Annotated in this window: 47 protein-coding genes (1 of these 47 running past the window's edge); 26 read left to right on the top strand and 21 right to left on the bottom strand. The window is 37.3% G+C overall.

The annotated features are described in order from the left end of the window. On the bottom strand, positions 1 to 1,237 hold the 5' portion of the coding sequence (locus tag IQ237_RS08920; protein ID WP_194054249.1) for a CCA tRNA nucleotidyltransferase. The gene continues 41 nt to the left of window position 1, outside the view; only the first 1,237 of its 1,278 coding nucleotides appear in the window; it begins with the start codon at positions 1,235 to 1,237; its stop codon lies beyond the left edge, outside the window. A gap of 135 nt (positions 1,238 to 1,372) precedes the next feature. Between IQ237_RS08920 and IQ237_RS08915 the strand changes: the two genes are divergently transcribed. The 5 genes from IQ237_RS08915 to IQ237_RS08895 all read left to right on the top strand — a co-directional run bounded on the left by IQ237_RS08915 (position 1,373) and on the right by IQ237_RS08895 (position 8,248). Continuing rightward, positions 1,373 to 1,621, top strand: a complete 249-nt coding sequence (locus tag IQ237_RS08915) for a Ycf34 family protein (RefSeq protein ID WP_194054247.1) — start codon at positions 1,373 to 1,375, stop codon at positions 1,619 to 1,621. A 327-nt stretch (positions 1,622 to 1,948) separates the two neighbouring features. Beyond that, positions 1,949 to 6,148, top strand: a complete 4,200-nt coding sequence (locus IQ237_RS08910) for a DEAD/DEAH box helicase (protein ID WP_194054245.1) — start codon at positions 1,949 to 1,951, stop codon at positions 6,146 to 6,148. A gap of 137 nt (positions 6,149 to 6,285) precedes the next feature. Beyond that, on the top strand, positions 6,286 to 6,645 hold the full coding sequence (locus tag IQ237_RS08905; protein WP_194054243.1) for a COP23 domain-containing protein: 360 nt from the start codon (positions 6,286 to 6,288) through the stop codon (positions 6,643 to 6,645). 221 nt (positions 6,646 to 6,866) lie between these two features. Next, a complete protein-coding gene (gene tsaB / locus IQ237_RS08900; protein WP_194054241.1) occupies positions 6,867 to 7,526 on the top strand; it encodes a tRNA (adenosine(37)-N6)-threonylcarbamoyltransferase complex dimerization subunit type 1 TsaB in 660 nt (219 codons plus the stop codon). 41 nt (positions 7,527 to 7,567) lie between these two features. Beyond that, positions 7,568 to 8,248 carry a Uma2 family endonuclease gene (locus IQ237_RS08895; RefSeq protein WP_194054238.1) on the top strand — a complete coding sequence of 227 codons (681 nt, stop codon included), beginning with the start codon at positions 7,568 to 7,570 and terminating at the stop codon, positions 8,246 to 8,248. 201 nt (positions 8,249 to 8,449) lie between these two features. Here the strand turns inward: IQ237_RS08895 and IQ237_RS08890 are convergent, their stop codons facing one another. Beyond that, on the bottom strand, positions 8,450 to 9,718 hold the full coding sequence (locus IQ237_RS08890) for an aspartate aminotransferase family protein (RefSeq protein ID WP_194054236.1): 1,269 nt from the start codon (positions 9,716 to 9,718) through the stop codon (positions 8,450 to 8,452). Positions 9,719 to 9,946: 228 nt separating this feature from the next. Here IQ237_RS08890 and IQ237_RS08885 point away from each other — a divergent pair, with 228 nt between their 5' ends. Next, positions 9,947 to 11,011 (top strand): potassium channel protein, encoded by a 1,065-nt coding sequence (locus tag IQ237_RS08885; protein WP_309225744.1) that lies wholly within the window; start codon positions 9,947 to 9,949, stop codon positions 11,009 to 11,011. A gap of 67 nt (positions 11,012 to 11,078) precedes the next feature. Here the strand turns inward: IQ237_RS08885 and IQ237_RS08880 are convergent, their stop codons facing one another. The 7 genes from IQ237_RS08880 to IQ237_RS08850 form a co-directional block, all read right to left on the bottom strand. Further along, positions 11,079 to 11,639: a methylmalonic aciduria and homocystinuria type D protein gene (locus tag IQ237_RS08880; RefSeq protein WP_194054233.1), complete on the bottom strand. Its 561-nt coding sequence runs from the start codon at positions 11,637 to 11,639 to the stop codon at positions 11,079 to 11,081. A gap of 166 nt (positions 11,640 to 11,805) precedes the next feature. Next, on the bottom strand, positions 11,806 to 12,012 hold the full coding sequence (locus IQ237_RS08875) for a glycogen debranching protein (protein ID WP_096571641.1): 207 nt from the start codon (positions 12,010 to 12,012) through the stop codon (positions 11,806 to 11,808). Positions 12,013 to 12,273: 261 nt separating this feature from the next. Then, entirely contained in the window at positions 12,274 to 16,041 is a 3,768-nt protein-coding gene (locus tag IQ237_RS08870) for a PAS domain S-box protein (protein WP_194054231.1), read from the bottom strand. A 146-nt stretch (positions 16,042 to 16,187) separates the two neighbouring features. Next, positions 16,188 to 16,892 (bottom strand): DevA family ABC transporter ATP-binding protein, encoded by a 705-nt coding sequence (locus tag IQ237_RS08865; RefSeq protein WP_194054229.1) that lies wholly within the window; start codon positions 16,890 to 16,892, stop codon positions 16,188 to 16,190. Positions 16,893 to 16,996: 104 nt separating this feature from the next. After that, positions 16,997 to 18,178, bottom strand: a complete 1,182-nt coding sequence (devC, locus tag IQ237_RS08860) for an ABC transporter permease DevC (protein WP_194054227.1) — start codon at positions 18,176 to 18,178, stop codon at positions 16,997 to 16,999. A gap of 79 nt (positions 18,179 to 18,257) precedes the next feature. Further along, complete coding sequence (locus IQ237_RS08855) at positions 18,258 to 19,547, bottom strand: ABC exporter membrane fusion protein (RefSeq protein WP_194054225.1); 1,290 nt, start codon at positions 19,545 to 19,547, stop codon at positions 18,258 to 18,260. 57 nt (positions 19,548 to 19,604) lie between these two features. After that, positions 19,605 to 20,183 (bottom strand): TetR/AcrR family transcriptional regulator, encoded by a 579-nt coding sequence (locus tag IQ237_RS08850; RefSeq protein WP_194054223.1) that lies wholly within the window; start codon positions 20,181 to 20,183, stop codon positions 19,605 to 19,607. A 346-nt stretch (positions 20,184 to 20,529) separates the two neighbouring features. On the opposite strand from IQ237_RS08850, the gene IQ237_RS08845 reads away from it, so the two are divergent. Beyond that, on the top strand, positions 20,530 to 21,765 hold the full coding sequence (locus tag IQ237_RS08845; protein ID WP_194054221.1) for an HhoA/HhoB/HtrA family serine endopeptidase: 1,236 nt from the start codon (positions 20,530 to 20,532) through the stop codon (positions 21,763 to 21,765). Between the two features lie 1,370 nt (positions 21,766 to 23,135). On the opposite strand, the gene IQ237_RS08840 is transcribed toward IQ237_RS08845, so the two are convergent. Beyond that, a complete protein-coding gene (locus tag IQ237_RS08840) occupies positions 23,136 to 23,822 on the bottom strand; it encodes an NYN domain-containing protein (RefSeq protein ID WP_194054219.1) in 687 nt (228 codons plus the stop codon). A 395-nt stretch (positions 23,823 to 24,217) separates the two neighbouring features. Next, positions 24,218 to 24,745 (bottom strand): universal stress protein, encoded by a 528-nt coding sequence (locus tag IQ237_RS08835; protein ID WP_194054218.1) that lies wholly within the window; start codon positions 24,743 to 24,745, stop codon positions 24,218 to 24,220. Between the two features lie 422 nt (positions 24,746 to 25,167). On the opposite strand from IQ237_RS08835, the gene IQ237_RS08830 reads away from it, so the two are divergent. Together IQ237_RS08830 and IQ237_RS08825 are read left to right on the top strand one after the other, a co-directional pair. Beyond that, positions 25,168 to 25,809 (top strand): phosphoribosyltransferase, encoded by a 642-nt coding sequence (locus tag IQ237_RS08830; RefSeq protein ID WP_194054217.1) that lies wholly within the window; start codon positions 25,168 to 25,170, stop codon positions 25,807 to 25,809. Between the two features lie 58 nt (positions 25,810 to 25,867). Next, a complete protein-coding gene (locus tag IQ237_RS08825; protein WP_194054216.1) occupies positions 25,868 to 26,596 on the top strand; it encodes a dienelactone hydrolase family protein in 729 nt (242 codons plus the stop codon). 160 nt (positions 26,597 to 26,756) lie between these two features. Here IQ237_RS08825 and IQ237_RS08820 read toward each other — a convergent pair whose 3' ends face one another. Together IQ237_RS08820 and IQ237_RS08815 are read right to left on the bottom strand one after the other, a co-directional pair. After that, a complete protein-coding gene (locus IQ237_RS08820; protein ID WP_194054215.1) occupies positions 26,757 to 27,143 on the bottom strand; it encodes a response regulator in 387 nt (128 codons plus the stop codon). A 127-nt stretch (positions 27,144 to 27,270) separates the two neighbouring features. Further along, positions 27,271 to 31,266 carry a response regulator gene (locus IQ237_RS08815; protein WP_194054214.1) on the bottom strand — a complete coding sequence of 1,332 codons (3,996 nt, stop codon included), beginning with the start codon at positions 31,264 to 31,266 and terminating at the stop codon, positions 27,271 to 27,273. A gap of 712 nt (positions 31,267 to 31,978) precedes the next feature. Between IQ237_RS08815 and IQ237_RS08810 the strand changes: the two genes are divergently transcribed. From IQ237_RS08810 to IQ237_RS08775, 8 genes are all read left to right on the top strand, one after another. After that, on the top strand, positions 31,979 to 32,473 hold the full coding sequence (locus tag IQ237_RS08810) for a universal stress protein (protein WP_194054213.1): 495 nt from the start codon (positions 31,979 to 31,981) through the stop codon (positions 32,471 to 32,473). A 79-nt stretch (positions 32,474 to 32,552) separates the two neighbouring features. Continuing rightward, complete coding sequence (gene hoxE / locus IQ237_RS08805; protein ID WP_194054211.1) at positions 32,553 to 33,062, top strand: bidirectional hydrogenase complex protein HoxE; 510 nt, start codon at positions 32,553 to 32,555, stop codon at positions 33,060 to 33,062. Further along, complete coding sequence (locus IQ237_RS08800) at positions 33,049 to 34,653, top strand: NuoF family protein (protein WP_194054209.1); 1,605 nt, start codon at positions 33,049 to 33,051, stop codon at positions 34,651 to 34,653. The genes hoxE and IQ237_RS08800 overlap by 14 nt, the downstream gene beginning before the upstream one ends. A 44-nt stretch (positions 34,654 to 34,697) precedes the next feature. Further along, a complete protein-coding gene (hoxU, locus tag IQ237_RS08795) occupies positions 34,698 to 35,414 on the top strand; it encodes a bidirectional hydrogenase complex protein HoxU (protein ID WP_194054207.1) in 717 nt (238 codons plus the stop codon). Between the two features lie 98 nt (positions 35,415 to 35,512). After that, positions 35,513 to 36,049 carry a DUF3122 domain-containing protein gene (locus IQ237_RS08790; RefSeq protein ID WP_194054205.1) on the top strand — a complete coding sequence of 179 codons (537 nt, stop codon included), beginning with the start codon at positions 35,513 to 35,515 and terminating at the stop codon, positions 36,047 to 36,049. 87 nt (positions 36,050 to 36,136) lie between these two features. Next, the gene (locus IQ237_RS08785; protein WP_194054203.1) at positions 36,137 to 36,682 is read left to right on the top strand and encodes an oxidoreductase; all 546 of its coding nucleotides are present in this window, start codon (positions 36,137 to 36,139) and stop codon (positions 36,680 to 36,682) included. Between the two features lie 172 nt (positions 36,683 to 36,854). Continuing rightward, positions 36,855 to 37,469 carry a CP12 domain-containing protein gene (locus IQ237_RS08780; protein ID WP_194054201.1) on the top strand — a complete coding sequence of 205 codons (615 nt, stop codon included), beginning with the start codon at positions 36,855 to 36,857 and terminating at the stop codon, positions 37,467 to 37,469. A 131-nt stretch (positions 37,470 to 37,600) separates the two neighbouring features. Continuing rightward, positions 37,601 to 39,049 carry a Ni/Fe hydrogenase subunit alpha gene (locus IQ237_RS08775; protein WP_194054191.1) on the top strand — a complete coding sequence of 483 codons (1,449 nt, stop codon included), beginning with the start codon at positions 37,601 to 37,603 and terminating at the stop codon, positions 39,047 to 39,049. A 117-nt stretch (positions 39,050 to 39,166) separates the two neighbouring features. Here the strand turns inward: IQ237_RS08775 and IQ237_RS08770 are convergent, their stop codons facing one another. After that, entirely contained in the window at positions 39,167 to 39,553 is a 387-nt protein-coding gene (locus IQ237_RS08770) for a pentapeptide repeat-containing protein (RefSeq protein ID WP_194054189.1), read from the bottom strand. Between the two features lie 337 nt (positions 39,554 to 39,890). Here IQ237_RS08770 and IQ237_RS08765 point away from each other — a divergent pair, with 337 nt between their 5' ends. The 5 genes from IQ237_RS08765 to IQ237_RS08745 all read left to right on the top strand — a co-directional run bounded on the left by IQ237_RS08765 (position 39,891) and on the right by IQ237_RS08745 (position 44,966). Next, positions 39,891 to 40,235, top strand: a complete 345-nt coding sequence (locus IQ237_RS08765) for an alcohol dehydrogenase catalytic domain-containing protein (protein ID WP_194054187.1) — start codon at positions 39,891 to 39,893, stop codon at positions 40,233 to 40,235. A 66-nt stretch (positions 40,236 to 40,301) separates the two neighbouring features. Beyond that, positions 40,302 to 40,808: a DUF29 domain-containing protein gene (locus IQ237_RS08760; protein WP_309225743.1), complete on the top strand. Its 507-nt coding sequence runs from the start codon at positions 40,302 to 40,304 to the stop codon at positions 40,806 to 40,808. A gap of 12 nt (positions 40,809 to 40,820) precedes the next feature. Next, the gene (locus IQ237_RS08755) at positions 40,821 to 41,279 is read left to right on the top strand and encodes a hydrogenase maturation protease (RefSeq protein ID WP_194054185.1); all 459 of its coding nucleotides are present in this window, start codon (positions 40,821 to 40,823) and stop codon (positions 41,277 to 41,279) included. Between the two features lie 70 nt (positions 41,280 to 41,349). Continuing rightward, entirely contained in the window at positions 41,350 to 44,118 is a 2,769-nt protein-coding gene (gene acs / locus IQ237_RS08750; RefSeq protein ID WP_194054183.1) for an acetate--CoA ligase alpha subunit, read from the top strand. 95 nt (positions 44,119 to 44,213) lie between these two features. Continuing rightward, positions 44,214 to 44,966 (top strand): DUF6920 family protein, encoded by a 753-nt coding sequence (locus IQ237_RS08745; protein WP_220610223.1) that lies wholly within the window; start codon positions 44,214 to 44,216, stop codon positions 44,964 to 44,966. Positions 44,967 to 45,052: 86 nt separating this feature from the next. On the opposite strand, the gene IQ237_RS08740 is transcribed toward IQ237_RS08745, so the two are convergent. The 5 genes from IQ237_RS08740 to IQ237_RS08720 all read right to left on the bottom strand — a co-directional run bounded on the left by IQ237_RS08740 (position 45,053) and on the right by IQ237_RS08720 (position 49,361). Beyond that, positions 45,053 to 45,256 (bottom strand): DUF2283 domain-containing protein, encoded by a 204-nt coding sequence (locus IQ237_RS08740; RefSeq protein ID WP_194054179.1) that lies wholly within the window; start codon positions 45,254 to 45,256, stop codon positions 45,053 to 45,055. Between the two features lie 10 nt (positions 45,257 to 45,266). Next, positions 45,267 to 46,841 carry a tetratricopeptide repeat protein gene (locus IQ237_RS08735; RefSeq protein ID WP_194054177.1) on the bottom strand — a complete coding sequence of 525 codons (1,575 nt, stop codon included), beginning with the start codon at positions 46,839 to 46,841 and terminating at the stop codon, positions 45,267 to 45,269. Then, positions 46,801 to 48,144: a P-loop NTPase fold protein gene (locus tag IQ237_RS08730; RefSeq protein ID WP_194054175.1), complete on the bottom strand. Its 1,344-nt coding sequence runs from the start codon at positions 48,142 to 48,144 to the stop codon at positions 46,801 to 46,803. The genes IQ237_RS08735 and IQ237_RS08730 overlap by 41 nt, the downstream gene beginning before the upstream one ends. A gap of 262 nt (positions 48,145 to 48,406) precedes the next feature. Continuing rightward, positions 48,407 to 48,862 (bottom strand): hypothetical protein, encoded by a 456-nt coding sequence (locus IQ237_RS08725; protein WP_194054173.1) that lies wholly within the window; start codon positions 48,860 to 48,862, stop codon positions 48,407 to 48,409. Positions 48,863 to 48,878: 16 nt separating this feature from the next. Next, positions 48,879 to 49,361, bottom strand: a complete 483-nt coding sequence (locus tag IQ237_RS08720; RefSeq protein WP_194054171.1) for an adenosine-specific kinase — start codon at positions 49,359 to 49,361, stop codon at positions 48,879 to 48,881. A 50-nt stretch (positions 49,362 to 49,411) separates the two neighbouring features. Between IQ237_RS08720 and IQ237_RS08715 the strand changes: the two genes are divergently transcribed. After that, positions 49,412 to 50,056 carry a PAP/fibrillin family protein gene (locus tag IQ237_RS08715; RefSeq protein WP_194054169.1) on the top strand — a complete coding sequence of 215 codons (645 nt, stop codon included), beginning with the start codon at positions 49,412 to 49,414 and terminating at the stop codon, positions 50,054 to 50,056. A gap of 171 nt (positions 50,057 to 50,227) precedes the next feature. On the opposite strand, the gene IQ237_RS08710 is transcribed toward IQ237_RS08715, so the two are convergent. Next, on the bottom strand, positions 50,228 to 51,133 hold the full coding sequence (locus IQ237_RS08710) for a CoB--CoM heterodisulfide reductase iron-sulfur subunit B family protein (RefSeq protein WP_194054167.1): 906 nt from the start codon (positions 51,131 to 51,133) through the stop codon (positions 50,228 to 50,230). Positions 51,134 to 51,403: 270 nt separating this feature from the next. Between IQ237_RS08710 and IQ237_RS08705 the strand changes: the two genes are divergently transcribed. The 3 genes from IQ237_RS08705 to tkt all read left to right on the top strand — a co-directional run bounded on the left by IQ237_RS08705 (position 51,404) and on the right by tkt (position 55,404). Continuing rightward, positions 51,404 to 51,640, top strand: coding sequence for an acyl carrier protein (locus IQ237_RS08705; protein WP_194054165.1), 237 nt, complete (start codon positions 51,404 to 51,406; stop codon positions 51,638 to 51,640). Between the two features lie 169 nt (positions 51,641 to 51,809). Beyond that, positions 51,810 to 53,057 (top strand): beta-ketoacyl-ACP synthase II, encoded by a 1,248-nt coding sequence (gene fabF / locus IQ237_RS08700; RefSeq protein WP_194054163.1) that lies wholly within the window; start codon positions 51,810 to 51,812, stop codon positions 53,055 to 53,057. Positions 53,058 to 53,391: 334 nt separating this feature from the next. After that, positions 53,392 to 55,404, top strand: coding sequence for a transketolase (gene tkt, locus IQ237_RS08695; protein WP_194054161.1), 2,013 nt, complete (start codon positions 53,392 to 53,394; stop codon positions 55,402 to 55,404). Between the two features lie 255 nt (positions 55,405 to 55,659). Here the strand turns inward: tkt and IQ237_RS08690 are convergent. Then, positions 55,660 to 57,671, bottom strand: a 2,012-nt coding sequence (locus tag IQ237_RS08690) for a DUF4114 domain-containing protein (protein WP_194054159.1), incomplete at its 5' end; no start/stop codon positions are given.

Here is a 57,671-nt window from a genome sequence, read left to right as displayed (position 1 = left end):
CCTGGGCTGTATTAATTTTACCCTCAGCTTGAGCGATCGCAATTTCACTCAAGATTTTACCCACAAGTGGCGACGCAGGAATATTTAGTGCTAAGATTACCTCTTTACCACTCACTAACGGTGAGGGGTGAGCTACCAAATCATCAGGGTTGAAGTAACAGTTGATTAAAGGTACATAAACGCATAGCGGATTATCGCCAGACATCGCCCCTACTACAAGATCATCTGCTAAGGCTAAGACAGTTGTAGCACTAAAAACAACTCCCACGTCCTGAAACAAAAAATACTGTTCTCGTAAGGACATATAACTAGCTTTTTTGAATTGCGGGAACAGTCGCAGGGACGTAGTTACACCCCGAATTTCCGCACGGCTATAGGTTAATTCCTGTAATTCGATTTCTGCTATTTCTGGGTTAGGGTGAAGTAAACACGCGAGTTTAGCAATAGCTAACCAAGTGGTTTTGATAGTATCACGGACAGGTTTTTGTAGTTCTTCCCCTAACTGTGGATATGTTTCTCTTATCAAGTTGTATGCCTGATCAACTGCGGCTAATTTCTCCAAGCTTTCACGGGTAGCATTTGTAAAAAAACTAGCTAATAAATTATCTTCCCAAGCACTTTTTAACCAAGGCGTACCTTGATAACTGTCTAAAAGATAACTAATTTCTACCCGTACTCTTTCGGATGCAACTTTATTAATATCTGCTGCTAAGGTGCGAATAGTGGCTTGGGTAGTTGGTTCTATTGTAAAACCCAGTTGGGCAGCTTGACGATAGGCACGCATTAACCGCAAAGGATCATCTTGCAGATTTTGAGGTGATATCATCCGTAATAGACAGGCTTCTATGTCTGCATAACCTTGAAGGGGGTCGATAATTTCCTGGGTGTGGGGATTATAGGCGATCGCATTGATGGTAAAATCCCTTCTATGTAAATCAGTTAGTAAACTATCCCCTTCCTGTTGGGCAAAATCAGCAGTAGCATGGGGAAAAACCACACGGGCAATATTTCTTTCAGCATCCAGTAACACAAAACCAGCATGATAATGTTTGGCGATCGCCCTTGCAACTTTCACCGCATCATCTGGGATCATAAAATCTAAATCTAAATATTCTCGACTTCTACCCAAAATCGCATCCCGCACCGCACCACCCACCATGTAAGCTGGTTGTGGCAACCATTCCAAACTAAAAGGCCAATTTTGGGCATCTAGAATATCAACAATTGAATTATTCATCTACTGATTTACCAAAAATTCTGACTCCTGACTCCTCAATTCTTACTATTGTAATAAAAATCAACCCACCAACTAATGCTGAATATTTTGCCCTAAGCTACATTAACTATAAAGGTTCTAGGAGTTGGTTCTATTATGTGTATTTGCGTGAACTGCCACTATGTAGACCGTTGCATAACCTATAATGCTGTAGAAACACAACATCAACAACCCCACTTAACAGAAACCCCTGATTTTGACCCCAATGAACCCTCGATTAATGTTAATATTCGCACAAAAGATGACATTATTGAAATGGAATGGGATGTTGTTGGTTGTCTCAGCTTTAAGAAAGAAATGGGTAAATGGTCTAAATTGCGTCCTGGTGAATTAGTACCCACTTGAATTTTAGATTTTGGATTTTGGATTTTAGATTTTGTTTGATTTCAATTTGTAGAGATGTTTTCTAAAATGTCTCTACTCACATCTTGCACCTGAAAATTTGAATGTCAAAACCACAACTACTTTTATGTGATACTTTTGGCTTGTATGTTATATTTATAACCTTTTATTCCTGGATACTTAGCATTGATACACTGTGATTTTTTTGTAATTTGTATCTGCTATCTCTGGGTTTACTAAGTAGTTGCAAGATATGAGATAATCTAAAAGTTAATAGTTCCCTGGTACATCTACACCTGATACCCAAAAATGGTGTCAATTATTAATACCATGTCTAATTTTTACATTGATAACACTCAACTACAAACCCAACTCACTAAAAAATACTTCGATTTATCCCCATCTATCCAAAAGATTATCCAGTTATTTTCGGTAATCTATGCACCAGTAGATAAAAATTCATTTATCAATTGTCTCAGTGAAACTGCTGCATTAGATGAAAACAATAAACCTTGGACTACTAAAACTCTTAGTACCCAAATTGATAAATTAATAAAAGAAGGTTTATTAATTAAGGAAGATAAATCTGCTCCTGAATGTCATCCCTTACTCACAGAAATTGCTACTCGTCATGCTATAAAAACAGAAAAATTTGAACTTTTAGTTAAAGCCGTAAATGAGAAATTACCTATTAGCGGTTACGGAAGTGTTCGGATTTTTCGTAACCTAAATCAATGTATAAGAGAAATCCGTATTGGTCTTTATCGCCAAGACCTAAATTTTATTAATAAGCAAATTGAAAATTATCATAATTACGGTCATGTCCAAGAAAAAATAGTCATAGAAAATATTTTTGAGCAGATATGCAATAATCCATTTGACGAACATTGGTTTAGCACTCTACCACAAGAATTATTTATCCTTTGTATATCTAGTATTTTCCAAATTTCACTCTTAAAATTATCTGATTCTGAAGATGCGTTAATGCTATTGGCAGATAAATGTGATGAACCTGAAAAATATATCTCAGATTATTTGCATTTGATGTTGGCAGAACAGTATTTCCTGCGTGGTGATACCGAAGATGCACAGGATAGTTTGAAAGAGATATCAGAAGAATTTGCAAATAATGGCGCTATTGGTTGGGGTTGGTTGAGTTTTTTACAGGGTGAGAACGAGAAAGCTATTAAATATTATACAGATGCCCTAAAATCCTTGAAAAAAGCCACAGGTAAACGCCAAATATATTTTAATACAATTGCTGGCTTATTCTTTATTTTAGCACTGTTGAAAGATGGTTCATCGGAACTCCTCAAAGAAGCAGAAGATTACACCAATATCATGATTCGGCAATCAGATCATTTTCTTAATTCCATTTATATGAGACTGAAAATGATTCTGCAAGTTCAGCAAGGAGATATTACTCAAAAAGAATTAATAGTTAATGCTCATATTCCCCTTATGGAAGAAGAAAATAGTTTAGAAACATTTTTTCTTTCACTATGTCTTTACTGGATGGATATGGACAGTGCAAAAAGAAGATTACCAGATTTATTAGAACCATTGTACAGGCGATCGCTTGCATCCGGTCATCACTGGTTAGCAATGGAAACAGCAGAACTCCTATCCCGACTCAAACCCAGCAGCAACTACCAACAACAAGCACAAGCAATACGAGAAGACAACCAAGTTGAAACCATCATAGATATAATCGAACCCCAAGAATCTTGGGAAATGTGTCTCAATGCCCTAGCAAACCTGCAAAAAGAAGCCCAAACCCCCACAAAACCCCAATCAGAACTGCGTTTAGCATGGTTCATTACCTTCTATCCTAGCCAATGTAGTCTGCAACCCAAAGAACAAAAAATTAGTGTCAAAGGACAATGGAGTAAAGGTCGTCCCATTGCCCTCAAAAATCTGAGTAATAATTTAAGTGAGTATGATTATCTTACTCATCAAGATATTCGGGCTTGTAATTGTATTGAAACTTATGGGGAAGGCTATTATGGCAAAGTTAACTATCGCTTCAACGAAAAAACCATCCTCGCATTAATTGGACATCCCTTAGTTTTTTGGGAAGATAACCCTAATATCCGCGTAGAAATAGTCAAAGGAGAACCAGAATTACTCGTTAAAAAAGAAAAACAAGGTCGTCTCACCTTAGAATTTTCACCCAAATTAACATCACAAAATATTATCAATATCAAAGAAACTCCCACCCGCATCAAAATCATTGAAATTACACCTGAACATAGACGTATAGGCGAAATTCTGGGTAAGGAAAATAAACTAAACGTCCCCATCATTGCTGAGAAAAAAGTTTTAGCAGCCATTAACGCCGTTTCCAGTATTGTCACCGTTCATTCTGACATTGGTGGAGGAGTAGAAGGTGCAGAAGAAGTACCCGCCCAAACCTTACCTCACATTCATCTTTTACCTGCCAATGCAGGTTTGAAAGTTACCCTATTATCACGTCCCTTTGCCCAAGGTGGACCTTATTTCCGTCCCGGTGCAGGTGGAGAAACAGTCATTGCTGAAATTGAAGGTAAACGTCTACAAACTAGAAGAAACTTATTAGAAGAAAAGCAACTTGCCCAAACTGCCATTCAAGCTTGTCCCACCCTCAGCACAGAAGAAGAAGATAATGAATGGTTAATAGAAAATCCAGAGGACTGTTTAGAACTACTTTTAGAACTGCAAGCACTAGAAAACAGCGTAGTTATCGAATGGCCAGAAGGGGAAAAACTGCGGGTTAGTCATAATGCAGACTTGAAAGATTTTAACTTATCAATTCAACGTCAACAAGATTGGTTTGCTGCTACTGGTGAATTGAAATTAAGTGAAGATTTAGTTTTGGATATGCAGCAACTATTGGCACTCTTAGAAAAAACTCCTAGCAGGTTTATTCCCCTTGGTGATGGTCAATTTTTAGCTTTAACCCAAGCCTTTCGTAAACGTTTGGATGAGTTGCGGATGTTTTCCGAAAAACATGGTAAAGGAATGCGTTTTCACCCCTTAGCAACACTGGGTTTAGAAGATTTTGTAGATGAAGTAGGGAAACTCAAAGCAGATAAACATTGGAAAGAACATATCAAGAAACTCAAGGAAGTGCAAGACCTGAAACCAGAACTTCCATCTACCTTTCAAGCCGAATTACGAGATTATCAAATGGAAGGTTTTTGTTGGTTAGCACGTTTAGCACATTGGGGTGTAGGTGCTTGTTTAGCTGACCAAATGGGACTGGGTAAAACCGTTCAAGCATTAGCTGTTATCCTCAGAAATGCCCATCAGGGACCGACTCTGATTATTGCCCCAACTTCCGTTTGTATGAATTGGGTGAGTGAAGCAGAGAAATTTGCCCCAACTTTGAATATTATTCAATTTACAGGTTCTAACCGCCAAAAATTACTGGATGGTTTACAACCTTTAGATATGTTGGTTTGTAGTTATGGTTTATTGCAACAGGATGAAGTAGCACAAATGCTGTCTGGGGTGCAGTGGCAAACTATTGTTTTAGATGAAGCCCAAGCTATTAAAAATATGTCTACTAAACGTTCCCAGGCGGCTATGAATTTGCAAGCTAATTTTAAATTATTGACTACTGGGACTCCCATTGAAAATCATCTGGGTGAGTTGTGGAATTTGTTCCGATTTATTAATCCTGGTTTATTGGGTTCTTTTGAAAGTTTTAATCAACGTTTTGCAAATCCTATTGAGAGATATCAAGACAAACAAGCACGAAATAAACTCAAAAAACTAATTCAACCATTTCTGTTAAGACGTACAAAAAATCAAGTTTTGGAAGAGTTGCCTTCTCGCACGGAAATTTTGCTTCATGTGGAGTTGAGTAAAGAAGAAAAGGCATTTTATGAAGCTTTGCGTCGTCAAGCCATATCTAAATTGAGTGAAAGTGATGCGGATGCAGGACAAAAACATTTGCAAGTTTTAGCAGAGATTATGAGGTTGCGTCGCGCTTGCTGTAATCCTAGTTTGGTGATGCCTGATACTGATTTATCTAGTTCTAAGTTGCAACTTTTTGGTGAGGTGTTGGGTGAACTGTTGGAAAATCGCCATAAGGCTTTGGTGTTTAGTCAGTTTGTAGACCATTTGCATATTATCCGCGATTATTTGGATAGTCAAAGTATTAAATATCAGTATTTAGATGGTAGTACCCCAATGAATGAACGGAAAAAAAGTGTGGATGCGTTTCAAGCTGGGGAGGGGGATGTGTTTCTGATTAGTTTGAAGGCTGGGGGTACAGGACTGAATCTAACTGCGGCTGATTATGTGATTCATACAGACCCTTGGTGGAATCCGGCGGTTGAGGATCAAGCTTCTGACCGCGCCCACCGTATTGGACAACAACGCCCGGTGACGATTTATAGGTTGGTAGCAAAGGACACTATTGAGGATAAGATTGTGGAGTTGCATCACCATAAGCGGGATTTGGCGGATAGTTTGCTAGAGGGTGCTGATATGAGTGGTAAGATGTCAACGGAGGCTTTGTTGCAATTGATTCATGAAGGTTAAAGGTTTCAGGATTTGGTGTTTGGCTATTTATTTCCTTGCAACCAGGTGTAGCTTTTTTGTAAAAGGGAATCAATAGTTAAATCCCAAACAGCAACAGTATCACCGTTATTAGTAATCAGCTGTTTACTATCAAGTTAATGAACAAGCTAGTCCTGCTGTTGTTTTCTATTGTTTTCAGCATTATTTCCTTAACAAACTTGTGTTTATTTAACATTAAACCTGTGACAGCAGCACCAGAATTTAAATTTTATTGCGGTCAAAATAATCAAGGTATTCCTACGAATTTTGCCAAAACCTTAGATCGAGATATAGTCATAATTATTTGGAATAAATGGTTGGGTAACTATTCACCTGAAGCAAGATGTAAAATAGTTTCGGCTAATTTCCAAAAAGCCAATGAAAAGGGCAGTATAGACTTAATTCATAATGGTTGGTATCAAGGAAAAAGAGTGATTTGTACGTTTATTTTTAGATTTTCTCATGCAAGATGCTATTAAAAATCCTGAGAAATTGGTGATGTACACCCAGGAAATGAGCGCTTACCCCACCATTGAATAGTGCTTGCTTTGAGAGGTTGAGTGGACAAGACAAAACTTTTTTCCAAATTACCGTTGTCACGTTTGAGGTAATACCAAACCACAGAGGACACAGAGAAATGATGTTTTTATTTGATATTATATTATAATTTACTTTGTTTATTTATTTTCAATCAACTACCTTGAACAATAATCTAGAAACTCTACCGTTAAAAAAATACGCTTTAGCACTACACACTACTACACCGGAATTAGGTTTAGTAATTAGTAATTTTGCAGATGATACCCGCAGCAATGTTTGGAATTTAGGACGTGATGTATCCAGTCATATCCATCAATATTTAATCGATTTAATTAAACCCCAAAAATGGCAAGATCTACAATTTATTGCTGTGGCTAAAGGTCCGGGAGGTTTTACAGGTACTCGCATCGGTGTGGTGACTGCTCGTACTTTGGGACAACAGTTAGAAATTCCCGTGTTTGCAGTTTCTACTTTAGCTGCATTTGCCTGGTATGAAAAAAGTAAAAATTCAGAAATTCAACCAATTTTAGCTATTGAAATGCCCGCCCAAAGAGGTCAAGTTTTTGGTGCAATTTATCAAATTAATGCTGATAATTCTGGTATTACTGCTTTATTATCAGATACTGTTTTTACACCAGAAAAATGGCAGGAAACTTTAAATAATTGGCAAACAGAATATCAATTAATTAAAGCCACATCTGGTTTAGCGGCAACCGTCACCAGTATTTTAGAATTAGCTTATTTAGATTGGCAACAAGGTAAACATCCTCATTGGTATGAGGCTTTACCATATTATGGTCAACATCCTGTAGATATTTAATATTAGAATTAATTAATGGTTGAATTAGTGGGTTAAAAATTATGACGCTGACTCAAGATACTATCAAACCTGTGCAATTAATTCCACCTTTGGAAAATGGTGATAGACTTACTCGTTCTGAATTTGAACGTCGTTATCATACCATGCCAGATGTGAAAAAAGCAGATTTAATTGAAGGAATTGTTTATATGGCCTCACCTGTAAGAATTAGAAGTCATGGAAAACCCCATGCTTATATAATGGGTTGGTTAGCAACTTATGATTCAGCTACACCAGGTGTAGAACTAGCGGATAATACTACTGTGCGTCTAGATGCAGATAACGAACCTCAACCAGATGCACTATTAAGAATTGAAAATGGGGGACAGTCGCGGATAAGTGAAGATGATTATGTAGAAGGTGCGCCAGAATTGATTGTAGAAATTGCGGCTAGTAGTGCAGCTATTGATGCCCATGATAAACTTAAAGTATATCGGCGAAATCAGGTACAAGAATATTTAATTTGGCGAGTTTATGACGGTGAGTTTGATTGGTTTATTTTAAAAGATGGAGAATATCGACAGTTGGAAGCTAATGCTGAGGGTGTTTTTTGTTCTCAGGTTTTTCCTGGTTTATGGTTAGATAAATCTGCTTTGTTAGCTGGGAATTTAGCGAAAGTATTAGAAATTTTACAGCAAGGTTTAGCAAGTGCAGAACATCAAAGTTTTGTGGAACAATTATAGCATTTACCAAGTTAGCGAGGTACAGAGTTTTTTATCTTAGGGAATTAGGAATTGGTAACAGTAAATAGGGCTTGCTGAATAAATGTAAAACTTAGATAGGGGATAAGGTTTAAAACCTCTCTTTTAAAGCAATAAAAAATCTAGAAAAAATTCGTAATTAATAATTCCTAAATTTACGAATTACGAATTACGAATTACGAATTATGCTGTAACTTTAGCTAATGCCTTTTCTACTGTGTGTAATGCTTGATTGATGTCTGTATCTGTGACAATTAAAGGAGGTACAAACCGCACGACTTTAGGACTTGCTGGTACTAATAATAAACCTTCATCCATAGCCGCTTTCACAACATCAGCAGCAATTAAAGAACTATCTTCTTTGATTTCCATCCCATTGATTAAACCCCAACCCCGCACTTCGGAAATATGATGAGGATATTTACGCGCAATCATTTTTAATCCTTCCCGTAAATGTGCGCCTTGTTCTTGCACGTTCTCTAAAATGTTCTCTGTTTCCAAAGTTTGGCACACACTCAAAGCTACACCACAAGCAAAAGGATTGCCACCAAATGTACTAGCGTGTTCTCCTGGTTCAAAAATATCACAGAATTTCTTGCTCATCATTGCACCGATGGGGATACCGCCACCTAGTCCTTTAGCACTGGTGAAAATATCTGGTTCTACTCCCAGATGTTCATAACCCCATAATTTACCACTGCGTCCCATCCCTACTTGCACTTCATCGAAAATCAATAAAATGCCGGTTTCATCACAAATTTCCCGTAATCGTTGGAAATACTTCTTATCTCCAGGACGGACTCCCCCTTCTCCCTGTAAAGGTTCAATTAAAATTGCACCGACGCGATAATTTCCTTCATCCAACTCAGTAACAGCCGCTTCCACTTCTTTAATATCGTTATATTTAACATAGTGGAAACCAGGGACTAAAGGATCAAAGTTTTTTTGATACTTTGGTTGTCCGGTAGCGGTGACAGTGGCTAAAGTCCTGCCGTGAAAACTGGCATGGGCGGTTAAAATGATGGGGTGGGCAATTTCTAAAACCTTGTGAGCGTATTTTCTCGCTAGTTTAATTGCTGCTTCGTTGGCTTCAGCGCCTGAGTTGCAGAAAAACACCCGATCTGCACAGGAATGATCTACAATCCATTGGGCTAATTCCCCTTGTTCGGGAATATAGTACAAATTCGAGACATGATGCAGTTTTTGAATTTGGCGTGTGACTGCCTCTACCATGACTGGGTGGGCGTGTCCCAAAGTACAAGTAGCTATTCCCGCCACAAAATCGAGATATTCCCTGCCTTGGGTATCCCAAACGCGACAGCCAGCACCTCGTTCTAAAGCTATGGGAAAGCGTTCGTAGGTAGACATCACCACTTGATTAAAACTATCTGCACTAAAGGCAGTCATATTTGAGGGATGTATCGGCTGTTCAACTAAACTTTGGATACTCACTACCGCACCTCCTGAAATTTTTAATTCTATAATCTATTTAGCAGGTTTTTATAAATATTTCAAAATATACTATAGTATAAAGTAGAATCTTTTTAATTTTTAATTTTTAATTTTTCAGTCAGCATTTAACTTTTGGCTGATAGCTTAAGGTTGATTGGTTACGATAATTAATCAATTTATCAAACCTTCTGACTCCTGACTCCTGAATTCTTACAATTGTCATTACCTGTGTATTCTACCCTTGAGCAAAAATATAAACGTATTCAACAAGAGTTAATGGCTGGGGCTGTAGCCCTAGTCTTTGTGTTCCTTAGTGGAACTTTATGGTATTGGTGGGTGGAGGGCTGGTCATGGGAAGATGCGGTTTACATGACAGTCATTACTTTAGCTACTGTAGGATATAGCGAAACTAACCCGCTAGAGAGTCGGGGACGTTTGTTTACAATTGTCCTGATTTTAATGGGTGTAATCAATCTCGGTTACATTGTCAATAGATTTACTCAAGCAGTAATTGAAGGTTATTTTCAAGAGGGTATTCGACTCAGACAACAAAGGCGTTTAATGGAATCATTAACTGGACATTATATTATCTGTGGTTTTAGTCGGACTGGGCGACAAATCGCTAAGGAATTTCAGGCTGAAGGTGTGTCTTTTGCAGTGATTGATTCTGATTTTGAATCTGTGCAACAAGCTCAGTCAGAAGGTTATATTGTCTATCAGGGTGATGCTACCCTGGATGATACTTTGTTGAAGGTTGGTATTGAACGGGCAATTTGTATTGTGGCAGCGTTGCCTTCTGATGCGGAAAATTTATATACTGTTTTATCAGCAAAAACTCTCAATCCTAATATTCGGGCGATCGCACGGGCAAGTACAGAGGAAGCTGTACAAAAGTTACAAAGAGGAGGGGCTGATGCGGTGATTTCTCCTTATATTACTGGAGGTAAACGCATGGCTGCGGCTGCTCTCAGACCACAGATTTTAGACTTTGTGGATGGGATGCTTTCTGGTACAGACCGTCAATTATATATGGAAGAATTTTTATTAGATGCGGCTTTCTGTCCTTTTGTGGGGCAAACTTTACAAAAAGCGAAATTGCGATCGCAAACCGGCGCATTAGTTTTAGCTATTCGTCGCAGTGATGGAAATCTCATTGGTGGGCCAACGGGAGACACTGTTTTAATGTCAGGAGATACGCTAATTTGTATGGGTACGGCTGAACAACTGCGAAGTTTAAATCAAATTCTTGGACCTATTAATTCTCAACAACTAAGAAGACCAAAACAAAGTTAAGATTTGGGTTAAGATTTGGGGATTTTCAATAGTTGTCACTGCTGCAATAATATGGGAGGAGAATTAATTAAACATCAACTTCCGTCCACCCATGCAAAGGAGCGATCGCTTTTATTACTGATGCAATTATTTCTGGTGATGCTGCCGAAAGTAACACACTAGGATAAACAGCAGCACCCCATTGAGGATGCACCAGTACACAGCATTTATTTTTAATTACTGGATAATCTAGTAAAGCTTTAGCCACTGCTGTATCATCATGGGGAACAGGACCGGGATGGGAAAGTAAAGGATAACCTGTACGGGGATCAATTAAATCGGTGACATAACCGCGATCGCGCAAATTAAAAGCCACATCACAACCGAACCGCATAAACTTTTCCCGTAACCTTTCTTTTTCTGTTTCTGTGTCCGCAGTAATTTCTAAAAGTGGATATTTTGATTGTTGTAAAACAACCACCACCCACAAAAACTGTTGCTGTGTCCAATCTGGTAATATCTGTTCGCAGTTGGCACAGATATATTGACTGGGGTTATGAATAGAAATTTGTACAGCTTGTCCCGTTTTGCCAACTAAATTAATGGGATAGCCTGGCTCAGAAGTGCAAACACTGGAATAGTTCACCACATTTAATCTGTTTTTGCAAGTTTGTTTTATTTATTCCTTGCTTATGATAATAACTCTGAAAACTTCTAAAAAATTATCAATATTTGATGTCAGGAGTCAGAAGTCAGAAGTCAGGAGTCAGGAGTCAGGAGGAAACAGATTTGAGGTTTTATCAAGCAACTCTAAATTAATTGAGTTTTAAAGCATTGACTGGAACTTCATCCCAAGAATTTACAGTACGTAACTGTGCAACCCAACCATCTGCTTTTTGCTTATCAGTCAACCCTTTTTGAAAGGACTCATGACAATCTTGAGCTTGACTCTGATCACAACAAGCAATACAAGCATGAATCATTCCCGATGGATCAATTTGCTCATTTACCCAAATAGTCATAGATACCTCTTTTTAAATCTTGTGGTAAACTTTTGGTAAAACTGTTATATCATGTCCAGTTGAAAACTTATCATATCTAAGTAGGTAGGCGTTAAAAATTGTCGTTATGACAAGGCAAAAGGCAAGAGGCAAAAGGCAAAAGGGTTTTAGAGAATTTCGGTGTACGGAGTTTTTACGGCAGGTAATAGGGAATAGGATAAACAGAGGAGAAAAATTAAAAGCAAAATTAAAGAACTTCTGCCTCCTGCCTCCTGCTGTGATTCAAAGTAAGGCTTGTTGGAGTGTTTCCAGTTTGACAGGTTTAGAGATAAAATTATTCATACCCATAGCCAAACATTTATGACGGGTTTCTGAAGAAATATCGGCAGTGAAGCCAATAATAGTGAGTTTTTGGCGATCGCTGTACAAAGTCCGAATTCTTTGGGTTGTTTCAATGCCATCCATACCAGGCATTTGTATATCCATTAATATCACATCAAAATGCTGATTTTGCAATATTGCAATTGCTTCTTCTCCACTATCTACTGCTTGAGCTTGGTATCCCAAACGTTTCAACATCAATAAAGCAAATTTGCGGTTTACGGCATTATCATCAACTACCAAGACTTTTGTATAATTCAAGGAACTTGTTTGAGAATTTACATCTTTCAAAACTGGTGAATCAACTTTCTTGGCTTGAATATCAAACCGGAATTTACTACCAACACCCAGGGTACTTTCTACTGTTAATTGTCCACCCATGACTTCTACAAACTTGCGACTGATTGGTAGCCCTAAACCAGTTCCTGTTTGCGATCGCCTTCCTGCTTCCGATTGTCCAAAAACCTCAAAAATAATTTCTATTTCTTCCCCAGCAATACCCACACCTGTATCTTCTACTGCAAAAAGTAAGTGATAACCTTTATCCAATGATTCCATATTTTCCACTACTAGGGTAATACCTCCATGCTCAGTAAACTTAATAGCATTACCCAACAAATTAATCAGCACCTGACGCAACTTACCATCATCTGTAATAATGAAATCTGGCAAATTTTCCCCCAGTTCCAATTCCAAAAATAATCCTTTAGATTCTGCTTGCTGTCTTAGCATCTTGATCAAAGTAGTTACCAACTGGGGCAGGTGACAGGATTTTTCATTTAAGAAAACTTTTCCTGCTTCAATTTTGGACATTTCTAACACATCATCAATCAGTGAAAGTAGATGTTCACCACTTTGATTGATGGTGTTAATAAAATCCCTTTGTTCTGCTTGTAGACTGGCATCTTTTTCTAATAGCTGACTAAATCCAATAATGGCATTTAGGGGAGTCCTTAACTCATGACTCATACTAGCAAGAAACTGACTTTTGGCACGGTTGGCAGTTTCAGCTGCCTCTTTGGCCTCTACAAGTTCACGTCTAGCTTGTTGCCGTTCTAGATGTGCCGAAATCGCTGCTGCTGCTGCACTGAGCAAGTTTACCTCTGCCCTTTCCCAAATTTCAGCAGTTGTACAATTATCAAACCCAATAAAACCCCAAAACTGACCATTCACCAACAAGGGTAAAACTAAGATAGCCAAAATTCCTTGGGGTTGTAAAATTTCCCTTTCTGCATTGGGAAAATCACTAACCACACCATTGATAATCTTGCCACTAGAAAGAGTTTCTACCCATCTGGGAAAGAACTGACCGTAGGGAAAATTTTGCAAGTTAGGGTTATCAATTTGTGAATCAATGCCTTGATTACACCATTCAGATTTTTGGCTTGTCAAAAAATTACCATCAGCATCATCATGATTGGCAAACAGATAAACACGGGATGCAGATGATGTTTCTCCTAACCATTGCAGAATTTGTGTGTAGTAGTTAGTGTCAAATTCATTAACTAACAGGTAATTCTGAACATTGACCAAAGTTGAAAGATAACGTTCCCTGACGGCTAAGGCTGCTTCTGCAAGTTTACGATCCGTGATATCTCGACCTACATATTGCATTTCTACAAAGCGATTTTCTTCATCGAAAATCATCCGGTTATTCCACTGCATCCAGCGTACTTCGCCTTTAGCAAGAACTCGATTTTCAAGTGTGACAATGGGATTTTGTAGGGATAAATTTCCTACATTTACAAATGCTGAATCCTGTTTATCTGGCAAAATCAATGGTTGGTATGTATGCCCTAAAATATCTTCAGAATTTACACCAAAGTAACGACAAAAAGCATCATTAACGAAAGTAATTTTACCATCAGCATGACTGCGGGCAATTAATTCTGTTTGCAATTCAACAATGGCACGAAATCTGGCTTCCTGATGACGTAATTCGACAGTTTTAGCTGCAATTTGTTTTTCTAGTGCAGCATTATAGTTAGTGATAATCTGTTCGGTTTGTTTGCGATATGTAATATCCTGAAATGTAGTAATGGCATGAGTTATCATCCCATTATGGTCAAAAATTGGCTTTGCCCATACTGCTGTTGGTTTTATCTTGCCATTGCTGTGAATTTCAATTTCTTCAATTTGTATATACTCTCCCTGTAATGCCCGCACAAATGGTAATCTATCTTTAGGATAGAGTTGGTCTGTTCCCATGACATAAAGTTGATCAACCGTAGCCAAATTATCTAAGTCTTGCTCACTAATTGTTTCTATTCCTAGTAAGGATTTAGTAACTTGGTTTAAGTAAACTACAGAACCATCAATTTGATGAATCGCTACTCCTATGGGCAAACTTTCCAAAAATTGGTTAAGTTCTGCTTTACTCTCAGTCAATTCAGTAAATGATTGCTGTAATTGTTCTGCCATTTGGGTAAATGAATCAGACAGTTCACGAACTTCAATAATGGGAGTCGAACTTGGCGATATTTTCTGAAAGTCTCCTTGAGCAATTTGTCTAGCTGCTAAATTTAATTTCAGTAATGGTTGGGCAATTAACTGTGTAGTGAACAATCCCATTGCTGTGGACAATAAAAAAGCTACACCGCACAAGAAAATGGTTTTTTCAGTAGCAGATTTAATTTCTGCCATAAAATTTGATTCTGGCAAAACGATCACTATCAACCAATCTAAACCAAGATCATCTTGCCAAGGAGAAATGAGAACAAAATATTTTTGATGTTTAATTTTGATTTGTATTTGTTCCTCATTGACAATATTTGTGAAACTGCCCCATTTTTTATTAATTTTTGTCCCCACCTCCCGAATAATTAAGTCTTGACTGTTAGAAACTTGCAATCTTTGTGCTTTACCATTGAGCATTTGAAATGGGCTTTCTTGGGTAGAACTGGCAACTAGCATTCCTGAACGTTCTAGAATAAATGCTTTACCTAAAGATTCTGGTTTTAGCTGTTGCAAAAAATTACTGATGTAAGTTAAACTTAAATCTGTGCCAAGAGCGCCAAGAAATTTTCCTTGACGATCATAAAGTGGATAGCTGGCAGCAATTGACATAACTTCTGGATTTGTGTCCCAATTGTAGATTTTGCTCCAGATTGGTTTACCTACTTTCACCACTTGAGAAAACCAAGCTTCGTTTCTGGGTTCATAAGCTTGCACGGAAACTAATTTTGTGCGATCGCCTGCCAAATTTGTATTATATTTATAAGACTTTCCTTGTTCTTTCCCTAGAGGAATTTCTGCAATTTGCGCTATTCCAGCACCGTAATCACCAGCACCAATATATTCGCCTCTCGCTGTAGCAAATTGAATATAACTAGCTCCAAATGTTCGTAACTGTTTGACAAAATACTTACCAGTAGCTGAAAAATTCAATAAGTTCAGTTGTCCAGATTCGTAAGCATCTACATTTAATTGATTGATCTTAACAGGTGTTTCCAAATAATTACTAATTTTCTGCTCAATGCGATCACTAATTTCTAACTGTAAATCAACAACTAGTTTGTTAACTGCCAAGGAGCCGTTTTGATAGGAAAAATATCCCACTAGGGCAACAACACCGACAATTTGTAAAACAAATGGAACTATTAGTATCCGTCGTAATGGTGCTGTCCCTAATTTTTTAATAATCCACTGTTGATCAGGATGGCTCTTCATGTTTTCAACAGAGTACAAACTCTTTGATTATGGTTGTCAGATGCTTTAGTCTGACAGGTTTTTTAAGATGGTCGTTTGCTAATGATAACTGAATGCTTACTATCAAATTAGTGTAAAAACCCCAGCCTCAATAAAGTAGACTTTCCTTAGTTCATCTTTCCATCTTCCATATAAATAATCCGATCTGCTATATCTAAAATGCGGTTATCGTGAGTCACAAGCAAAATGGTACAACCTTGCTCTTTCGCTAATTTTTGCATTAATTCTACCACATCCCGTCCTGATTGTTTATCTAATGAAGCAGTAGGTTCATCTGCTAATACTATTTTAGGATGACTAACTAAAGCACGGGCGATCGCTACTCTTTGTTTTTGTCCTCCTGATAAACTCTCTGGATAGTAATCTACACGATCTCCTAACCCAACTTCTTCTAACATAGAAATAGCCTTAGCATTAATATCTTGATTTAAATATTCTTTATGCAACTCTAAGGACATTCTCACATTTTCTTTAGCTGTTAAAAAGCTCATCAAGTTATGCGCTTGGAAAATATAACCAATTTGACGACGTAATTTAGTTAACTTGCTTTTACTCGCTCCCCGCATTTCTTGATTTAATATTTGCAAACTTCCTTCTTGAGCAGAACGCAACCCACCCATTAATGATAATAAGGTGGTTTTACCTGAACCAGAAGGACCTGTCATAATCACAATTTCCCCGGCTTTAATTTCTAAGTTTATATCAAATAATACTTGTTTTTTTAAATTTCCTTCACCAAAATAATGATGCAGTTGAGTAACATGAATTACTGTATCTGAAGCAATTTTTGATTGAGTATTAATTTTTAACATGGTTTGTTGTGAGTATTTTGTGATGGTTTGTAGTCAGCAATTTATTGCCTATTCTTGCTGAACACATCAGGACTAAAGTCCTGACTACGAACTTTTTACGAACTTTAAAAAATGTCCGCAGGATCAGCAGAACGAAGTTTTTTCAGGGCGATCGCACCAGAAACACTACACATAATCACCGTCATAATAAACACTGTAATTGCTCGATCTACTTTCATAGAAATGGGTAACATAGTGGCTGCAAATGTGAGTTGATATAATCCAAAAGAAAGAAAAAATGCCGGCAAATAACCTAAAATAGCTAAAAATAAAGCCTCTTGTATTAAAACTCCCAAAAGATAACTATCTGTATAACCCATTGCTTTAAGAGTTGCATATTCTGGAAGATGATCGGAAACGTCAGAATAAAGAATTTGATAAACAATCACAATACCAACAATAAATCCAACTCCTACACCCAATCCAAAAATAAAACCAATACCTGTACCATTAGCCCAATAATTCTTTTCTTTTTGGGCAAAATCTTCTGGTGTTCCTATTTCTACAAAGGGATTTTTAGGATCTGGATTTAATCCTATTCTCAGTTGTGTTTTGATTTTCTCCACATCTGCACCTGGTTGGAGATTAATTAAACCTACTTCAATTTGATCGGGTTTACGTTCAGGAAATAATTGCAAAAAAGTGGAATCACTCGTAATCACATTACCATCAGCAGCAAAGGAAGCACCATTACTAAATACACCTTTAACACTCACAGATTTATTATTCAGTTCTGTTTGAAAATTGCCTGTTTTTTTGAATATTTCACCTACAGCACCATATTCTGGACGACCAGCTTGATCAAACATTACTTGATTTAGTGGTTTGAGAGCATCGTTATTTTTTTGCACTTCTGGAAATTTCAATCCTGGTTGATTTGGATCTACTCCCCAAACTAAAATAGCTCGATCAATTCGTGTTTCAGGATTGCGCCATTGTCCTGTACCAATATAAACAGAATTAACTGATTTTACTCCATCATAACTTAATGCTTGATAGAGTCTTTCTCTGGAAAAACTTTTCACAGAGAATAAGGTATTAAATTGAGGATTAATTAATACTAAATCTGCTGATAAATTGCGATGTGGTTGAATTGCTGCATCAAACAATGCACTTTCAAAACCCATCTGAATAAAAATCAACATATCAGCAAAAGTAATCCCAGCCACGGCAACAGCTAACCGCGTTTTTTCTTTCATTAGCTGACGCAAAGCAAGAGGCGTTTTCAGAAATAGTTTTTTAGTCATTTGTCATTAGTTATTATTTGTTAGTTATTAGTTATTTTTACCCAATCACCAATCACCAATCACCAGTCACCAATCACCATTACAATTCAATTGCTGTTTGTACTTGTAAGTTAGTAAAACCTGCAACTTTTTTACTATCTTCAGAAGTGAGTTTAATTTTCACTTCAATAACTCGACTGTCTAAATTTTCCCCTGGTTGGTTACTAAACACATTTTGACGATTGACTTGTAAACCAATTTGGGCAACTTCTCCCCGCAGTTCACCTGTAAATGTAGGACTGGTAATTACAGCTTTTTGTCCAATCTTTACCTTATTAATATCAGTTTGATAAACTTCTGCTACTGCTAACATTTGTTCTGTTTGTGCAAAGTCTGCAATACCAGATTCACTTATTTTCTCACCGACACGGGTATGAATTTTGAGAATTTTTCCTGTCATTGGAGCGCGAATAAATGCTGCTTGGAGTTCAGTTTGGGCGCGTTTAAGATCAGCGATCGCACTTTCAACTTCTGTTTGTGCTAAGTTCACATCTACAGGACGAACTTCGGCAATACTGTTAAGTGTAGCTTTGGCTTCGTTAATTTGTTTATTGCTAGTAGTGTTAATTCTATTTAATGCCACTTTTGCTTCGGCTAATTGTTTGGTTGCTGTAGAATTTATACGTTCAATAACTGCTTTCGCTTCACTTAATTGTTGTTTGGCAGTTTCTACATTTAACCGTTTACTATCAATTAAAGAATTAGAAATTGCACCCTCTGAATATAACTGTTGATAACGTTGATATTCTGATTCTGCATTATTTAATTCTGCTGTTAATTTATTAATAGTTGCTTGTTGGGCAATTCTATCACCTTGCCATTGAGCTTCTATTCTGGCAATATTTTGTTGTTTAGCATTTTTATCCCCTTCATACTGGGCTTTTATTCTTTCAATATTAGCTTTTTGTGCTTGAATTTCTCCAGTTTTAGCTCCAGCTTTTATTTGCTCAAGTTTGGCTTGGGAAACTCTCACTTGTTTCTCAGCTTGGAGGACAGCATTTTGCAATTTATACCGTGAATCTAAAATCGCAATTACCTCTCCTGCTTTAACTATATCACCTTCTTTAAAGAGGATTTTTTCTACTCTATCTCCATCTAATGCTAAAGGTGCAGATAGCTTAATTACTTCTGTTTCTGGTTCTAATCTTCCTAAAGCTGTTACCTTACTAGGAATAGCAGCAGTTTCTGTTAATTCTCCAGTGGACGCATTGCCAACTTTACTAAAATTAGAAATACCATAGATTGCAATTCCCGCAGTTATAGCGGTGGCTACTAAAACCAAAACAATTAACCCTTGATTTCCTGGTTTCAATAATAATTTATAACTCATTTTTTTGACTCCACACAATAAAAAAATCTGCGTTTATCTGCGTTCAATTAATGATATTTACCTTTTCTTTGTCTGTAAATAAGCTGTTAACATTTCCCCTAAAAGTTGGCACTGTTCCATAAAATCAATTGTTTCATCACCCCATAATTTTTCCAGAATTACACCGTTGACAAAACTCAATACAAATGATGCTAAAACTTGATCTTCAATACCCAAAAATTCACAAGCTGCTTGTTGATATCTTTTGTTAGCACGTTTAAAAACTGTGCTATTATTAAGCATGGTTTTTGAGTCTTGATTTTGACAAAAATCAACCCAAACATAGGTCCATTTAATTAGGTAATCTTCGTTATTGACAAGATAATTACCCAAAGCTGTCATCATTTCTGAAATGTTGTTTTTCCCTCCTAATTCTGCTAAAGCTGCCATCACATCTTGCTGACTAATTTCTTCTACCAGTTGTTCAAATAAAGCTTGTTTACTGGGGAAGTAGTGATAAAGCGTACCCGTGGAAACCCCTAAACTGTTAGCAATTTGCCGCATGGTGATAGCGCCATATCCTTTGTCTGCAAATAAGTCAAAACACTTGCCGAGTAATTCTTTGCGGTATTGTTCATGATCCACAATTTTCGGCATAGTTGATGTTTTCTTTTTGTTTTGTTATTTTATATCGAACGTTTGTTATTTTAAGTTAATATCAGAGATAGAATCTTGTCAAGGTGTCAGCTTTTAACAAACCGCTATCCGGTTTCCCGAATTTTCCAGTTGGGTAGGTCTTGTATAGTGAAATTAGGTAAGTTGCTATAATCTTAACAGATTTTATAGATTTTTTGGAAAAATTTACATTTGTGGGTGTATCTCACTAAATACTGGTGCTGATTAATAGCAGCTAAACTGTTGACAGTGATGGAATTAGGCAACAAAATCTGCCAAAAAAATATCTACATTAGTAACAACTCTAAATATCCTTTCAGATAAAGCAATGCAAAACCAACCTCAAGACAAAGATAATCTGTTAACCAAAAGCCATGATCATGCGCCTTGGAAAAAAGCAGCGGCTTCTTTATCCTTGGTGTTGCTGGGATCAGGGATGACTTTTGCAGGAGGCTATTTAGCAAATAACCAACAGCAAGTGGCTGAAACGGCATCTAAACTAGCTGTACAAAGTGTAAATGCAGCGCCGCCATTACCAGGAAACACAGATCCGAATTTTGTGACTCAGGTTGTACAGAGAGTAGGACCTGCGGTGGTGCGAATTAACTCTTCTCGCACTGTGCAAAGCAGGATACCGGAAGAATTTAATGATCCGTTTTTCCGGCAGTTTTTTGGGTCAAGATTACCAAGGGGAGGAAACCGGGTAGAAAGGGGTGCGGGTTCAGGTTTCATCATAAGTGCGGATGGTCGTATTTTGACTAATGCTCATGTAGTGGAAGGTGCGGATAGGGTGACAGTCACGTTAAAGGATGGACGCACTTTTCAAGGTAAAGTAGTAGGAAAAGATGAATTAACTGATGTGGCAGTGGTAAAAATTGAAGCAAATAATTTACCGACTGTATCTTTGGGTAATTCTGATCAGTTACAACCGGGACAATGGGCGATCGCTATTGGTAATCCCTTGGGTTTAGATAATACTGTAACTACAGGTATTATTAGCGCCACAGGACGTTCTAGCAACCAAGTAGGTGTTCCTGATAAACGAGTAGAATTTATTCAAACCGACGCAGCAATTAACCCTGGTAACTCTGGCGGTCCATTGCTCAATGCCCGTGGAGAAGTAATTGGCATGAATACAGCAATCATTCAAGGAGCGCAAGGTTTAGGATTTTCAATTCCTATCAATACAGCAAAACGAATTTCTGATCAATTAATCACTACAGGTAAAGCGCAACATCCATATTTAGGCATTCAGATGGTAGGGATCACACCTGAGTTAAAACAACGGATTAATTCAGATCCCAACAGTGGTTTAACTGTGAATGAAAATCAAGGAGTATTAATAGTTAGAGTCATGCCCGACTCACCCGCAGCTAAAGCCGGAATACGTGCTGGGGATGTGATTCAAAGGCTAAACGGTGAAGTAGTAACAGAAGCATCTGCTGTACAGAAAGCGGTGGAAAAAGCACAAGTGGGAGGGAATTTGCGCTTAGATTTACGTCGCAATGGACAAAGTATTAATATTGCTGTCCGACCGGGGACTTTTCCCACAAATATCCAATAATTAGAGTGGGCAGGAGGCAGGAGTTATTTATTTTGGATTTTGGATTGTTTTTGTTATCTCCAATCTCAGAGGATGTTTGAAAAGTATCAAAATTCATGGAGATACACCCAACCCCCTTACAAAGCAGGGTGTTTTAATTCTCTTAATTTGCGATCGCTAGAACCTTTTGACCATCAATATTTGGGCTTGTTTTTCATATTAATTAGGGCTTGCTGAATAAACATGAAAAGATTACAGGTAAAGGGTCTTAGCCTGCTGGAAGTTAAAAAAGTGCAAGCTTTTACGGGGTGGAAACTTAAAAACCTTGCATTTAATTCCTACTCAAAGGAAAAATCGTTCCTATCCAACTCTTGAAACTGTCACCGTGGCGTAGCACCTGTCATCACGACAAGACTTTTTCAGCAAACCCTAATCAAAAATTAGAAAAAAAAGCTTCTATTGACCTGTGGAAAAGGGTTTTGGGGAAATGATTTTGCAATTTACCCCCGACTTGGAAAATGCCCTGCTTTTTAAGGGGGATAATGGGGGATCTGCGGGTGTCAAATCCCACACGAAAAAGTTTTCAAACAACCTCTAAAATCTAAAATCTAAAATTATTTTGCCTCTTGTCTTTTGCCTTCTGTTCCCTGTTACCTGTTACCTGTTACCTTTCCAAACAGATATAGGACTCCTATTTGATTTTTGAACAGAACTCAGTACATACTGAAAGCCTTCTTTCCTGTTCCCTGCCTCCACGAACAATTCATGAATCAAATCGGATCACTATATGATAACTATTCAAAGAGAGGTGATATAGTAGGAAAAGCTAAGAGCAAAAATAGCTAAAAGCACAGGAATTATAGTATTAGATTCCAGTTGGCGATTTTTGAGGATTTTGAAGCAAGATATCGGAATAATTACAGGCCAGAAGATGGTAGTGATTACAAACATAACAAATGATAAAAATTTATCCTCTGGTGTATGTGTAGGGTGAAGAAGGGAAAACTTTAACCAATTGGTAAAAAAATAGCAAGTCATTAGTAGGTAACTAATCACTAATGTTAATTGGATCTGGGTCACTATTTGCGCTCCTAAATAATTTTTTGGTTCTGATTACTTCCTCGCATAAATCTTGCGCCAAGTCTTTCACAATGGACAATTATCAATTGATAAGGTAGTTAGGATAGCAATTATACATATAAATGTTAATCAGCTATTCCTTTTTTGGTATAGCACAGGTCTAAAAAAGTGGCAAATAAAATGCAGCATCAGCTACATCCTCAATAGATGTACTAGAACCAGTCAATTTGGAACAGACAAAATAGCTGGGAAAATGCTGACCTCAAAATTCAGGAGTGAGGAGTCAGTAGTTAAAGTAATTAAATGGGAATTTAAAGTTGGGAAGTAGACGAAGACCGATAAGTATAACCGACTTGAGAATCTTTTTGAATGTACTGTTTAATACTGTCGAAATCAATGAAATAATCAGCCACATCAATCAGGCTATCACTGGTCATGCTTTGTAGACCAATTACTTCTACTCTAGATCCCAAGCTGGTAACGGCATTGACAGCATAGGCTAAATCTCCATCTCCACTGACTAACACAGCGGTATCGTAGTAGGGAGCTAGAGTAATCATATCCACAGCAATTTCCACATTCAGATTGGGTTTTTTACCATTCTCGGAAACTGCAAGTATGTCTTTGGTGACTACACGATAGCCATTGCGACGCATCCACAACAGAAACCCCTGTTGCTTTTCTTTGCTGGCATCGACACCAGTATAAAAGAAAGCCCGTAAAAGCCTAGAGGTTTGAGTTAAACGACAAAGTAATTTAACATAGTCAATTTCAATGCCTAGTTGCAAGGCAGAGTGAAATAAGCTTAAACCATCAATAAAAATGGCTACTCTACCGCGATTAAGATCATCACCAATGCTCATATCGTTCATAGCCTCTTGTGGCTTGATATCTCGACCTTTGACAGTTGTTTTTATTGCAGTTGGTCCTTGCCAATGTGGTTTTTCTTTAAGTTCTTTATATTCGTTTGTTTTTTTGTGAAGATTAGTAAAATTCATTGATGCCTCGAGATTTTAAATTGGGATGTCTTTGATAAATTGCTATTATCTAGTATAGTCGCTGCTAAGTTCATAACATTTGTAGTAAACTTAGCAAGAAACTGTCTTAAGAGACGAGTTGCAAATAAACTTAACTTACAGCACTTACAGCAGAATTTAGGAGTCCACAGAGACGTTTGGACTAACTGTCTGTACAGTAAGTAGTGAGGAGTAAACCAGCCTTGATACTTGATTTTGAATCGAAATTTGGGAAAATTTTGTAGTTCATTTACCTGCACTGGTGTATTTCGACTTATGGCTTGTATTGAAGTGATAACCCAGAATTTGGGAGTATTTCAAGATCCCTGTTGGCACAGGGACAAATATTAAAAAAATATTAAAAAATTGTGATCATTTCAGGTGGAAGTTACTTGTGTATTTTCGGTGTTTGCTATGGTAGGAGGCGTGAGGCCTTGTATGGTGACAACAGAGCAATAAGCATGATGTAAAACGTAGTTGCTGACGCTCCCTAATAAAATTTCACTAATGCCAGTACGTCCTCTGCGACCGACTATAATTAAGTCAGCTGGCCAACTTAAAGCTAATTCACAGATCACTCGGCCTGCATCACCTACGGTTTGGGTAAACTCAGTTTTGACACCTGCCTTAATTGCCGTTTGAGTCAGCGATCGCATCCAATCTAGTCTATCTTGTTTTAGTTTATCCCAAGCTTGCATATATTGATTAATAGTTTCAGTATGCAAGGTAGGATAAATTGTTTCTGGTTGCAAAAATATGGGATTGATGTAAGGATCTTCTAAGGGGGATAGAACGTGAAGCAACATCATTTCTGCCTCACTTGCCTGAGCCAAAAATAGAGCTTGATCAAAAATATACTGACTTCTTTCTGAGTTGTCGAGAGCAACTAAAATTTTGTGAAACATAGTTAGTCTTCCTTGGGGAGTATTTTAAATCTATACCTATTGTGGTTTTTATCTGATATAACTTCGGCTATATTGGCTATGTTAATCAATTTTTGGGAAATATGCAGGAATAATAAATCATCAACTCGCTGAGTATCAATATTGTAAACTTGTTGTAAGAATTCAGGAGTCAGGATCAGAATTTTTAAATTAGGAATTAGGAATGAACTGATTCGAGATTTTATAAGAAAATAGGCTGTATCTTTAACAGTGCAACAAGGATCACAAATTTAAAAGTTTTCTGTCTGTTACGAAGATTTACAAAAATCATAGGTAATAGTTAGGGGAAAAGATTGATTATCAATCACCAATTATCAGTTACCCATGCAAAATCTTTGCAGCTAAAATCCGAAATCCAAAATCAGTATCAGGAGGTGATCGTGATGGTGAGCAGATTTCGCAACCGTACAGAAGCAGGAAAAATGTTAGCGCAAAATTTGACCGCTTATACTAACGAAGAAAACTTGTTGGTGTTAGCTTTACCGCGTGGGGGTGTGCCGGTGGCGTTTGAAGTAGCGAAAGCTTTAAATGCACCTTTAGATGTTTGTATAGTGAGAAAATTGGGTGTACCTGGTCATAAAGAATTGGCAATGGGGGCGATCGCTGCTGGGGGAATAGGAGTATTAAATTCTGATGTGATCAATACTTTGGGAATAGATAAAGAAACGATTCAGGCAGTTGCGGCTGAGGAGTTGCAAGAATTACAGCGGCGCGATCGCACTTATCGCGGGGATGCTCCACCTATAAACGTCGAAAATAAAACTGTGATTTTGATAGATGACGGTATTGCTACTGGTTCAACTATGCGTGCTGCTATTGCGATTCTTCAACAACAACAACCTAAAAAAATAGTTGTTGCTATACCAGTTGCACCGGCAAGCACTTATAAAGAATTGCAGTCAGAGGTAGATGAAGTAGTGTGTTTGCAAATTATAGAATACCTGTCTGCGATTGGATTATGGTATGAAGACTTTTCCCAAACTACTGATGAGGAAGTGAAAGAAATTTTAGATTTTAGATTTTAGATTTTAGATATTACCAATCACCAATCACCAATTACCCATTACCTAAAAGGTTAAACAAATGAAAGCTCAAGAATCTTGGAATGTTTTAGAGCAAATTGTTACCATTAAGTTAGGAATCATGCAACTAAAAGGAGAATTAGTTGTACCACCAGAAGCTAAGGGAATTGTTGTATTTGCTCATTGTTCCGGTAGTAGTCGTTATAGTAACCGCAATCATTATTTAGCTCATTTGTTGCGTCAGCAGGAAGGATTGGCAACTCTATTAATAGATTTATTGACTGAAGAAGAGGATGCAATTGATCAGCGTACTCAACATTTTCGTTATGATATTAGTTTTTTATCTTCGCGGTTAATTACGGTTACAGATTGGTTGTTTGAAAATACCCTGACTCGTGATTTAAAAGTTGGTTATTTTGGTGTAAATAGAGGTAGTGGGGCAGCATTTTTAGCTGCATTAGCTCGTCCGATGAATGTGGGGGCGATAGTTTGCCGTAGTGGTTATACTGATTTGGTAATTGAAAGTCTTGGTTATGTACACACTCCAACTTTATTGATTGTTGGTGGTAATGATTGTGCGATAATTGCGATGAATGAGGATGCAATATCAGAAATTCCCACCCAGCATAAACAATTAGAAATTATTCCTGAAGCTAGTCACAAATTTAGCGAACCTGGTGCTATGGAAGAAGTAGGAAGATTAGCGAGTCAATGGTTTAAATATTATCTCTCACCAATTGAAAAGGGGGAATTAAATTTACACGCGATGTCGTTATCAATTGAGAATTGATAATTGACAATTGATAATTGTTTCAATAATTAATTGTTGCATTCAAGATTTAAAACCTCCTATTTACAGGGTAAAAAAGCAAAAAATTCCGCTTTTTAAATTCTCTGACTTTAAGGGAGAGATAATTGTCAATTGTTCATATTTGATGCAATTACTTGTGTTAGTTTTCCAAATTCCAACCCAAGGCAGATGCGACTTGATCGGCTAATTCTAGAGGATTAAATGGTTTGGCGATCGCACTTTTCATACCTAACTGAGCATAGCGACGACGATCAGCAGCTTGAATTTTGGCAGTTAACAAAATCACAGGAATTTCTTTTGTATTTGGATTTGCTTGTAAATTTGCAAAAGCAGCAAGTCCATCCATATCTGGCATCATGACATCTAGTAAAATCGCATCTGGTTGATGATTTTCGGCTTGTACTATTCCCTCTTGCCCAGAACTAGCTGTCAGCACTTCCCACCCTGCAACAGTTTCTAAACAAATTTTAGCTACTTCTTGAATATACTGCTCATTATCAACTACTAAAATTCGCTTTTTGTTCATGATTTCTATCCCCTGATAAATTTTAGATTTTAGATTTTAGATTTTAGATTTTAGATTTTAGATTTTAGATTGGGAATGTGAGATACTGACGTTGATTGTAACATCATTTTCATGATCTGACTCCTGACTAATGATTATTGGTAATTCTTTGTAGCAGATCCATCACCCGTTGTTCAAATTCTTGGGTAGTAACTCTTCCTTTAGTCAAAAATTCTGTATGTCCTAATTTTAGTCGATGGCGTTCTGAATCATCCAAATCCTTAGCAGAATAAACAACTACGGGAATACTAAAAAGTTGATTATGTTGTTTTAACCAATCTACAACTGTAAAACCATCACTCTCTGGCAAGATTAAATCAAGAATTAGTAAATCAGGATTTACCTTTTGACTGAGATGAATAGCTTCTCTACCAGTTTTAGCCAGGAAAGTTTCAATATCATGTCTAGCAAACAAAGTTGCTAATAAATCTGCCAAATCATGATCATCTTCAACAATTAAAATCTTAACTTTGCGAGAAGGTTCAGATACAACTTTTCTCAAGGAATTTAACAGGGAATTTTCCTCTACTGGCTTGCTTAACCAATCAACAAAATTAGCACTGGGTTGATTATTTTTATTGGGTTTGTAGACACTACAAATCACAATTGGTATATCCTGAGTATCTGGACGTTTTTTTAATAGTGCCATTGTTTCCCAGCCATTCATACCGGGCATAAGTAAATCTAATACAATGACATCGGGATGTTTAGCAATGGCTTGAGCGATCGCCTCTTCACCTCTATCTACTGTAATTACCCGATATCCCCCTTGTTCCAATAAGTTTTTTAATTCACTACGAATTACCGCATCGTCATCACAAACTAAAACCAAAGAAGAATGCTGATTAGTAATGATAATTTCTTCAGTTTCTTCAATGGCATAATTTTCTAATTCAGGTGTTTGGTCAATCTGGCAAATTGGCAGTGTAAAATAAAAACTACTACCTTTGTTTAACAAACTTTTTACCCAGATTTGTCCGCCGTGCTGCTGTACAATACTCTTACAAATCGCTAACCCTAAACCAGTACCATCATGGTTGCGTGAATCTGAAGAATCAACTTGTTGAAATCGTTCAAAAATACTATCTAACTTATCAGCTGGTATTCCCCTTCCAGTATCTGTAACTGTCACCAGCGCCTCATCTTCTTTTAATTCTGTCAGCAAGGAAACTGTAGCCCCAGATGTGGAAAATTTAATCGCATTACTCAACAAATTTGTTAAAGTTTGAATAATCCGATCTGGATCAGCCCAGAGTTTTACAGATACACTAGAAATAGATAATTTTACCCCAGCTTTATTGGCTAGAGGCTGCATAATATTCACAGCCGAGTTAATTAAATCTTCTAAATTACAAGTTTCCCGTTCCATTTTGACTTTACCCGACTCGATGCGCTCAATGTCGAGAATGTCATTAATTAATCTCACCAAACGCTCGGTGCTATCAGTGGCTATTTGTAATAAGCGTTTACCCTGTTCTGAATCTGTTGGTAATAAACCACTAGCTAACATTCCTAAAGATCCGTGAATTGATGTTAGGGGAGTACGCAATTCATGACTGACAACAGAGACAAATTCATCTTTCATTTTTTCCACTTGTCTACGTTCAGTTATATCTCGCAATATTACTGTATAAACACATTCTTCACCCACTTCTAATTTAGAAATAGAAGCTTCTGCGGGAAATTCAGTACCATCTTTGCGGCAACCAAATATTTCTCTTCTTTCTCCCATTCTGCGAGCATAACCTGAAGATTTACCAAAATCAGATACATGATGGCGATGTTGTTCAGCAAAGCGTATAGGTAATAGTAAATCTAGTTTTTCTCCTAGCACTTCTTGAGCAGAGTAACCAAAAATCTTTTCTGCACCTTGATTAAATAAAGTAATTTTTTGATTACTATCAATAGAAATAATGGCATCATCAGCTATACTTAAAATGCCTTCAAATCGAGTTTGAGAAATTCGCAGTTCTTCCTGTGTCCGTCGTCTTTCATCAAGTTGTGATTGTAATTGATGATTTACAGTAATTAACTCGGCTGTACGTTCTGCTACTCTTAATTCTAGTTCGTCTTTAGCTTTGTGCAGTGCTAATTCTGTTTGCTTGCGTTGAGTAATATCACGAGCAAATATTTGGGCTGCTGATTGACCTTTGTAGGTGAGAGAAGCAACTACTATTTCTACATGAATTTCCCTACCGTCTAACCTGATCAATTTAACTTCATGCAAGGGAATTGATTGTTTCTTGATTTGGAGGTTTTGCAGTTCTTTGTTCATTTCCCTTTGAAAATCGGGATGTACAAAGTCAATAAATTTCTTCCCTAATAATTCTGCTGTTGATGTGACACCAAAAAGTTTAACTGCGGCACTGTTTACAAACACCAATTTATCTTGACTGACAATCAAAATTGTTTCTGGATAAACTTCGACTAAATTGTGATAACTTTCCTGAATAAATCTATTTTTATTTTCTAGGTTATTAACTTGCTTGTTTCGATTTTGCTCCATTCTTCTTAACAGTTTCACCCGTTCTAATCTGTTAATAATGCGGTTAACTAGCTCCGATCCTATGATGGGTTTGCTGACAAAATCATCAGCACCTGCGCTAAAAACTTGATTCACTATTTCGGCATCATTATGGACAGTAAGAAATAAAATTGGTAGTTCACTACCTTGGGGATCGTTGCGAATCATTTGACATAATTCAATCCCATTTGTACCAGGCATTTCTATATCCAAAATCAGCATATCAGGCTGGAAACTTTGCCAAGTTTGCCAAAAATGCAGGGGATCATTAAGTGGAATAATTTCCATTCCCCAAGGTGTAAGTAATGTTTGTAATAATGCTAAAATTTGTGGGTCATCATCTACGACTAATATTTTGGCTTTAGTGGTTGTTTGGTCTAATGGTTGTGGTAAATTTAAAGAATGTTTATGGTTATTATTGGGAGAGGGTAGATTTTCCCGATTTTTGCTATCAATTTCTTGACGGAGTAATTTAACCCAATTTTTGAGATTGGTTGTGTCAACTGTAGTTAGGTTTTTACCATATTTGAGTAATTTTTCAATTTTTCTCGCTAATTCTGAACCATTAGGCAAACCAAAAGTGCCTAAAGATCCTGCTAAAGTGTGGGCTTCTTTAATAGCCTGTGATAGCGCAAGTGATGAATTTTCAGTTTGCACTTCTGAGTTTAAGCTTGAGTTTAAGCTTGAATTTACAATCTGTTGTACTGCCTGTTCTATGATAGTAACTTGTTCCTCTACCCGGCCACGAAATCGCTGCCAAATTTCCCCAATAGCTGTAAGAGTTGGCTGAGATTTTAAATTGCTTTTCTGATCCTTTAATACCCCTGTTTCTCCTGTTTCTTTGGTCTTTTTATTTCCCCTATTTCCTAATTGCTCTCCTTCATCTTCCTGGGGTTTCAGACGATAACCAATACCATATACTGTTTCTACTAAATCGTGAGGCGCTCCCACTGATTTTAGCTTCATACGTAAACCTTTAATGTGGGTGCGAACGGCTTCTTCTCCCGGTGTGTCTTCATAGGACCAAAGATGCTCTAAAATCATGCCACAGCTAAAGACTCGGCGATTATTTCGCATCAAGAGTTCTAACAAAGCATACTCTTTTGGTGTGAGTGAGAGGAGATTTTGCTGATATGTTACTTCACAACTACTGGGATCTAATCGTAAGTTTCCCCACTCTAATACAGGTTGTGAGGCGATGCTACCCCGTCTTAATAATGCCCTGACACGGGCTACAAGTTCTTCTTGATTGAAAGGTTTAACTACATAATCATCAGCACCTGCATCTAAGCCAATGGCTTTATCGTGAGAGCTATCACATCCTGTTAATAATAAAATCGGTACTTGCCGACCACTAGAGCGAATTTTCTTACATAAACTAATACCGTCCAGTTTGGGCAGTATAACATCTAAAAGAATTAAATCATAATCGTAAGTTTCGACTAAATCCCAGCCGATATCACCATCATTGGCCACTTCTACTGCATAATTTTGCTCAGTGAGAAAGGTGGTAAGTGCATAGGCATTTAACTCGTCATCCTCGATCACTAAAATCTTCATATTAAAAGCTTCCCTAATATCGTACCTTTAAAAGCTGGTAATAGTGGAAAAGAACTCAATATTAAATTGAGGTTTCCTAGATATAATTTAAACAAGTTTAACTTTATACATTCAATATTAACATTGATGTAGAAACATAAATTTATATAAAGCTAAAAATATATATTCTGTAATAATTCAGTAGTCACAAATCAGAATATAACCGTTCTCATGCTAGTGAGGTATAAAGTTTTTTCGTTTTAGGCAACAGGGAACAGGGAATAAATTGGTGTGTACTTCATTAGAGCAGGAAACGCTATAAGTCATAAAACAGTAGATTATTAAATATTAATTAAATAATAATTGAATATTAATTAAATATTAATTAAACGTAACTATTTAGCTATAGGACTCCTATTTGATTTTTGAACACCTGATTATTGATGGTTTTTAGGTTATTGCCGACGGCTGACGGCTGACAACTGAATGTTTACAAGAATTTCTCAGATGAATACTGACTGAAGTACCAATAATTTATCCTCACAAGTTCCTCAAATTGTTTGCGTATAAGCATAAGTGTAGAACCAAGTCACAGGGCAGGTGTGAAAAATTAAGGAATTGTGAAGATGAGTGTCCAGAAACCCAAATGAAATAAACATATTTTGACTAACCAAGAATCTAGAAAGCAGAAAGAGCTATTTTCAATAATTGACGAGCTAAGATGGGGGTAGCGATGTTTAACAAAATTTTAGTTGCATTGGATCGCTCGGACATGGGTAAGCAAGTTTTTGAACAAGCCCTGTCTTTAGCAAGGTTAACATCAGCCAAATTAATGCTATTGCACGTTCTATCACCTGATGAAGACGGCATTCATGATGTAATGGTTATTTCTCAGATGGATTACTATCCAGGCTGGGGTGATGACAGCATGAAAAGGTACTTGCAAAAACTGGAAGTCCATAAAAACGAAGGTTTGGAAATTTTACAAGCATTCTGCGCCCAAGCAAATGCTGAGAATATTAATACTGAATTTTCGCAAAATGTCGGTAGTCCGGGTAAAGTAATTTGTAACTTTGCTAAAGAATGGAATGCGGATTTGATTGTGATTGGACGACGTGGACTTTCTGGAATCACAGAATTTTTAATCGGTAGTGTTAGTAGTTATGTTTTACATCATGCACCTTGTTCTGTGTATATTATACATTTTGAGGGAATAGGTAACAGGTGACAGGGGACAGGTGACAGGTGACAGAAATAAATTTACCAATTACCAATTACCAATTACCAATTACCAATTACCAATCATTATGACAACTTCTGTTAAAGAAACCTCTACTCATCCGAGTGGAGATAAACGTTTAAAAATGTTGGATGCAACAATCAAACGGCATCAATATCAACAAGATGCACTGATTGAAATTCTCCATCGGGCTTCGGAATTATTCGGTTATTTAGAACTAGATTTATTGTTGTACATTGCCCACCAATTAAAATTACCACCCAGTCGGGTTTATGGGGTAGCAACTTTCTATCATTTGTTTTCCCTTGCCCCCAAAGGTAAACATAATTGTGTAGTTTGTACAGGTACTGCTTGTTATGTAAAAGGCGCACAAGCAATTTTAACAAGTTTAGAAAATACCACCAAAATTAAAGCCGGAGATACAACACCTGATGGAGAAATTTCCCTGTTAACTGCCAGATGTTTAGGTGCTTGTGGGATTGCACCGGCGGTAGTTTTTGATGGTGCTGTTTTAGGAAATCAAACTTCAGAAACAGTTTGTGAAAAAGTGGGAGAATGGCAGAATGGAACTAAATGAATTATTAGAAATTGCCAGAATAGAACGTTCTCAGGCGAAACCTGTACAGATTCGTTGTTGTACTGCTGCGGGTTGTTTGTCTTCTGGTTCTCAAGCTGTAAAAGATAACTTAGAAAAATCTGTAAAAGCTGCGGGTTTAGAGGATGAAATTCATGTTTCTGGTGTGGGTTGTATGCGGCTTTGTTGTCAAGGTCCTTTAGTTCAGGTGGATCAAGAAAACAACAAAGAAACGAAACTTTATGAACAAGTTACCCCAGAGGATGCAGCAAAAGTAATTGAGGCTGTACAGGGTAAGGAAACAGATTTAAAACAGCAAGATTTGAGCCAACCATTTTTTACTAAACAATTACCCATTGTGTTAGAAAATAGTGGTAAAGTTGACCCGGATAGGATTCAATCTTACATTGTGGAAAATGGTTATCAAGCCCTTTACCAAGTGTTAAGAGAAATGAAACCCTCTGAGGTAGTAGAAACTATTACTAAAAGTGGTTTAAGAGGAAGAGGTGGTGCTGGTTATCCCACAGGTTTAAAATGGGCGACAGTTGCCAAATCTCAAGGTGAGAAAAAGTTTGTTATTTGCAACGCGGATGAAGGTGATCCCGGTGCATTTATGGACCGGAGTGTATTAGAAAGTGATCCTCATAGAGTATTAGAAGGAATGGCGATCGCTGCTTATGCTGTGGGCGCAAGTCAAGGTTATATTTATGTGAGGGCAGAATATCCCACCGCTATTAAAAGATTAGAAACTGCCATTCGCCAAGCCCAAAGATTAGGACTTTTAGGTTCACAAATCTTTGAATCACCCTTTGATTTTAAAATCGAAATTCGCATTGGTGCCGGTGCCTATGTTTGTGGTGAAGAAACAGCATTAATGGCTTCTATTGAAGGTAAACGTGGTGTTCCTAACCCCCGGCCACCTTATCCGGCGGAATCTGGTTTATGGGGTTATCCCACCTTAATTAATAATGTAGAAACCTTTGCAAATATTGCGCCAATTATGAGAAATGGTGCGGAATGGTTTGCGAGTATTGGCACAGAAAAAAGTAAAGGAACAAAGGTTTTTGCACTAGCTGGAAAAATCCGCAATACAGGTTTAATAGAAGTACCTATGGGGACAACTTTAGAAGAAATTGTGGAAGAAATGGGTGGTGGTGTTCCTGATGGTGGTATTGCTAAAGCAGTACAAACTGGAGGACCTTCTGGAGGATGTATACCAGCGTCAAAATTTGCTACACCTGTAGATTATGAATCCTTAACTGCTTTGGGATCAATGATGGGATCAGGTGGCATGATTGTCATGGATCAAACCACAAATATGGTAGATGTGGCGCGATTTTTCATGGAATTTTGTATGGATGAATCCTGTGGAAAATGTATTCCTTGTAGGGTGGGAACTGTGCAACTCCATGATTTATTAGTGAAGATTGGTGATGGTAAAGCTGCACAAGCTGATTTGCAATTATTAGAAGAATTGTGTGACATGGTGAAATATACCAGTTTATGTGGTTTAGGACAGTCTGCACCAAATCCAGTTTTTAGCACTTTGCGATATTTTCGAGATGAGTATTTGGCTTTGATAATTGATAATTGACAATTGACAATTGATAATTACTAATTGCAAAATCTAAAATTCGTATGACAGTAAAAACATTAACAATTAACGGGCAAATGATCAGCGCCCGTGAGGATGAAACCTTACTAGAAGCAGCACAGGAAGCGGGTATACATATTCCTACACTTTGCCATTTAGAAGGTGTGGGAGATGTGGGTGCTTGTCGTTTGTGTTTGGTAGAAATTGCTGGGATGAATAGACTTTTACCAGCTTGTGTTACCAAAGTTTCTGAAGGAATGGAGGTGAATACAAATAGCGATCGCCTCCAAAAATATCGGCGCACAATTATTGAAATGTTATTTGCCGAAGGTAATCATATTTGTTCTGTTTGTGTGGCTAATGGCAATTGTGAATTACAAGATTTAGCTATAGAAATGGGCATGGATCATGTACGTTTAGAATATCAAAATCCTCAACGTTCTGTTGATACTTCTCATGATAGATTTGGCATAGATCATAATCGTTGTGTGCTTTGTACTCGCTGTGTTCGTGTGTGTGATGAAATCGAAGGCGCACATACTTGGGACATGGCAGGTAGAGGATCAAAATCTCACGTAATTACTGATTTAAATCAGCCTTGGGGAACTTCTCAAACCTGTACTTCCTGTGGTAAATGTATTAATGCTTGTCCCACAGGTGCGCTGTTCTATCAAGGTTCTAGTGTGGGAGAAATGGTACATGATCGGGGTAAAATTGAATTTTTGGTTAATGCTAGAACTAAGAAAGAATGGAATTATTAAGTTAGCAATCAGCAATTAGCAATCAGCTTTCAGCTTTTAGTAATTATCTGAAGTAATAGCTAACTCAATAATCACTTACTCACCAAAAATGAAATTTCATGTTGTATCTGATTTGGTTAAAAATGGGCAAATTCTTAATAGTGGGAATATTGACAATTTGTATATTCCTGGGTTTAGGAAGTGTAACTTGGAAAAGTGCTATTGCTATCACCACCAAAATAGAACCAGCACCGGAAGAAGTTCTTTATCGCTCACTCACAAAATTAGATGATCACTTAGGTAAAGTTTGGCAAGTTGTTTTGTTTAAACAAGTTTACCCTGGGCAAACATCTAAGATTAATTTGCGCTTAGTTGGTTTTCCTGGTTCTGCGGAATTAATTCACCCCCAACCGTTAAGAATTACCTCAAAAACTGGTCAAATTTGGAACGCTCATGATATATTTTTAGATGAAGCACCAGCCCCTACAATTGGTCAATATGATCTCACTGAAATATTGCCCCAATTACCGACCGAACCTTTAAATTTAGCAATACCTTTACCTGGTGCGAAGTCTATTGATATTTCAGTTCCAATTAATGTTGTGAAAGAATGGAAATCAATTTTAAGCATTCAGCTATCAGTAATTAGTAATTAGTAAAAAGAATGCTGACTGCGCTCATTCAAAAACTCAAATCTTAAACCTGATTAAAAGCTGAAAGCTGATTACTAAAAAGGTAAAAAAATGGATAAAATAAAATTAGCAACAGTATGGTTAGGTGGATGTTCTGGATGTCATATGTCCTTTTTAGATTTGGATGAATGGTTGATAGATTTAGCCGCCCAAGTTGATGTAGTTTATAGTCCCATTGCTGATATTAAAGAATATCCAGAAGGCGTGGATGTGGTATTAGTAGAAGGGGCGATCGCTAACGAAGAACATTTAGAATTGATCCACCAAATTAGGCAACGCACCAAAACAATTATTTCCTTTGGAGATTGCGCTGTTACTGGAAATGTAACCGCTATGCGTAACCCAACAGGAAATGCAGATGTGAGTCTGCAATTAGCTTATATTGAAGGTGCAGATGTTAATCAACAAATACCCCATTCACCTGGTATTGTTCCACCCTTAATTGATAAAGTTGTACCTGTTCATTACATAGTACCAGTTGATATTTATTTACCCGGTTGTCCTCCTTCAGCCCCTCGCATTCGTGCGGCACTTGAACCATTATTAAAAGGAGAAATACCAGTAATGGAAGGACGGGAAATGATAAAATTTGGGTGATTGGTGATTGGTGATTGGTAATGGGTAATTGGTAATATTTAAAAGTATTCTCTATTCCCTATTCCCTTCTTACTGTCACCTGTCACCTGTCACCTGTCACCTGTCACCTGTCACCTGTCACCTGTCACCTGTCACCTGTCACCTGTCACCTAAAAATTTGGGAGATAAAATTATGTTAAAAGCAGCAGATGTAATGACCAAAGATGTAGCAATGATTCGCGGTTCTGCTACAGTTAAAGAAGCAATTGATTTAATGAAAGCTAGAGACTGGAGGGCGTTAATTGTAGATCGTCGTCATGATCAAGATGCTTATGGAATTGTTACAGAAAGCGACATTGTTTATAAAGTCGTAGCCTACGGGAAAGATACAAATAAAGTCCGTGTTTATGAGATTATGACCAAACCTTGTATTGTCGTCAATCCCGAACTAGGTTTAGAATATGTAGCCAGATTATTTGCTAATTATCGTTTACATCGTGCGCCGGTAATTAGTGGCGAATTAATAGGAATAATTTCATTAACTGACATCTTAGCTGGCAGCAGTGCTTTAGAAAAACCCCATGCAATTTTGTTAGAACAAGAATTACAAGATGAAATTAGAAAAGCTCGTCTTGTTTGTTCAGAAAAAGGAATTAATTCCCCTGAATGTGCAGCCGCTTGGGATGTGGTAGAAGAAATACAAGCAGAAATTGCCCACCAACGGGCAATGAAACCTTTAAAAACAGCTTTTGAAGAATACTGTGAAGAGTTTCCAGAAGCCGAAGAAGCTAGAGTTTATGATTTCTAGGTGACTGGGGACTGGGGACTGGTGATTGGCGACTGGGGAAAATTTTAAAGAATGAATTTCCTAATTCCCTATTCCCTATTCCCTGTTCCCTGTTTCCTAATGACTAATAACTAATGACTAATAACTAAACTATGAAAAAAATCGTTATTGATCCGGTTACGAGAATAGAAGGCCACGCCAAAATTAGCATTTATTTAGACGATGACGGTCAAGTAAATGATGCGCGGTTTCATGTGACAGAATTTCGCGGTTTTGAAAAGTTTTGTGTGGGTCGTCCTTTCCCAGAAATGCCGGGAATTACTGCAAGAATTTGCGGTATTTGTCCGGTAAGTCATTTGTTGGCATCAGCAAAAACAGGTGATCAAATATTGGCTGTCACTATTCCCAAAGCCGCGACAAAATTACGTCGGTTAATGAATTTAGGGCAAATTGTTCAATCTCATGCTTTGAGTTTCTTTCACCTGAGCGCCCCAGATTTATTATTAGGAATGGATAGCGAACCAGCAACTAGAAATGTTTTTGGTTTGATAGCCGCAGATCCAGAATTAGCTAGAGGTGGTATTCGTTTACGGCAATTTGGACAAGAAATTATTGAATTATTAGGAGGGAAAAAAATCCATCCTTCTTGGGCTGTTCCTGGTGGTGTGAGTGATCCTTTAACTTCAGAAAATAGAACCCATATTCAAAACCGTATTCCTGAAGCGAAAAGCACGGTTTTAAATGCCATAGATTTATTTAAAGGATTACTAAAAGATTACGAAAAAGAAGCACAAACTTTTGGTAATTTCCCTAGTTTATTTATGGGGTTAGTAACTCCTGATGGTTTATGGGAAACCTACGACGGACATATCCGCTTTGTTGATAGTGCAGGAAATATTGTTGCTGATAAATTAGATGCTGCTAATTATCCTGAATTTATCGGTGAAGCTGTCCAAGCTGATTCTTATTTAAAATCTCCTTACTATCGTCCTCTAGGTTATCCAGATAGTAGTGATCATTGTCGTTTAGATAGTGGAATGTATCGTGTTGGACCATTAGCTAGATTGAATGTTTGTAGTCATATTGGTACACCATTAGCAGATAAAGAATTAAAAGAATTTCGCAGTCATGGAACTGGTACTGTAAAATCTTCTTTCTTTTATCACTATGCACGGTTAATTGAAATTTTGGCTTGTATTGAACACATTGAAATTTTACTGGATGACCCTGATATTTTATCAACTCGTTTGCGGGCGGAAGCTGGTATTAATCAATTAGAAGCTGTGGGTGTGAGTGAAGCACCAAGGGGGACTTTATTCCATCATTATCAAGTTGATGAAAATGGTTTGATGGCAAAGGTAAATTTGATTATTGCTACTGGTCAAAATAATTTAGCAATGAATCGCACAGTTGCCCAAATTGCCCGTCATTTTGTCAACGGTAGTGATATTCAACAGGGAATGTTAAACCGGGTAGAGGCTGGTATTAGGGCTTTTGACCCTTGTTTGAGTTGTTCTACTCATGCGGTGGGACAAATGCCTTTACTAATAGAATTAGTGGACAAAAATGGTAATGTAGTAAATCAAATTTGTCGGGATTAAAGAAGACATAAGGCAGGAGTAAATTTTTATATGATCCCCGACTTCTCAAAGAAGTCAGGGATCTTTTAATTGTATAAAAAATAAGCGGTTGATATAGCCGCCTCAATATTTATACTGTTATTCGCTCATCTTGATCCCCGCTTGCATTGGGTCAAAGTTGCGGGGAAAATGGGTGTTATGGTCACAGTCAGCATTCTCTAAATGGGTTCCCTGCAAGTCAGCTTGACGTAGATTCGCAGAAAACAACATTGCACCCCGCAAATCTGCATTCTGTAAATTAGCTTGACTCAAATCAGCGTAGCTAAGATCACAACCGCGCAAATTAGCACCGCTGAGGTTGGCTGTACTTAAATCAGCATAGCTGAGGTCAGATCCTTTTAAATCAACATCTTGTAGATTAGCATCACTTAATTCTGCTCTTTCAAAATCTCGTTTCCCCACTGCGTATTCTTTTACAAGAGTAGCAGCACTATTAATTGGCTGTTGAAAATTGATTTCAGGCATAAAACAGCCTCACGATTTATGTAAAATTTTTTAACTGTCTTTATTCAGTTACCGCAATTGATTATACAACCAATAATCTATAAATCACATTTATTATTAACATAAGTTTGCGTTTGTTTTCGTGGAGTTTCTTCACAAATTCCTCAAGTTTTGATGCTATTTTAAAAAAATTAATCTGTTGTTAACGAGATCAAAATTTTCCTTGGTATGAAGAACTATTTGTATTAAGAACTTTTAATTTTCGTATAATTTCTTATGTGGTCAGGTTTAGATATTAGATAGGTGTGGGAAGATTAAAGACAATTAAAAAAATAATCATAATATAGGATCAGCTTTTATGACACTAACTGAAAAATTCTCAAGTTATGCAGCTTTGAAACAAGGAGAGAAACTACAGAAATGGGAGTATGAACCCGCAGAATTAGGTCGTCAAGATATTGAAATTGAAGTGACTCATAATGGTTTGTGTCACACCGATATTCACATGAGAGATAATGACTGGAATGTGAGTACATTTCCCTTAGTTGCTGGACATGAAGTGGTGGGAAAAGTAACAAAAATCGGAGAAGATGTGACTTCATTAAAAATAGGCGATCGCGTTGGTTTTGGTTGGATTCGTAACTCTTGCAGAACTTGTGACGCTTGTTTACGAGGAGAAGAAAATGTTTGTCAAAAAGGTTAGTCCGCAGTTTTCTAAGATATATGGTAAGATGATTAATAGAAATTCAATATTAAAAAGGAGAAGTTAGTGAAATCACAATTAGATAACCAACAATCTAATAAACCGTTGAATCTTTATGAACGAGATTTTCAATTGTGGATTGAACAAACAATTAGCTCCTTGGAAACAAAACAATTTAACTCATTAGATATTGAACATTTAATTGAGGAGCTTAAAGAATTGGGTAAATCAGAAAAAAGAGCATTAGAAAGTAACTTAATGGTTTTATTAGCACATCTACTAAAACTGATGGTTCAACAGGATGCTCCTGATTCCATGAAACAAAGTTGGTATCGTTCAATTATTGAACATCGTCAACGAGTGATCATCGCTATTAAAAATACTCCTTCGTTAAAATCTTATTTAGAAACCGCCTTAGAGATAGCTTATCCTGATGGGCGTAATTTAGCTATTCAAGAATGGAAAAAAGCGTCTTTTGGTGTGCGTATTCCTCAAGAAAATGAATATCCAAATATTTGTCCTTTCTCTCTGGAACAAATATTAGATCAGGACTTTTTCGATTTTCCTAGTTAATAGTGATTAATAATGAAAAAAGTAATGGTGATTGGTTACGGTAATGAATTACGCAGTGATGATGGAGTGGGAAAAAAAATAGCTGATACTATTGATTCCTGGAATTTATCAAATGTAAAATCCCTAGCAGTTCATCAACTCACACCAGAATTAGCGGATGAATTGGCCAATGTCAATTTATCAATTTTTGTTGATGCTACGATTAATGAAAATATGGTAGTAGCACCTTTATCATTAACAAATGATCATTATCATAGTATAGGACATTTTGCAGATCCGCGATCGCTCCTAGCTTTAACTGAATTTCTCTATGGTAAATCTCCTATAGCTTGGTTAGTTACAGTACCAGGAGAAAATTTTGAATTAGGCGATCGCATTTCACTAAAAGCAGAAAAAGGTATTACCACTGCACTTTCAAAAATCATGCAAATTCTTGAACAAAATAACAATTTAGGGATCACATCAGAATGAATTTTTATCTCCATCTCCCTATCTTTACTGTCACCTGTCACCTGTCACCTATTGAAAGGAGTAATTAATTATGCAAGCATCTATCAAACCAACCGCAGACAAAGCTTACGACATCTTACAAACTGAGAGACTAAACCCCTTAGACGCGATTTTTGCACCTCAAACCGTTGCTGTTATTGGTGCTAGTGAAAAACCTGGAAGTGTGGGTAGAACTTTACTTTGGAATTTAATTACTAACCCCTTTAATGGAACAGTTTTTCCTATCAATCCTAAACGCAATAGTGTATTAGGAATTAAAGCTTATCCTACTATTTTTGATGTTCCTGAAAAAATAGATTTAGCGGTAATTGCCACCCCAGCACCTACAGTACCACAAATTATTAATGATTGTGTCAAAGCCGGAATAAAAGGAGCAATAATAATCTCCGCTGGTTTTAAAGAAGCAGGAGAAAAAGGAATAGCTTTAGAAAAAGAAATTCTGGAAATAGCACACAAAGGAAAAATTAGAATTATTGGACCAAACTGTTTAGGGGTCATGAGTCCAATTTCCGGGTTAAATGCGACATTTGCGAGTAAAATGGCACAACCAGGAAATGTAGGTTTCCTCAGTCAAAGCGGTGCTTTATGTACATCTATTTTAGATTGGAGTTTACAGGAAAACGTTGGTTTTAGTGCCTTCGTTTCTATCGGTTCAATGTTAGATATAGGTTGGGGAGACTTAATTTATTATTTAGGAGATGATCCCAATACAAAAAGTATTGTAATTTATATGGAATCTATCGGTGATGCGCGTTCTTTTCTATCCGCAGCGAGAGAAGTAGCATTAACAAAACCGATAATTGTTATCAAAGCCGGTCGGACAGCAGCAGCAGCAAAAGCGGCCGCTTCTCACACAGGTTCATTAGCAGGAAGTGATGCTGTTTTAGATGCTGCATTTAGAAGATGTGGAGTATTAAGAGTTAATAGTATTTCTGATTTATTTGATATGTCAGAAGTATTAGCAAAACAACCACGCCCCAAAGGTCCAAGTTTAACAATTTTAACTAATGCTGGTGGTCCTGGAGTATTAGCCACCGATACATTAATAGAAAGTAGAGGCAAACTAGCACCAATTTCCGAAGAAATCATGCAGGGTTTAAATGAAATTTTACCCCCACAATGGAGTCATAATAACCCGATTGATATTTTAGGAGATGCTGACCCAGAACGCTATACAAAAGCCTTAGAAATTGCTGCCAAAGATCCCAATAGTGATGGGTTGTTAGTAATTTTAACACCCCAAGCAATGACCGATCCGACAAAAATCGCCCAAGGATTAAAACCCTATTCACAAATGGCGAATAAACCAATTTTAGCTAGTTGGATGGGTGGGGAAGATGTGGCAGAAGGAAAGCAAATTCTCAACCATCAAGGCATTCCTACTTATGATTATCCCGATACAGCAGCGCGGATATTTAGCTATATGTGGCGGTATAGTTATAACCTCAAGGGAATTTATGAAACTCCTGTTTTACCAAGTTTAGAATGTGATACAAATACCCGTAATTGTGCATTGGTGGAAACCATTATTAACGATGCCAGAAAAGCCGGAAGATCGATTTTAACAGAGTTTGAATCTAAAGAAATATTAGCCGCCTATGGTATTCCGGTAGTTGCTGGAAGCATTGCCAAAAGTGCAGAAGAAGCAGTAGAATGTGCTGAAAAAATCGGTTATCCCGTGGTTTTAAAATTGTATTCCCAAACAATTACCCATAAAACAGATGTGGGAGGAGTACAGTTAAATTTAAGAAATGCGGAAGCTGTCAAAAGAGCATATCATTTAATAGAAACTTCGGTATTAGAAAAAGCTAAACCAGAAGATTTTTTAGGCGTAACCGTGCAGCAAATGGTCAAAACTAGCGGTTATGAATTGATAATTGGTAGTAGCTTAGATCCGCAGTTTGGACCAGTATTATTATTTGGTGCTGGGGGAGAATTAGTCGAGGTTTTCCAAGATAGCGCTATAGCTTTACCACCTTTAAATACTACTCTAGCACGGCGGATGATGGAACAAACCAAAATCTATAAAGCATTAAAAGGAGTGCGGGGTAGACAAAGTATTGATATGGCAGCTTTGGAGGAAATGTTAGTAGTATTTAGTCATTTGGTAGTAGAACAACCAGCGATTAAAGAAATAGATATTAATCCTTTATTAGCTATTCCTCCCTCTCCTGATCATCCTGGTGGTTTAATAGCATTAGATGGTAGAATAGTTTTACATTCTGCGGATGTAGGAGAAACGGAATTACCAAAATTAGCAATTCGTCCCTATCCTCACCAATATGTTAGTAATTGGACATTGAAAAATGGTATACCTGTTACTATTCGTCCGATCCGTCCAGAAGATGAACCATTAATGGTAAAATTCCATAAAACACTATCAGAGGAAAGTGTTTATTTGCGGTATTTTCACATGGTTAAATTAAGTCAAAGAATAGCTCATGAAAGACTGACAAGAATTTGTTTTATTGACTATGATCGAGAAATGGCATTAGTCGCAGAACATCACAACCCAGAAACTCAAGCAACGGAAATTTTAGCTGTAGGAAGATTGAGTAAATTACATGGTAATGATGGGGCAGAATTTGCTATGCTGGTGAGCGATCGCTATCAATGTAATGGTTTAGGTACAGAATTACTCAAGAGATTAATAGAAGTAGGTAAAAACGAGAAAATATCCTCTATTTCTGCTGATATCTTAGCTGATAATTTGGGAATGCAAAAAGTATGTGAAAGACTCGGTTTTAAGATGTCACATAGCAATGATGCAACTGTGTTAAAAGCGGAAATTGATTTGTAGTCAGGAGTCAGGAGTCAGGAGTTGTTAATTTTAACTTTTGACTTTTGACTTGATCTCTTCCCTGTTTTATTTTTCGGTTAGTAAATTTATCCAAAATGATGACAACACAAATTAATCAAATTTGGCAAAATTTGGAAAATACAAAAACAGAAAAACAAACATTTACCGAGGATTTAATTGCTGAATTACCAGAACCAGTACAACGTTATTTCTTACACGCTATTACTTTGGGAACACCGTTAGCAACTGGTGTGAAGTTAAAAATGCAAGGTTATTTTCAACCCAGTAAAGATAAAAAATTACCCATGCAAGCTACAGAAATTTTAACTGCTAAAGGATTTGTTTGGCAAGCAGTAATGGGTAATAAATTTTTTAACATTAAAGGGGCAGATTACTATTATAATCATTCAGGAAAAGTAGAGTTTAAAATTTTGGGTTTAATCCCATTAGTCAAAGAGGAAAATCCCGACATTAACCGTTCTAGTATTGGTAGATTTGCAGGTGAATTATTCTGGTTGCCATCTGCTTTATTACCACAAAATCAAGTAATTTGGCAAGCTATTGATCACAATACAATTCAAGCAACTTGCAATATTGAGTGTGAAACAGTTAATCTAACTTTTATTATTGATGAAAATGGTAGAGTTTTAGAAGTAAAATTACCACGTTGGGGAAATCAAACCACAGATAAAACTTGGCAATATATACCCTTTGGTGGCACATTTGCACAGGAAACCACTTTTCAAGGTTTTACTATTCCTTCCCAAATAAATGCGGGATGGTGGTTAGGAACAGAAAATTATAATGGGTTTTTTCAAGCAAGTATTGAGGAAGCGGAATTTTTTTAGTTGTTGTTAAGTCTGTAGGTAAAAGACATAATTTTATGCTTATAGATGATGAAATAATCAGTCGAAAAAGTCTTGATCAGATTTGTTTAAGATTGAGAAATTTCCACTTTTATATTCTTTGTAGTCAAATTGATCCTACTAGATAACTGTAAGACTTCAATACCCACAACTTGATTCTCTTCATTAAAATCAAGCACAATTCCTGGATAAACTTCCTCAGATTCAATAATTTTCGATTCATCAAGACGTAAATACAAAGCATCCGCTTCTTCATCAATATGTACTTTCATAATTTATTCCTTAATCTGGTAATTTCTCTAAATTCTCCCTCGTAATATTCGCCCAATATTCATCTTTATATTCAACATATATATCTAACGCCTTTTGTAAATTTACCCTCGCTTCTTGATAATCCTCGTGTGCTATTGCAAGTAGCCCTAATTGACCGTAGGTACTAGCTTGAGAATATTTATCTCCATATTTGATTTTGATATCCAAAGCTTGTTGATAATAGTCCCATGCTTGTTTATATTGTTCCAAATCTTGGACTACAATTCCTAAATTGTGGTAGGTACTAGCTTGAGAATAGTGATCGCCAAATTCCATATAGATAGCTAAGGCTTGTTGATAAAATTCCCGTGCTTGCTCATATTCCCGCAAATTTTGGGCTACTCTTCCCAACTCGTGGTAAGTTCCAGCTTGAGAAAAGCGATCGCCATATTCAATTTTGATAGTTAAAGCTTGTTGATAATATTCCTGTGCTTGCTCATATTCTCCCATTTCTTGGGCTACATATCCCAACTGGTGGTAGTTTATAGCTTTTTGACTATGATTATCGAATTCTTGAGCAATTTCCAAACACTTTTGATAATATTTTTTAGCTTTTAAAAATTGCCTTAACCCTAAATAACAATTACCTAAATTAAATAAAGCATAACCTTCACTATTACGGTTTTCTAATTCTTCAGCGATATCTAAACCCTGTTGATAATAATTAATTGCTGTTTCAAACTTCCTTTCCTCACTATAAGCATCACCAATTTTATTTAAAACCTGACGTTTAAAATCTACCTCAGCTAATTTTTCCGCAACTTGTAAAGCTTCTTCTAAATATCCCCTCGCTGTTTCCGGTTGATGCTGACTAATATAAGCTGTTCCCAACTCCAATAAAATATTACCATACCTGCGTAAATTACCATCATTTACTTGCTCACAGGTAGGCTTATATTCCATTAATAAACGTTGTAAAATCTCAATCCTTTCTTGCTTTTCCTGTGGTTCTACTCTATCAATTTTGATTTCAGCTTGCAAAGTTTGAGCAATGGCATTTTCTCTGGTTTTTTCTAAAGTTTTAAATCTAAACACACCAGAACGCCAAGCCCAAAAGTCAGGGGCAAATTTCGCTAATCTATTAATAGCGTAATCAGGTAAAATAAATAATATAGGATGAGGTACGGTTTTTTTATAAGCATCCCGGACAAAATTCAAATCTTGTAAAACTGGCGGATAGTCACCAGTAAGACCAATGGATTTTTCTAAACCTTGAATAATTAATACTAACTTTTTATTTGCTTCTTTCTCAAATTTTGGTAATTCCTGAATAATTGCATCTCGTAAAAATCGCAAATTCGGATCAGGAAAATTGAGAATTACAAACTGAACTTCCTGACATTTAGAATTGGTTTTTAATGCTTCAATTAATAACTCTGCATCGGGAGGAAAGTTAATTTCAATAAATCCCAAAGTTAACTTTTCGGAAAAGTCCACGAAAGTCAACAATTCCGCAAAAATATCCTCATTCAAGGCGATAAATTGCCCCAATTCAAAATTAAAATCAGGTTGTAATTTCTGCCAGTGCTTGTTTGAAAAATTCATTTTGCATTACCACTGGGTTAGGATAATTCCATCGGTTATCACCGTTATATTCTAAAACCGAAGTATTAAACAGCATTAACTGTCCAATATCATCTTTACTCACATCTTTATTAATACAAACCTGGGCTAACAATGGATAATGCTCATTGGGAATAAACCTTTCAAAACTAAATTGTTGTTGTTTGACAGCATAAACAATATCTTCAGCTTGAATTTTATCATGATCATTAGTGCTGGCACGTAAACAAGCAGCCCTCATGATTTGCATAAGTTGACGTACATGGCCACCACTAGCCTTTGCTAATTCTAACAATTCTGCACGGGAATTAAACACAGCATCAATATCTACCCGTTTTTCAATTAAACTAGCTACCGCCTCCAGTCCTGTTTGATTATCTTTTAAATGGGAACTTTGCCGGTCAAATTGGTAAATATTCACCATTGGTACAATATGAGGATTACCATCAAACAAAGATAGGGGATTTTTTGGCGAACACAAAACCGAAATAGGAACTGTATAAATAATTGTACAATGCAGTTCTTGTAATTGTGCCGCATATTCAAAAAATAAATGATCTGCAACTCCAGGAGGAACACGATCTAAATTATCAAAAATAATTAATAAACCCTTGTAGTCTGGATACTTTTTCCGTAATTTAGCATAAGCGTCATCTAGCAAAAGGTTAATATCTGCTTTAAGTCGAGAAATATCTTTTTCTAAAGTTTGCCGAATAGAAGTTTTTTGTTTATCAGATGCTTTAATCTGTGCCAATAATTTGACCATTAACTTAGCAATAAATGGCGCATCTGCGCCTAAGCTGGCTTCTGATTCTACACTGACGGATTTTTCTACACTTTCTTCATTTTCTTGAGTAATTTCTTTAAACCAATTTTCAAAGCTTTTTAGTAATCTTTCATCAAAACTTAACCCTAATTTCCGCAAAGTAAATTCAACTTGTTTAATGACTATTAAATATAAATCTGTGAAATTAGCATCATTAATATCTGTTTCTTCATTCACTTCTAAATAAATCACATGATAATTTTCCTCCCAGATATTTTGAATCCTTTTTAACTCTGTACTTTTTCCTGAACCACGATGACCGGTAAATAAAATAGTAGTGTAATCTCCAGCTTCCTGAAAATCCAAAATTTTACTTACACCCTTAACGGCTGAAGATTTTCGCACTGCTGATAAATCAACATAGTATTTTTCTATATCTGGACCTTCTAGCGGTTCTAAACTACAAGCATTATAAGCAGCTTTGAGAGTTTTGGCAAGTTGAAAATTAGGCTGATTCATAGATATTGTTATTGATTTTATCAATATAATTTTACTAGCATAATATTTTAGCCTATTTTTAAAATAAAAGCAATATAGCAATTTTGAATTAAGCTGTTGGACATTTAACTTGCATATTATCTAAAATTGAAACTCTTGTGGGGTTGGCATCCTGCCCGCCTTGGTTGTGCAAATTAAATGTTTATCAGCTTATTTATAAACACGAAGATACCCAACTTATTCAAGAAGTCAGAGATTTAAAAATATCATCATTTGTTATCCCTTAACTGAAAGGTATAGAAATATTGCCTTCTGGCTGATTTTGTCTATTTACTGGATATTTCATCCACTGATAAGCCACAAAAATCAACAATAACCCAATCAAAAACAAAAACACCATCAAAGCAATTTGATACCAAATAACTTGGGGTAAAAGTAAATCTAAAACCAAGTGTATTAAATTCATCACACCATAAAAAATAGTTAAGCCAAAATGAATAACTCGATAACGTTTATTTTCTGTAAATGTATTCCCAATAATTGCTAACATTGGTAATACAAAGAAGCCTAACATTAACCAAAAAATACCCGATACTTCATTAAGTGATGTTGCTGGTTGGGATTCTAATACATCTAACCCGTGAAATAATGGCATTAAACCCAACTGTGTATGAAACAACGTACCTAATAAAAAAACTATCCATAGATTAATAATTTTTTGTCTATAATTAATTGCCATTTTTCTTGCACAATTACTACATTTTATAACCAAATTTACGCAGTAAATCATGACGTGATTTTATATCCTCATTTCCTTCTACACCCTTGGGTAAAAATCCATCAATCACACCAATAATACCCCTTCCTTGTTCGGTTTCTGCTAAAATTACTTGTACAGGATTAGCAGTAGCACAATAAATATTGCAAACTTCTGGACATTGTTTAATACCATTAAGAAAGTTGATTGGATAAGCATCTTTTAACACAATTAAAAAACAGTGTCCAGCACTTATAGATTTGGCATTTTTAGTAGCTAATTCTTGCAAAGTATGATCATTTCCAGCCATTCTAATTAAACAAGCGGCGGATGCTTCACAGAAAGCAATACCAAATTTTACCTGTGAAGATATACCTACCATGATTTCATATAAATCCTCCACAGTTTTGATAAAGTGAGTTTGTCCTAAAATCAGGTTACAACCTACAGGAATTTCTAAATTTACAGTTTTTAGTTCCATTTTGGGTTACAATTTAATTTGTTAATTACTGCATTGCCAAGTATCAGTTTATGGAACGTCAAGCATTGAAAGAAAAATTACAAGTATTAATTAAGGAACTTAAAAAACAGGATGATGCTTCTCCTATTACTAATTTAAAAATTGACAAAAACAAAGCCGCAGAAATAGAAAATTTAACAGTTGAATTAGAAAATCTCAATCCCCATCCTCAACCACTCCAGACTGCTATTAATTTATTAAATGGAGTCTGGCAATTACAATACTCTACAGCTAGAGAAATTCGCGCTTTGGATTCTCTCCCATTAGGATTAAGAATAGGTAAAGTATTTCAAGTAATTAATGTTGCTGACGCACAATTTTTTAACCTTGCTTATGTCAAACATCCCCTAAAATTTATTTCAGGATATGTAAAAGTAACAGCTAGATTTGAACCTGATTTAGCTCAATCTAACTTACCAGATAAGCGAATTAATGTTTATTTTGATAAACGTTATTTAGCGATTGATAAAATTTTAGGTGTTAACACTCCTCAGTTAAATCCTTTTAAAGTTGTAGATGCTAAAGGTCCCAAAGGTAGAGTTGCAACTCTGGATATTACTTACTTAGATGAAACATTAAGGATTGGTAGAGGAGGTGATGAAAGTTTATTTATTCTCCAGAAAGCTGATGATTTACCTGAGTTACAGCAGATTTAACCCATTTTTTGTAAGCATTCAGCCGTCTGTTTCCGTCAGCAATTTTCTTACTAACTCAGTCTCACTCAAGACAAAACCTGTTAGCGTAGCCATTTACTGATTACTGATAGCTGAATACTGAATCTGCGCCCTCAAGGGACGCAGATTGTGGGTTCAAAGAGTCTACTTAGATTAGATTCCCAATTTTTCTAACACTGGTTTTGTGGAAACAATGTGACGCTCTAAACCCAGTAATTCAGGACTAACTCCTAAAGCCAAAGCAATTAATTGTGGTAAATGTAAAATAGGCAAACCTAATTTTTTACCAATCACCTTTTCTACCTCTGGTTGACGAGAATCTAAATTAAGATGACACAGGGGACAAGGTGTAACAATACAATCAGCACCACTTGACAAAGCTTCTTGAATGTGCATACCTGCCATTTGGAAAGATTCGGTAGTAGCATAACTAGAAAGAGGCCAGCCACAACATTGAGTTCTGCCACGATAATATATAGGAGTTGCCCCCACAGCCCGAAAAACATTTTCCATTGCTTCTGGGTTAAATGGATCATCATAGGGCATGGATTTTTGAGCGCGGAGGAGATAACAACCATAAAAAGCTGCACACTTGAGGTTAGATAACTTGCGGGTGACACGCTGGCTGATTTTGTCTAAACCATAATCTGTAACCAAAGCATAAAGCAAATGTTTAACGTCTGTGCTGCCCCGATAAGGAGAACAACCTTCTTTTTCTAGTAAGCCATTAACTTGATTAAGATAAGCAGGGTTAGTTGTTTGGCATTGCTTTAGACGTTCATCAACATGACCAATAACACCTTGACAGGTGCTGCAATGAGTAAGAAGAGGCAGATTTAATTCTTCTGCTAAAGCTATATTTCGGGCGTTAACAGTATCTTCTAACAATTGAGAATCTTCTTTAAACGTACCTGAACCGCAACAAGCAGCTTTTTTAAGTTCAATGAGTTCTATACCCAAAGCTTTGGTAAGTGATTGAGTAGACAGATAAAGCTCTCGACAGGCTCCTTGAGCAACACAACCGGGGTAATAAGCGTATTTTAAGGCTTGAGATAGCATAAAATTAAGTTTGGGTTACAGGCGTAGCGATCGCCCTGTCAGACATTCATTATCTCTTGAGAGTCTAGCTTATAGCAGGTGACAGGTGACAGAAGGCAGGGGAGCAGGGGGGAGCAGGGATAAATTATTTGTATTTTCCCAATCACCAATCATCAATTACCTTTTTCTGATAACTGTACTCAGGAACACCCTTTCCGATAAGATGTATATGCTCAAAACAAGACTGCCCATCAAGAGCAGATCATGGCAACTGGTTAAGGACTTAAATTTATGAATCAAGAAATTTTTGAACGGGTTAAAAAAGTTATCATCATGCAACTAGAGGTGCCAGAGGACACGGTTATACCTAAAGCCTCATTTACAGATGATTTAAACGCTGACTCCCTAGATATTGTGGAACTGGTAATGGCTTTTGAAGAAGAATTTGATATTGAAATTCCCGATGAAGCCGCTGAAAAGATTTTAACGGTTCAAGAGGTAGTAGACTACATCGAAAACCAACAATAACGTTGCTACATCTGCCTAAAAGTTGTGAGGGAATGGGTATCAGGGGCTGGGGACTGAAAAATATTGAATTTTGAAACGTTCCTAATTTTGATCCCAATTATCCTTCATCCCTCATCACCAGTCTTTATATTGTTATACCTGCTGCTTTTTCGCCACCTTTAACTGAATCATGACAGATTATAAACGTAACCGCGTTGTTGTAACTGGTGTTGGCGCGATTACACCTATTGGTAACACACCATCTGAATATTGGGAAGGATTGTTAAGCGGACGTAATGGCATAGACCACATCACAGCTTTTGATGCGTCTAAGCATGACTGCCGCATTGCGGGGGAAGTGAAAAACTTTGATCCGCATGAATACATGGAGCGCAAAGAAGCCAAGCGCACTGATCGTTTTGCCCAATTTGCGATCGCAGGTGCTAAACAGGCTATATCAGACGCACAATTAGTTATCAATGACCTCAACGCCGAGCAAATAGGTGTCATGATCGGTTCAGGCATTGGTGGCATTAAAGTATTAGAAGACCAGCAAACAGTCTATCTAAACAAAGGACCAGACCGCTGTAGTCCATTCATGATACCGATGATGATTGCCAACATGGCAGCAGGATTAACAGCAATTCATACTGGTGCAAAAGGTCCAAACTCCTGTTCTGTGACAGCTTGTGCCGCTGGTTCTAACTCTATCGGTGATGCCTTTCGCTTAATTCAAAATGGCTATGCCCAAGCAATGATTTGTGGCGGTTCGGAAGCAGCAGTTACACCATTGTCTGTAGCTGGATTTGCCGCAGCTAGGGCGCTATCTACAAAAAATGACCCGGAAAAAGCTTGTCGTCCCTTTGACAAAGATCGGGATGGCTTTGTCATGGGTGAAGGTTCAGGAATTTTAATTCTGGAAGAATTAGAACACGCAATCAGTCGTGGTGCGAGAATTTATGCAGAAATGGTCGGCTATGGGATGACCTGTGATGCCTATCATATTACTTCCCCCGTACCCGGTGGTTTAGGTGCAGCTAGAGCAATGGAACTGGCACTCAAAGATGGTCAACTGACACCAGAAATGATTACCTATATTAATGCTCATGGAACCAGCACCCCAGCCAATGATGTCACAGAAACGGCAGCTATCAAAAAGGCTTTAGGCGATTATGCTTATAAGATAGCAATTAGTTCCACCAAATCCATGACAGGTCATTTGTTAGGTGGTTCAGGAGGAATAGAAGCAGTAGCTACAGTGTTGGCGATCGCTCATGACCACATCCCCCCCACCATCCACTTGGATAATCCTGATGAGGGTTGTGATTTAGATTATGTACCCCACACTAGCCGCGCTCAAATCGTAGAGGTGGCTTTATCCAACTCCTTTGGTTTTGGTGGTCATAATGTCACCTTAGCATTTAGGAAATATCGTTAATGGTGATTGGTGACTGGTGACTGGTGATTGGTGATTGGGAGTTATTTATTTTTAACTTTAGACTTTAGACTTTTGACTTGATTTTCTCCCCATCTCCTCACCTCCCTATCTCCCTAACTTTCCCCCTGGAACGTATTATATATGTCATTCCCAGCTAAACCAAGGGTTTGGCATGACCAAATTATTAGCTCTATTCATCACCTAAAACTCAGAAGATCCCGCTTGTCCTTATGCTAGTAAGAATGGGATGATGTAAATTGTGGGATCACTTGATAATGAACCCAAAAACAGAAAGCTACAAAGAGTCCTAACCCGTCGTTAACAATAAAAGATTATGGCTGTTGCAACAAAATCCATCGAAGAACTTTGTATTAACTCAATCCGTTTTTTGGCTGTTGATGCCATAGAAAAATCCAAGTCGGGACACCCAGGACTACCTATGGGCGCTGCTCCTATGGCGTTTGTCCTGTGGGACTCCTTCATGCGGTATAACCCCAAAAATCCTAAATGGTTTAACCGCGATCGCTTTGTCTTATCTGCTGGTCATGGCTCGATGTTGCAGTATGCCTTACTGTATCTCATGGGCTACGATAGCGTTACCATAGACGACATCAAGCAATTTCGTCAATGGGGGTCTAAGACCCCAGGCCACCCAGAAAACTTTGTGACAGATGGTGTGGAAGTAACTACAGGTCCTTTGGGTCAAGGTATTGCTAACGCAGTGGGTTTAGCTTTAGCAGAAGCACACCTAGCAGCTAAATTTAACAAACCCGATGCCACAATTGTAGACCACTACACCTATGTAATTCTGGGTGATGGTTGCAACATGGAAGGTATTTCCGGTGAAGCTGCTTCTATCGCTGGACACTGGGGATTAGGTAAATTAATCGCCCTGTACGATGATAACCACATCTCTATTGATGGTTCTACCGATGTAGCTTTTACCGAAGATGTTTCTAAGAGATTTGAAGCCTACGGTTGGCACGTACTTCACGTTAAAGATGGTAACACCGATTTAGCAGGAATTGCCAAAGCGATCGAAGCGGCAAAAGCTGTCACCGACAAACCCACCATGATCAAGGTGACAACCACCATCGGTTATGGTTCTCCCAACAAAGCTAACACCGCAGGTATTCACGGTGCTGCGCTAGGTGCAGATGAAACAACATTAACCCGGAAAAACTTAGGTTGGGACTATGCACCCTTTGAAATTCCTCAAGACGTTCTTAACCACACCCGCAAAGCAGTAGAACGTGGTGCTGCTTACGAAGCAGAGTGGAACAAAACCTTCGCTGAATACAAAGTTAAATATGCCCAAGAAGGGGCAGAATTTGCACGTTTCCTCAGTGGTAAATTACCAGAAGGTTGGGATCAAGTTCTTCCCACCTACACCGCCGAAGACAAAGCACAACCCACCCGTAAACACTCAGAAATCTGCCTCAACAAACTAGGGGCTGTTTTACCTGAATTAATTGGTGGTTCTGCTGACTTAACCCACTCCAACCTCACCGAACTCAAAGGTGCTGGAGACTTCCAAAAAGGACAATTCCAAAACCGTAACATTCACTTTGGTGTACGGGAACACGCAATGGGCGCTATCTGTAACGGTATAGCCTTACATCGCTCCGGTTTAATGCCCTACGGTGCAACCTTTTTAATTTTTACCGACTATATGCGGGCTGCTATTCGTTTAGCTGCTTTATCTGAAGCTGGTGCAATTTGGGTAATGACCCACGACTCCATCGGTCAAGGTGAAGACGGTCCTACTCACCAACCCATTGAAACCTTAGCTTCTTTGCGTGCTATTCCTGATTTAACAGTAATTCGTCCCGCAGATGGCAATGAAACTTCTGGAGCTTATAAAGTAGCGATCCAAAAGTCTAAGGAAAATGCTTCCACTCTCTTAGCTTTCACCCGTCAGAACGTTCCCAACTTAGGTGGTACATCTGTTGATGGTGTGGCTAAAGGTGCATACACCATTGTAGATTGTGCTGGTACACCAGACATCATTTTAATTGGTACTGGTTCAGAACTGAGCCTGTGTGTGACTGCGGCTGAGAAATTAACCGCCGAAGGTAAGAAAGTCCGCGTTGTCTCTATGCCTTCTACAGAATTATTTGATGCTCAAGATGCAGCTTACAAAGAATCTGTACTACCAAAATCTGTTACAAAGCGTTTAGCAGTAGAAGCTAGTTGCAGTTTTGGCTGGCATAAATATGTTGGTACTGAAGGCGATACCGTCAGTATTGATAGCTTTGGTGCTTCTGCTCCTGGTGGTACTTGTATGGAGAAATTTGGTTTTACTGTTGATAATGTATTGGCTAAAGCTAAGGCATTGTTAGGTTAATTAACAAAAGAATATTTCTCTAAATAGTTTGAAGGTGGGATGAAAATCCTACCTTTTTTGTTTTTGTGATTTGCAATACGAATTGACACTCTGCGTTCTAAAGGAGCGCAGATTCTTGATTCAACGTTTTCATATTCATTATTCCCAAAATGACCAAAAAAATAGTCGGCTTCAGCCGACTTTTGTTATGAGACTGGGAATTCATTCCCAGGCGGTTATTCATTTTCAAATGATTATCTCAATCATGCGATCGCATCATACAGTAGAGAAACTGATTCTAATCATCACATCATTGTAATCCAAATCTCCACCACCAGGTAAATCTTCAAAACCAAAGATGTTATTTCCTAACAAACGAATGTGATCTACTCCGTTATTTAATCCCAAATAAGGGAAATAAACTTGCGGATCATTGCCAGTATTATTATCAAGTAATTGGGATAAAGTACCATTGACAACTATCATGGGAGCTAAGATTGAACCAGTGGCAATGATGGCGCTATCTGTAAATTTACCTTGGTTATCAACAGCAAATTTGATGATTTCACCATTTTCTGAATTGGTGATGATATTGTTAATTGCAGCTTGTAAATAATTTGCTCTATTGGCTGCGGTTGCTGTTAATGTACCAATTGTACCTTGAGCATTATCTACTCTATAAAAGTAGACTTCGTTGTTAAATGCAGCTTCCCGGAAAACAGAGAAATTAGCTTTTACTGTACTTGGGAGAAGTGGATCTGTTAAATCTAGTATTTCTGCTTGTATTCCCCCTTGTTGTGTTGTACCTATTTCTAGTTGATCTTCAGTAGATTCAATTCTGACTACCAGAGAATTTAATTCGGCAATAGTGCTACTATCCTTCCAAGAAAGGATATAACTATTATCGTCTTGGGTAATGCTTTGGGTTGAGAAATCAGCAAAAACGACGTTTGAATTTGATATTGCGCCAGTTCTCAAGCCATCTATTGTACCATTTCTGACTAAAAAGAATTGGAAGTTAATATCAGAATCAAATTCTAGTATGCGTATCAAATTATTGGTTTGAATTTCCGTCCTAAATAGATCAGGAAGATTGGCGATCGCAGAGAAAACACTTTTTCCTTGGTTTTTAGCTCTTTCTAAAGCTGCTTCTCGATAACCTTCTTGTCCTGGTTTAATACTAATACCATCATCTCTCCTAATAGTACCTTCGTTATCATCTGTAGAAAAAATACCCAGTTCATTAACAACATTGAAGGTGTTGGAAACAAGAATTACTTTGAGTCTGACGGTTTCGCCAACTCCTCTAATAGTAAAAATGTTGTTGTTGATATTAGGAGCTAGTGCGATTTCATTATCATTGATAGTTCCTTTAGCTGTACCATTTGTAGCACTGATAGTTGCACCATTTGTAGCACTGCTCAAGTTGACGGTGAAAGTCTCATTTTCTTCTATTCGGAAATCTTCTTTTGTTTCAACAGTAAAGGTTTTCTCGGTTTCTCCCACTGCAAAGGTGAGAGTTTCGGTTTTGGGTGTGAAGTCATCTTCTTCTGCTGTATCTTCTTCTGCAATAGATGTGGTTACGGTTACATTTTGGTTAGTTTGAGCATCACCTGTACGAGTAACTGTGAAAGTAATTTGATTACCTTCTATTGCTGATGCTGCTGCAATACTAAATTCAGGAGTAGAATCATCATCATTAATAGTACCTTTGGCTGTACCATTGGTAGAACTAATAATTGATCCATTAGTGGCATTACTTAAACTGACTGTAAAAGTTTCATCACCTTCAAATAAGGTGTCTTGAGTTGTTTGAACTGTGAAAGTCTTGCTTGTTTCACCTTGTGCAAATGTTAGAGTTTCTGTTTTTGCAGTGAAGTCATTTGCACTTGCTGTGTCACCACCAGCTATGGATGTTGCTACGTTTACTGTTTGGTTAGTTTGAGCGTTACCTGTACGAGTAACTGTGAAAGTAATTTGATTACCTTCTATTGCTGATGCTGCTGCAATACTAAATTCAGGAGTAGAATCATCATCATTAATAGTACCTTTGGCTGTACCATTGGTAGAACTAATAATTGATCCATTAGTGGCATTACTTAAACTGACTGTAAAAGTTTCATCACCTTCAAATAAGGTGTCTTGAGTTGTTTGAACTGTGAAAGTCTTGCTTGTTTCACCTTGTGCAAATGTTAGAGTTTCTGTTTTTGCAGTGAAGTCATTTGCACTTGCTGTGTCACCACCAGCTATGGATGTTGCTACGTTTACTGTTTGGTTAGTTTGAGCGT

Origin of the sequence: Sphaerospermopsis sp. LEGE 08334 (assembly GCF_015207205.1) — a bacterium.
Taxonomy (GTDB): Bacteria; Cyanobacteriota; Cyanobacteriia; order Cyanobacteriales; family Nostocaceae; genus Sphaerospermopsis.
Note: the sequence above shows the minus strand (reverse complement) of the source record. Positions and strands in the feature narration are given on the sequence as shown.

Coding starts and splice junctions, on each gene's coding strand:
- IQ237_RS08915 (WP_194054247.1), top strand. CDS start 1,373: ATGTGTATTTGCGTGAACTGCCACTATGTAGACCGTTGCATAACCTAT.
- IQ237_RS08910 (WP_194054245.1), top strand. CDS start 1,949: ATGTCTAATTTTTACATTGATAACACTCAACTACAAACCCAACTCACT.
- IQ237_RS08905 (WP_194054243.1), top strand. CDS start 6,286: ATGAACAAGCTAGTCCTGCTGTTGTTTTCTATTGTTTTCAGCATTATT.
- IQ237_RS08895 (WP_194054238.1), top strand. CDS start 7,568: ATGACGCTGACTCAAGATACTATCAAACCTGTGCAATTAATTCCACCT.
- IQ237_RS08875 (WP_096571641.1), bottom strand. CDS start 12,012: ATGACTATTTGGGTAAATGAGCAAATTGATCCATCGGGAATGATTCAT.
- IQ237_RS08870 (WP_194054231.1), bottom strand. CDS start 16,041: ATGAAGAGCCATCCTGATCAACAGTGGATTATTAAAAAATTAGGGACA.
- IQ237_RS08865 (WP_194054229.1), bottom strand. CDS start 16,892: ATGTTAAAAATTAATACTCAATCAAAAATTGCTTCAGATACAGTAATT.
- devC (WP_194054227.1), bottom strand. CDS start 18,178: ATGACTAAAAAACTATTTCTGAAAACGCCTCTTGCTTTGCGTCAGCTA.
- IQ237_RS08855 (WP_194054225.1), bottom strand. CDS start 19,547: ATGAGTTATAAATTATTATTGAAACCAGGAAATCAAGGGTTAATTGTT.
- IQ237_RS08850 (WP_194054223.1), bottom strand. CDS start 20,183: ATGCCGAAAATTGTGGATCATGAACAATACCGCAAAGAATTACTCGGC.
- IQ237_RS08845 (WP_194054221.1), top strand. CDS start 20,530: ATGCAAAACCAACCTCAAGACAAAGATAATCTGTTAACCAAAAGCCAT.
- IQ237_RS08840 (WP_194054219.1), bottom strand. CDS start 23,822: ATGAATTTTACTAATCTTCACAAAAAAACAAACGAATATAAAGAACTT.
- IQ237_RS08835 (WP_194054218.1), bottom strand. CDS start 24,745: ATGTTTCACAAAATTTTAGTTGCTCTCGACAACTCAGAAAGAAGTCAG.
- IQ237_RS08830 (WP_194054217.1), top strand. CDS start 25,168: ATGGTGAGCAGATTTCGCAACCGTACAGAAGCAGGAAAAATGTTAGCG.
- IQ237_RS08825 (WP_194054216.1), top strand. CDS start 25,868: ATGAAAGCTCAAGAATCTTGGAATGTTTTAGAGCAAATTGTTACCATT.
- IQ237_RS08820 (WP_194054215.1), bottom strand. CDS start 27,143: ATGAACAAAAAGCGAATTTTAGTAGTTGATAATGAGCAGTATATTCAA.
- IQ237_RS08815 (WP_194054214.1), bottom strand. CDS start 31,266: ATGAAGATTTTAGTGATCGAGGATGACGAGTTAAATGCCTATGCACTT.
- IQ237_RS08810 (WP_194054213.1), top strand. CDS start 31,979: ATGTTTAACAAAATTTTAGTTGCATTGGATCGCTCGGACATGGGTAAG.
- hoxE (WP_194054211.1), top strand. CDS start 32,553: ATGACAACTTCTGTTAAAGAAACCTCTACTCATCCGAGTGGAGATAAA.
- IQ237_RS08800 (WP_194054209.1), top strand. CDS start 33,049: ATGGAACTAAATGAATTATTAGAAATTGCCAGAATAGAACGTTCTCAG.
- hoxU (WP_194054207.1), top strand. CDS start 34,698: ATGACAGTAAAAACATTAACAATTAACGGGCAAATGATCAGCGCCCGT.
- IQ237_RS08790 (WP_194054205.1), top strand. CDS start 35,513: ATGTTGTATCTGATTTGGTTAAAAATGGGCAAATTCTTAATAGTGGGA.
- IQ237_RS08785 (WP_194054203.1), top strand. CDS start 36,137: ATGGATAAAATAAAATTAGCAACAGTATGGTTAGGTGGATGTTCTGGA.
- IQ237_RS08780 (WP_194054201.1), top strand. CDS start 36,855: ATGTTAAAAGCAGCAGATGTAATGACCAAAGATGTAGCAATGATTCGC.
- IQ237_RS08775 (WP_194054191.1), top strand. CDS start 37,601: ATGAAAAAAATCGTTATTGATCCGGTTACGAGAATAGAAGGCCACGCC.
- IQ237_RS08770 (WP_194054189.1), bottom strand. CDS start 39,553: ATGCCTGAAATCAATTTTCAACAGCCAATTAATAGTGCTGCTACTCTT.
- IQ237_RS08765 (WP_194054187.1), top strand. CDS start 39,891: ATGACACTAACTGAAAAATTCTCAAGTTATGCAGCTTTGAAACAAGGA.
- IQ237_RS08755 (WP_194054185.1), top strand. CDS start 40,821: ATGAAAAAAGTAATGGTGATTGGTTACGGTAATGAATTACGCAGTGAT.
- acs (WP_194054183.1), top strand. CDS start 41,350: ATGCAAGCATCTATCAAACCAACCGCAGACAAAGCTTACGACATCTTA.
- IQ237_RS08745 (WP_220610223.1), top strand. CDS start 44,214: ATGATGACAACACAAATTAATCAAATTTGGCAAAATTTGGAAAATACA.
- IQ237_RS08740 (WP_194054179.1), bottom strand. CDS start 45,256: ATGAAAGTACATATTGATGAAGAAGCGGATGCTTTGTATTTACGTCTT.
- IQ237_RS08735 (WP_194054177.1), bottom strand. CDS start 46,841: ATGAATTTTTCAAACAAGCACTGGCAGAAATTACAACCTGATTTTAAT.
- IQ237_RS08730 (WP_194054175.1), bottom strand. CDS start 48,144: ATGAATCAGCCTAATTTTCAACTTGCCAAAACTCTCAAAGCTGCTTAT.
- IQ237_RS08725 (WP_194054173.1), bottom strand. CDS start 48,862: ATGGCAATTAATTATAGACAAAAAATTATTAATCTATGGATAGTTTTT.
- IQ237_RS08720 (WP_194054171.1), bottom strand. CDS start 49,361: ATGGAACTAAAAACTGTAAATTTAGAAATTCCTGTAGGTTGTAACCTG.
- IQ237_RS08715 (WP_194054169.1), top strand. CDS start 49,412: ATGGAACGTCAAGCATTGAAAGAAAAATTACAAGTATTAATTAAGGAA.
- IQ237_RS08710 (WP_194054167.1), bottom strand. CDS start 51,133: ATGCTATCTCAAGCCTTAAAATACGCTTATTACCCCGGTTGTGTTGCT.
- IQ237_RS08705 (WP_194054165.1), top strand. CDS start 51,404: ATGAATCAAGAAATTTTTGAACGGGTTAAAAAAGTTATCATCATGCAA.
- fabF (WP_194054163.1), top strand. CDS start 51,810: ATGACAGATTATAAACGTAACCGCGTTGTTGTAACTGGTGTTGGCGCG.
- tkt (WP_194054161.1), top strand. CDS start 53,392: ATGGCTGTTGCAACAAAATCCATCGAAGAACTTTGTATTAACTCAATC.